Annotated in this window: 56 protein-coding genes, 2 tRNA genes, 1 pseudogene and 1 riboswitch (1 of these 60 running past the window's edge); of the genes and pseudogenes, 34 read left to right on the top strand and 25 right to left on the bottom strand. The window is 71.6% G+C overall.

Going from position 1 to position 54251, the window contains the following annotated elements:
- Positions 1-198 precede the first annotated feature (198 nt).
- From HCC30_RS04595 to HCC30_RS04580, 5 genes are all read left to right on the top strand, one after another.
- A complete protein-coding gene (locus HCC30_RS04595) occupies positions 199-1653 on the top strand; it encodes an amino acid permease (protein ID WP_169440697.1) in 1455 nt (484 codons plus the stop codon).
- 171 nt (positions 1654-1824) lie between these two features.
- Positions 1825-2250 carry a M67 family metallopeptidase gene (locus HCC30_RS04590; RefSeq protein ID WP_169440696.1) on the top strand — a complete coding sequence of 142 codons (426 nt, stop codon included), beginning with the start codon at positions 1825-1827 and terminating at the stop codon, positions 2248-2250.
- A 72-nt stretch (positions 2251-2322) separates the two neighbouring features.
- Entirely contained in the window at positions 2323-2451 is a 129-nt protein-coding gene (locus HCC30_RS28960; RefSeq protein ID WP_277347944.1) for a putative leader peptide, read from the top strand.
- 175 nt (positions 2452-2626) lie between these two features.
- On the top strand, positions 2627-2905 hold the full coding sequence (locus HCC30_RS04585) for a MoaD/ThiS family protein (RefSeq protein ID WP_169440695.1): 279 nt from the start codon (positions 2627-2629) through the stop codon (positions 2903-2905).
- A complete protein-coding gene (locus tag HCC30_RS04580; RefSeq protein WP_169440694.1) occupies positions 2905-3855 on the top strand; it encodes a cysteine synthase in 951 nt (316 codons plus the stop codon). Before HCC30_RS04585 ends, HCC30_RS04580 begins: the two co-directional genes overlap by 1 nt.
- A gap of 55 nt (positions 3856-3910) precedes the next feature.
- On the opposite strand, the gene HCC30_RS04575 is transcribed toward HCC30_RS04580, so the two are convergent.
- Positions 3911-4372 carry a type II toxin-antitoxin system PemK/MazF family toxin gene (locus HCC30_RS04575; protein WP_169440693.1) on the bottom strand — a complete coding sequence of 154 codons (462 nt, stop codon included), beginning with the start codon at positions 4370-4372 and terminating at the stop codon, positions 3911-3913.
- Positions 4373-4573: 201 nt separating this feature from the next.
- Here HCC30_RS04575 and HCC30_RS04570 point away from each other — a divergent pair, with 201 nt between their 5' ends.
- Positions 4574-5335, top strand: a complete 762-nt coding sequence (locus HCC30_RS04570; protein ID WP_169440692.1) for an MBL fold metallo-hydrolase — start codon at positions 4574-4576, stop codon at positions 5333-5335.
- An 81-nt stretch (positions 5336-5416) separates the two neighbouring features.
- Here the strand turns inward: HCC30_RS04570 and HCC30_RS04565 are convergent, their stop codons facing one another.
- The gene (locus HCC30_RS04565) at positions 5417-6679 is read right to left on the bottom strand and encodes a PTS transporter subunit EIIC (protein WP_169440691.1); all 1263 of its coding nucleotides are present in this window, start codon (positions 6677-6679) and stop codon (positions 5417-5419) included.
- 357 nt (positions 6680-7036) lie between these two features.
- Positions 7037-8332: a PTS transporter subunit EIIC gene (locus HCC30_RS04560; protein ID WP_346776490.1), complete on the bottom strand. Its 1296-nt coding sequence runs from the start codon at positions 8330-8332 to the stop codon at positions 7037-7039.
- A 248-nt stretch (positions 8333-8580) separates the two neighbouring features.
- On the opposite strand from HCC30_RS04560, the gene HCC30_RS04555 reads away from it, so the two are divergent.
- The 4 genes from HCC30_RS04555 (at position 8581) to rdgB (ending at position 10967) form a co-directional block, all read left to right on the top strand.
- Positions 8581-8814: a PTS glucose/sucrose transporter subunit IIB gene (locus HCC30_RS04555; RefSeq protein ID WP_169440690.1), complete on the top strand. Its 234-nt coding sequence runs from the start codon at positions 8581-8583 to the stop codon at positions 8812-8814.
- Between the two features lie 180 nt (positions 8815-8994).
- Positions 8995-9726, top strand: a complete 732-nt coding sequence (gene rph, locus HCC30_RS04550) for a ribonuclease PH (protein WP_169440689.1) — start codon at positions 8995-8997, stop codon at positions 9724-9726.
- A 145-nt stretch (positions 9727-9871) separates the two neighbouring features.
- On the top strand, positions 9872-10255 hold the full coding sequence (locus tag HCC30_RS04545) for a hypothetical protein (RefSeq protein WP_169440688.1): 384 nt from the start codon (positions 9872-9874) through the stop codon (positions 10253-10255).
- A 67-nt stretch (positions 10256-10322) separates the two neighbouring features.
- Positions 10323-10967, top strand: coding sequence for an RdgB/HAM1 family non-canonical purine NTP pyrophosphatase (gene rdgB, locus HCC30_RS04540; protein WP_169440687.1), 645 nt, complete (start codon positions 10323-10325; stop codon positions 10965-10967).
- A 98-nt stretch (positions 10968-11065) separates the two neighbouring features.
- On the opposite strand, the gene HCC30_RS04535 is transcribed toward rdgB, so the two are convergent.
- From HCC30_RS04535 to bcp, 3 genes are all read right to left on the bottom strand, one after another.
- Positions 11066-11150 (bottom strand) — tRNA-Leu (locus HCC30_RS04535).
- A 168-nt stretch (positions 11151-11318) separates the two neighbouring features.
- Positions 11319-12848, bottom strand: coding sequence for an MFS transporter (locus tag HCC30_RS04530; RefSeq protein WP_169440686.1), 1530 nt, complete (start codon positions 12846-12848; stop codon positions 11319-11321).
- A 149-nt stretch (positions 12849-12997) separates the two neighbouring features.
- Positions 12998-13471: a thioredoxin-dependent thiol peroxidase gene (gene bcp / locus HCC30_RS04525; RefSeq protein ID WP_169440685.1), complete on the bottom strand. Its 474-nt coding sequence runs from the start codon at positions 13469-13471 to the stop codon at positions 12998-13000.
- 172 nt (positions 13472-13643) lie between these two features.
- Between bcp and HCC30_RS04520 the strand changes: the two genes are divergently transcribed.
- Both HCC30_RS04520 and HCC30_RS04515 read left to right on the top strand, forming a co-directional pair.
- Positions 13644-13967: a DUF3618 domain-containing protein gene (locus tag HCC30_RS04520; RefSeq protein WP_169440684.1), complete on the top strand. Its 324-nt coding sequence runs from the start codon at positions 13644-13646 to the stop codon at positions 13965-13967.
- 150 nt (positions 13968-14117) lie between these two features.
- Positions 14118-14420 (top strand): co-chaperone GroES, encoded by a 303-nt coding sequence (locus HCC30_RS04515; protein ID WP_169441388.1) that lies wholly within the window; start codon positions 14118-14120, stop codon positions 14418-14420.
- A 73-nt stretch (positions 14421-14493) separates the two neighbouring features.
- Here the strand turns inward: HCC30_RS04515 and HCC30_RS04510 are convergent, their stop codons facing one another.
- The gene (locus HCC30_RS04510) at positions 14494-16833 is read right to left on the bottom strand and encodes a transglycosylase domain-containing protein (RefSeq protein WP_169440683.1); all 2340 of its coding nucleotides are present in this window, start codon (positions 16831-16833) and stop codon (positions 14494-14496) included.
- Positions 16834-17174: 341 nt separating this feature from the next.
- Between HCC30_RS04510 and HCC30_RS04505 the strand changes: the two genes are divergently transcribed.
- The 3 genes from HCC30_RS04505 (at position 17175) to HCC30_RS04495 (ending at position 19961) form a co-directional block, all read left to right on the top strand.
- On the top strand, positions 17175-17984 hold the full coding sequence (locus HCC30_RS04505) for an ABC-2 family transporter protein (protein WP_169440682.1): 810 nt from the start codon (positions 17175-17177) through the stop codon (positions 17982-17984).
- 118 nt (positions 17985-18102) lie between these two features.
- Entirely contained in the window at positions 18103-18867 is a 765-nt protein-coding gene (locus tag HCC30_RS04500; RefSeq protein WP_169441389.1) for an ABC transporter permease, read from the top strand.
- Between the two features lie 134 nt (positions 18868-19001).
- Entirely contained in the window at positions 19002-19961 is a 960-nt protein-coding gene (locus HCC30_RS04495) for an ATP-binding cassette domain-containing protein (RefSeq protein WP_169440681.1), read from the top strand.
- A gap of 7 nt (positions 19962-19968) precedes the next feature.
- Here HCC30_RS04495 and HCC30_RS04490 read toward each other — a convergent pair whose 3' ends face one another.
- The 5 genes from HCC30_RS04490 to HCC30_RS04470 form a co-directional block, all read right to left on the bottom strand.
- Positions 19969-20652: a hypothetical protein gene (locus HCC30_RS04490; RefSeq protein WP_169440680.1), complete on the bottom strand. Its 684-nt coding sequence runs from the start codon at positions 20650-20652 to the stop codon at positions 19969-19971.
- 118 nt (positions 20653-20770) lie between these two features.
- The gene (locus HCC30_RS04485) at positions 20771-21292 is read right to left on the bottom strand and encodes a hypothetical protein (RefSeq protein ID WP_169440679.1); all 522 of its coding nucleotides are present in this window, start codon (positions 21290-21292) and stop codon (positions 20771-20773) included.
- A 68-nt stretch (positions 21293-21360) separates the two neighbouring features.
- On the bottom strand, positions 21361-22602 hold the full coding sequence (locus HCC30_RS04480; protein ID WP_169440678.1) for a putative T7SS-secreted protein: 1242 nt from the start codon (positions 22600-22602) through the stop codon (positions 21361-21363).
- 12 nt (positions 22603-22614) lie between these two features.
- Positions 22615-22989 carry a WXG100 family type VII secretion target gene (locus HCC30_RS04475; RefSeq protein WP_169440677.1) on the bottom strand — a complete coding sequence of 125 codons (375 nt, stop codon included), beginning with the start codon at positions 22987-22989 and terminating at the stop codon, positions 22615-22617.
- A gap of 506 nt (positions 22990-23495) precedes the next feature.
- Positions 23496-24809: an SGNH/GDSL hydrolase family protein gene (locus HCC30_RS04470; protein WP_240979327.1), complete on the bottom strand. Its 1314-nt coding sequence runs from the start codon at positions 24807-24809 to the stop codon at positions 23496-23498.
- Positions 24810-25047: 238 nt separating this feature from the next.
- Here HCC30_RS04470 and HCC30_RS04465 point away from each other — a divergent pair, with 238 nt between their 5' ends.
- The 7 genes and pseudogenes from HCC30_RS04465 to HCC30_RS04435 all read left to right on the top strand — a co-directional run bounded on the left by HCC30_RS04465 (position 25048) and on the right by HCC30_RS04435 (position 31635).
- On the top strand, positions 25048-26424 hold the full coding sequence (locus HCC30_RS04465) for a DUF445 domain-containing protein (RefSeq protein WP_169440676.1): 1377 nt from the start codon (positions 25048-25050) through the stop codon (positions 26422-26424).
- A 279-nt stretch (positions 26425-26703) separates the two neighbouring features.
- Positions 26704-27474 carry a class E sortase gene (locus HCC30_RS04460; RefSeq protein WP_169440675.1) on the top strand — a complete coding sequence of 257 codons (771 nt, stop codon included), beginning with the start codon at positions 26704-26706 and terminating at the stop codon, positions 27472-27474.
- Positions 27475-27485: 11 nt separating this feature from the next.
- Complete coding sequence (locus tag HCC30_RS04455; protein WP_169440674.1) at positions 27486-27707, top strand: DUF3311 domain-containing protein; 222 nt, start codon at positions 27486-27488, stop codon at positions 27705-27707.
- A gap of 38 nt (positions 27708-27745) precedes the next feature.
- Positions 27746-29320: a sodium:solute symporter family protein gene (locus HCC30_RS04450; RefSeq protein ID WP_169441386.1), complete on the top strand. Its 1575-nt coding sequence runs from the start codon at positions 27746-27748 to the stop codon at positions 29318-29320.
- 110 nt (positions 29321-29430) lie between these two features.
- Positions 29431-29706 (top strand): annotated as a pseudogene (locus HCC30_RS04445) (DUF6412 domain-containing protein); the annotation flags it as partial.
- 207 nt (positions 29707-29913) lie between these two features.
- Positions 29914-30678 carry a YidC/Oxa1 family membrane protein insertase gene (locus HCC30_RS04440; RefSeq protein ID WP_169440673.1) on the top strand — a complete coding sequence of 255 codons (765 nt, stop codon included), beginning with the start codon at positions 29914-29916 and terminating at the stop codon, positions 30676-30678.
- A 99-nt stretch (positions 30679-30777) separates the two neighbouring features.
- Entirely contained in the window at positions 30778-31635 is an 858-nt protein-coding gene (locus HCC30_RS04435; protein ID WP_169441385.1) for a fumarylacetoacetate hydrolase family protein, read from the top strand.
- 328 nt (positions 31636-31963) lie between these two features.
- Here HCC30_RS04435 and HCC30_RS04430 read toward each other — a convergent pair whose 3' ends face one another.
- Entirely contained in the window at positions 31964-33067 is a 1104-nt protein-coding gene (locus HCC30_RS04430; protein ID WP_169440672.1) for a Gfo/Idh/MocA family oxidoreductase, read from the bottom strand.
- Positions 33068-33167: 100 nt separating this feature from the next.
- Between HCC30_RS04430 and HCC30_RS04425 the strand changes: the two genes are divergently transcribed.
- The 8 genes from HCC30_RS04425 (at position 33168) to HCC30_RS04390 (ending at position 41141) form a co-directional block, all read left to right on the top strand.
- The gene (locus HCC30_RS04425; protein ID WP_169440671.1) at positions 33168-33929 is read left to right on the top strand and encodes a GntR family transcriptional regulator; all 762 of its coding nucleotides are present in this window, start codon (positions 33168-33170) and stop codon (positions 33927-33929) included.
- A gap of 189 nt (positions 33930-34118) precedes the next feature.
- Positions 34119-35264 carry a TIGR03364 family FAD-dependent oxidoreductase gene (locus tag HCC30_RS04420; RefSeq protein ID WP_169440670.1) on the top strand — a complete coding sequence of 382 codons (1146 nt, stop codon included), beginning with the start codon at positions 34119-34121 and terminating at the stop codon, positions 35262-35264.
- 5 nt (positions 35265-35269) lie between these two features.
- On the top strand, positions 35270-36028 hold the full coding sequence (locus tag HCC30_RS04415) for a phosphonatase-like hydrolase (protein ID WP_277347943.1): 759 nt from the start codon (positions 35270-35272) through the stop codon (positions 36026-36028).
- Entirely contained in the window at positions 36025-37221 is a 1197-nt protein-coding gene (locus HCC30_RS04410; protein ID WP_169440668.1) for an ABC transporter ATP-binding protein, read from the top strand. Before HCC30_RS04415 ends, HCC30_RS04410 begins: the two co-directional genes overlap by 4 nt.
- Positions 37214-38185 carry a 2-aminoethylphosphonate ABC transporter permease subunit gene (locus HCC30_RS04405; RefSeq protein WP_169440667.1) on the top strand — a complete coding sequence of 324 codons (972 nt, stop codon included), beginning with the start codon at positions 37214-37216 and terminating at the stop codon, positions 38183-38185. The genes HCC30_RS04410 and HCC30_RS04405 overlap by 8 nt, the downstream gene beginning before the upstream one ends.
- On the top strand, positions 38166-38963 hold the full coding sequence (locus HCC30_RS04400) for an ABC transporter permease subunit (protein ID WP_169440666.1): 798 nt from the start codon (positions 38166-38168) through the stop codon (positions 38961-38963). The genes HCC30_RS04405 and HCC30_RS04400 overlap by 20 nt, the downstream gene beginning before the upstream one ends.
- 80 nt (positions 38964-39043) lie before the next feature.
- A complete protein-coding gene (locus HCC30_RS04395; protein ID WP_169440665.1) occupies positions 39044-40177 on the top strand; it encodes a 2-aminoethylphosphonate ABC transporter substrate-binding protein in 1134 nt (377 codons plus the stop codon).
- A gap of 184 nt (positions 40178-40361) precedes the next feature.
- Positions 40362-41141 (top strand): HAD-IIA family hydrolase, encoded by a 780-nt coding sequence (locus HCC30_RS04390; RefSeq protein WP_169440664.1) that lies wholly within the window; start codon positions 40362-40364, stop codon positions 41139-41141.
- Positions 41142-41216: 75 nt separating this feature from the next.
- Here HCC30_RS04390 and HCC30_RS04385 read toward each other — a convergent pair whose 3' ends face one another.
- The 3 genes from HCC30_RS04385 to HCC30_RS04375 form a co-directional block, all read right to left on the bottom strand.
- A complete protein-coding gene (locus HCC30_RS04385; protein ID WP_169440663.1) occupies positions 41217-42002 on the bottom strand; it encodes a CbtA family protein in 786 nt (261 codons plus the stop codon).
- Positions 42003-42022: 20 nt separating this feature from the next.
- Positions 42023-42235 (bottom strand): CbtB-domain containing protein, encoded by a 213-nt coding sequence (locus HCC30_RS04380; protein ID WP_169440662.1) that lies wholly within the window; start codon positions 42233-42235, stop codon positions 42023-42025.
- A gap of 33 nt (positions 42236-42268) precedes the next feature.
- Positions 42269-42431: riboswitch (cobalamin riboswitch) on the bottom strand.
- Positions 42432-42544: 113 nt separating this feature from the next.
- Positions 42545-43138: a lytic polysaccharide monooxygenase auxiliary activity family 9 protein gene (locus tag HCC30_RS04375; RefSeq protein WP_169440661.1), complete on the bottom strand. Its 594-nt coding sequence runs from the start codon at positions 43136-43138 to the stop codon at positions 42545-42547.
- Between the two features lie 221 nt (positions 43139-43359).
- Here HCC30_RS04375 and HCC30_RS04370 point away from each other — a divergent pair, with 221 nt between their 5' ends.
- The gene (locus HCC30_RS04370) at positions 43360-44397 is read left to right on the top strand and encodes a DUF3533 domain-containing protein (RefSeq protein ID WP_169440660.1); all 1038 of its coding nucleotides are present in this window, start codon (positions 43360-43362) and stop codon (positions 44395-44397) included.
- 80 nt (positions 44398-44477) lie between these two features.
- On the opposite strand, the gene HCC30_RS04365 is transcribed toward HCC30_RS04370, so the two are convergent.
- The 6 genes from HCC30_RS04365 to ehuB form a co-directional block, all read right to left on the bottom strand.
- Positions 44478-44551: transfer RNA gene (locus HCC30_RS04365), tRNA-Lys, on the bottom strand.
- A 105-nt stretch (positions 44552-44656) separates the two neighbouring features.
- The gene (locus tag HCC30_RS04360; RefSeq protein WP_169440659.1) at positions 44657-45415 is read right to left on the bottom strand and encodes an IclR family transcriptional regulator C-terminal domain-containing protein; all 759 of its coding nucleotides are present in this window, start codon (positions 45413-45415) and stop codon (positions 44657-44659) included.
- Positions 45416-45689: 274 nt separating this feature from the next.
- Positions 45690-46508 carry an ectoine/hydroxyectoine ABC transporter ATP-binding protein EhuA gene (ehuA, locus tag HCC30_RS04355; RefSeq protein ID WP_169440658.1) on the bottom strand — a complete coding sequence of 273 codons (819 nt, stop codon included), beginning with the start codon at positions 46506-46508 and terminating at the stop codon, positions 45690-45692.
- Positions 46495-47148 carry an ectoine/hydroxyectoine ABC transporter permease subunit EhuD gene (gene ehuD, locus HCC30_RS04350; protein WP_169440657.1) on the bottom strand — a complete coding sequence of 218 codons (654 nt, stop codon included), beginning with the start codon at positions 47146-47148 and terminating at the stop codon, positions 46495-46497. The genes ehuA and ehuD overlap by 14 nt, the downstream gene beginning before the upstream one ends.
- On the bottom strand, positions 47145-47885 hold the full coding sequence (ehuC, locus tag HCC30_RS04345; protein WP_169440656.1) for an ectoine/hydroxyectoine ABC transporter permease subunit EhuC: 741 nt from the start codon (positions 47883-47885) through the stop codon (positions 47145-47147). Before ehuC ends, ehuD begins: the two co-directional genes overlap by 4 nt.
- Positions 47882-48805, bottom strand: coding sequence for an ectoine/hydroxyectoine ABC transporter substrate-binding protein EhuB (gene ehuB / locus HCC30_RS04340; RefSeq protein ID WP_169440655.1), 924 nt, complete (start codon positions 48803-48805; stop codon positions 47882-47884). Before ehuB ends, ehuC begins: the two co-directional genes overlap by 4 nt.
- A gap of 139 nt (positions 48806-48944) precedes the next feature.
- Here ehuB and HCC30_RS04335 point away from each other — a divergent pair, with 139 nt between their 5' ends.
- On the top strand, positions 48945-49466 hold the full coding sequence (locus HCC30_RS04335; RefSeq protein ID WP_169440654.1) for a DUF3830 family protein: 522 nt from the start codon (positions 48945-48947) through the stop codon (positions 49464-49466).
- A 58-nt stretch (positions 49467-49524) separates the two neighbouring features.
- On the opposite strand, the gene HCC30_RS04330 is transcribed toward HCC30_RS04335, so the two are convergent.
- Both HCC30_RS04330 and HCC30_RS04325 read right to left on the bottom strand, forming a co-directional pair.
- Positions 49525-50928 (bottom strand): amidase, encoded by a 1404-nt coding sequence (locus HCC30_RS04330; RefSeq protein WP_169440653.1) that lies wholly within the window; start codon positions 50926-50928, stop codon positions 49525-49527.
- Positions 50929-51068: 140 nt separating this feature from the next.
- On the bottom strand, positions 51069-52064 hold the full coding sequence (locus tag HCC30_RS04325) for a D-2-hydroxyacid dehydrogenase (RefSeq protein ID WP_169440652.1): 996 nt from the start codon (positions 52062-52064) through the stop codon (positions 51069-51071).
- 214 nt (positions 52065-52278) lie between these two features.
- On the opposite strand from HCC30_RS04325, the gene HCC30_RS04320 reads away from it, so the two are divergent.
- Together HCC30_RS04320 and HCC30_RS04315 are read left to right on the top strand one after the other, a co-directional pair.
- Positions 52279-53223, top strand: coding sequence for a decarboxylase (locus HCC30_RS04320; protein WP_169440651.1), 945 nt, complete (start codon positions 52279-52281; stop codon positions 53221-53223).
- An 86-nt stretch (positions 53224-53309) separates the two neighbouring features.
- The gene (locus HCC30_RS04315; RefSeq protein WP_169440650.1) at positions 53310-54056 is read left to right on the top strand and encodes an aspartate/glutamate racemase family protein; all 747 of its coding nucleotides are present in this window, start codon (positions 53310-53312) and stop codon (positions 54054-54056) included.
- Positions 54057-54111: 55 nt separating this feature from the next.
- Here the strand turns inward: HCC30_RS04315 and HCC30_RS04310 are convergent, their stop codons facing one another.
- Positions 54112-54251 carry the 3' portion of a VOC family protein gene (locus HCC30_RS04310; RefSeq protein ID WP_169440649.1) on the bottom strand. The gene runs 250 nt beyond the window's last position, so 140 of the gene's 390 nt are visible here — the last part of the coding sequence; its start codon lies beyond the right edge, outside the window; it ends in the stop codon at positions 54112-54114.

The following is a 54251-nucleotide window of genomic DNA, read 5'->3' as shown; positions in this document are numbered from 1 at the left end:
ATGTCCGTTATGCGGCGACCCGGGGCCCTGGCAGATTCCGCCATTCGTGATAAACCTGGCCGTTCTGTCGTGCCGACACCACCCCTGTCGCAGCACGACGGCGCTGGCCGGCCGACCGTCGGTATGCACAACTCCATCCGGGGGGATCGGGACCCGATCCGGACAGACCGGGTCGGAATGGAGAAAGGCGCACCACACATGACCTCGCAGCAGGTCGGAGAACACCGTCCGTCGGACGGTGCCCCGGGGACAGCAGCCCCGGAAATGAACGGGGAATCCGAGGAACAGGGCTATCAGCGAGGACTGGGTGCCCGGCAGATCCAGATGATCGCCATCGGCGGTGCCATCGGGACGGGCCTCTTCCTCGGCGCGGGAAAATCCATCACAAAGGCCGGGCCCAGCGTCATCCTGGCGTACGCCCTCGCCGGGCTCGTCATTTACGCGATCATGCGGGCCCTGGGCGAACTGCTCATGTACCGGCCCGTCTCCGGTTCGTTCTCGACGTACGCCCGTGAATTCCTCGGTCCCTACTGGGGTTTCGTGACGGGCTGGACGTACTGGCTGTTCTGGGTGATCACCGGCATCACCGAGGTCACGGCGGCGGCGACGTACATGCAGCACTGGTGGCCGTCCATCCCGCAATGGGTGTCGGCCCTCGTCTTCACGCTGATCCTCTACGGCGCGAACCTGATATCCGTGAAGCTCTTCGGTGAGCTGGAATTCTGGTTCTCGGCGGTCAAGGTGACCGCGATCATCGGCATGATTCTGATCGGCCTCGGCGTGATCACGCTCGGCTTCTCCGACGCCGGGCCGACCGCCTCCTTCACCCATCTCTGGGCGGACGGCGGATTCTTCCCGAACGGCGTCGGCGGCACGCTGATGACGCTGCAGATCGTGATGTTCTCCTTCCTCGCGGTCGAACTCGTCGGCGTCACCGCCGGTGAGTCCGTCGACCCGGAGAAGAATCTGCCGCGCGCGATCAAGACCGTGCCGTGGCGCATCGCGCTCTTCTACATCGGCTCGCTGATCATCATCCTGTCCGTCGTCTCCTGGACCGTCTTCGAGCCGGGCACCAGCCCGTTCGTCGCCGCCTTCCAGAAGATCGGGCTGCCGTTCGGCGCCGGCATCGTCAACTTCGTCGTGCTGACCGCGGCGCTCTCCTCCTGCAACTCCGGCATGTACTCCACCGGCCGGATGCTGCGGGACCTGGCGCTCAACGGCCAGGGCCCGAAGATGTTCACGAAGCTGACCCGGAACGGGCTGCCGCTGGTCGGCACGTCCTTCTCGGTCGCGCTGATGATGGTCGGCGTCTGGATCAACTACGAGTGGCCCTCCGAGGCGTTCGACCTCGTGGTGTCCTTCGCGACGATCTCCGGCATGTGGGCCTGGGCGATGATCCTGTGCTCGCAGCTCGTCTACCGGGCCAAGTCCGACCGCGGCGAACTGCCGGTGTCCAGCTTCCGCGCCCCCGGCGCCCCCTGGACCAGCTGGATCGCGCTGGCCTTCATCGCCATGGTGGTCGTGCTCATGGGCTTCGACGCCGAGTCCAGGGTCTCGCTCTACGGGGCACCGGTCTGGGCGGCGATCCTGACCGTCTCGTACTTCGTGATCAAGGCACGCAACCCGGAGACGTTCACCAAGACCTCTGCCTGAACCGGCGGTTGACGCCCGCGGGGCCCGTCCGTACCCACCGGGGTACGCACGGGCCCCGCGGCGTTCCCGGACGGTGGTACGCGGGCCCGTTGTCCGAGGCGTGGACAATCAACGACCGCTGGCCGGACAGACCCTGATTCGGGCGCCGGAGGTCTGCTTATCCTTGCGGCCATGCTGACCATTTCCCAGGAGCTCCACGACAAGATCGTCGCGCACGCCCGTCAGGACCACCCCGACGAAGCCTGCGGCGTGATCGCGGGGCCCGTCGGCGAGGGCCGCCCCGAGCGCTTCATCCCGATGCTGAACGCGGCCCGGTCGCCGACCTTCTACGAGTTCGACTCGGCCGACCTGCTGAAGCTCTACCGCGAGATGGACGACAACGACGAGGAGCCGGTCGTCATCTACCACTCGCACACCGCGACCGAGGCGTACCCCTCGCGCACCGATGTGACCTACGCCAACGAGCCCGGCGCGCACTACGTGCTCGTCTCCACCAGCGAGTGCGGCAACGACGAAGGGCCGTTCTCCTTCCGGTCGTTCCGCATCGTGGACGGCGAGATCAGCGAAGAAGACGTCCACATCGTCGCGAATTACTGACCGCGAGACGGAATCGTCCGCATCGTGAACCCGAGACCCGGACGCCGCACGGGGAATCGATACGATGAACCCATGGTTGTCCACGACGTGAGCGCTGACACGAAGACCCCGGGCACGCTGCTGCTCGTGGGGCGCCTGCACGTCGACCTGTGCCGCCTCGCCAGCGCCATCTGTCCCCGCGGCGCGGCGAACCCGGCCTGACGGCCGCCCCGGTCCCGCCTTCCGGCATGCCCCGTTCCGGGCCACCGCCCGGACGCGCGACGCCGGACGAGCCGTCCCGTAACGGGCCCCGCACCCCCGCGAACCCGCGCGGGCCACGCATCTCGCGCGTACGTCCGATCACGCACGCTTCCCTCCCTCCGACAGGAGTTCACCCATGGCCATCGAGGTCCGCATCCCGACCATCCTCCGCACCTACACCGACGGCCAGAAGGCCGTGGAGGGCCAGGGCGGCACCATCGGCGAGCTCTTCGCCGACCTGGAGAGCCGCCACAACGGCATCGAGAACCGCCTCGTCGAAGGCGACAAGCTGCGCCGCTTCGTGAACGTCTACCTGAACGACGAGGACGTGCGCTTCCTCGACGGCATCTCCACCCGGCTCAGCGACGGCGACAGCGTCACCATCCTTCCGGCCGTCGCCGGAGGCATGCGCTGATGCGCTACGACAGTCCGCTGGAAGCCGTGGGAAACACCCCGCTGGTGCGTCTCCCACGGCTTTCGCCGTCCGAGGACGTCCGGGTCTGGGCGAAGCTGGAGGACCGCAACCCCACCGGCTCCGTGAAGGACCGGCCCGCGCTGCACATGATCGAGCAGGCGGAGAAGGACGGGCGGCTCACCCCGGGCTGCACGATCCTGGAGCCGACCTCGGGCAACACCGGCATCTCGCTGGCGATGGCCGCGAAGCTCAAGGGCTACCGGATCGTCTGCGTCATGCCGGAGAACACCAGCGAGGAGCGGCGCCAACTGCTCGCCATGTGGGGCGCGGAGATCATCTCCTCGCCCGCGGCGGGCGGTTCGAACACCGCGGTGCGGGTCGCGAAGGAGCTCTCGGCCGAGCACCCGGACTGGGTGATGCTCTACCAGTACGGCAACCCCGACAACGCGGGTGCCCACTACGCCACGACCGGGCCCGAGATCCTCGCCGACCTGCCCTCCGTGACGCACTTCGTCGCCGGGCTCGGCACCACGGGCACCCTCATGGGCGTCGGCCGGTACCTGCGTGAGCACCGTCCCGGGGTCGCGGTCGTCGCCGCCGAGCCGCGCTACGACGACGTCGTCTACGGCCTGCGGAACCTCGACGAGGGCTTCGTGCCCGAGCTGTACGACGAGTCCGTCCTCACCACGCGGTTCTCGGTGGGCTCCGAGGACGCGATCACCCGCACCCGTGAACTCCTGGAGCAGGAGGGCATCTTCGCGGGAGTCTCCACAGGAGCCGCGCTGCACGCGGCACTTGGCGTCGCCCGCAAGGCACAGCGCGCGGGCGAGAGCGCCGACGTGGTGTTCGTCGTCGCGGACGGCGGCTGGAAGTACCTCTCGACGGGCATCTACACGGCCCGTTCCACCGAGGAGGCCGTCGAGGCCCTCCACGGCCAGCTCTGGGCCTGACCCCGCGAACCCCGCGCCCCGCCTCAGGGGCGCGGGGAACTGCGCGCGGCGCCCCTCACCCCTCCGTGAGCTCGCGCACCCGGTCCCAGAGCTCGGCGTCCACCTCGCCCGCGCGGCGCCGGAAGCCCCTCAGCGAGACCTGCCGCAGCTCGTCCGTCTCCAGGAAGCTCTGCCGCCCCCGCGCGTCGTCCACCGCACCGGGCGGAAGCGCGAGGACGCCGGGCCGCTCGTCCTCGGCCCGCCGGCTGGTGATCTTCGCGACGCGGGCGCCGTCCCGGCCCACCGAGAGCACCAGGCAGGGCCGGTCCTTGCTGCCGGGCCCGTCCTCGTACGGCACCTCGGCCCACCAGATCTCACCGGGCAGCGGCCCGGCGCCGGGTGCGAGGCCGGCGGGGGAGCGGCGGCGTACCCGTGCGGAGGGGCGGCGCGGGCCCAGCCGGCCCCGCCCGTCGATGAGCGCCGCGACCAGCGCGAGTACCACGACGGCGCCCAGGGCCAGCCACCACAAGGTGTCCACCGCTGCTGCCTCCTGCCTGCTTCCGTCCTGGTTGCTCTCCCCAAGATCACGGATTGCCGACGGTACCCCGGCTCGGTGATTCCGCCCACACCACAGCGCTCCCGGGGAGTCACCCGGCCCGCCGCGGCTTACGCTCGATGGTCCCGCCCCTCGCCCCGGCAAGGGGTATCCACCCCGGCCGCCAACGGAGGTTCCCGCTCCATGAAGCTCACCGTCGTCGGCTGTTCCGGGTCGTTCCCCTCCGCGGACTCGGCCTGTTCGAGCTACCTCGTCGAGGCCGACGGGTACCGGCTGCTCCTCGACATGGGCAACGGCGCGCTCGGTGAGCTGCAGCGGCACTGCGGGCTGTACGACCTGGACGCCGTGGCCCTGAGCCACCTGCACTCCGACCACTGCGTCGACATGTGCGCGTACTTCGTCGCCCGTTACTACCGGCACGAGGGCGGACGGTGCGGCAGGATCCCGGTCTACGGTCCGGAGGGCACCGAGCGGCGGCTGACCGTGGCCTACGGGGACACCCCCTCGGACAGCGCGATGAGCGAGGTCTTCGACTTCCACGACCTCTCGCGCACCTCCCGTTTCGACCTCGGCCCGTTCGCGGTCCGCGCGGTGGAGGTGGCGCACCCGGTCACCGCGTACGCGTTCCGGGTCGAGCACCGGGAGAGCGGCAAGGTGCTCGTCTACTCGGGAGACACCGGGCCGAGCGCCGCGCTGGACGAGCTGGCCACCGGCGCGGACCTCTTCCTGTGCGAGGCGTCCTTCACGCACGGCAAGGAGGACATCCCGGACCTGCACCTGACCGGCCGCGAGGCCGGCGAGTGCGCCCGGCGCGCGGGCACCGGACGTCTGGTGCTCACCCACGTACCCCCGTGGACGGACCCGCAGATCAACCTGCGGGACGCCAAGGACGTGTTCGGCGGACCGGTCGAACTCGCCCGCCCGGCAGGCGTGTACGAGATCTGAACGACCCCGGTACGCCGGAAGCAGGACGAAGGCGCCCGGAACCGCCAAGGGTTCCGGGCGCCTTCGTCGTGTGCGCGGGGATCAGCTCTTGAACTGGGCCTTGTCCTCGGCCTCGATCTCCTCGTCGGACTCGCGGCCCGGCGTCGGGATGTTGAACTTGGTGATCGCGAAGCGGAAGAGCACGTAGTACACCGCCGCGAAGCAGAGGCCGACCAGGACCAGGAGCCACGGCTTGGTGGCGATGCCGAGGTTGAGCACGAAGTCGATCGCGCCGGCGGAGAAGCCGAAGCCGTCCTTCATGCCGAGTGCCCAGGTCAGGGCCATGGAGACACCGGTCAGCACCGCGTGGATGCCGTACAGCACCGGCGCGAGGAACATGAAGGTGAACTCGATCGGCTCGGTGACGCCGGTGACGAAGGCGGTCAGCGCGAGCGAGAGCATCATGCCGCCGACGACCTTGCGGCGCTCGGGGCGGGCGCAGTGGTAGATCGCGAGGCAGGCGGCGGGCAGCGCGAACATCATGATCGGGAAGAAGCCGGTCATGAACTGTCCGGCCGTGGGGTCACCGGCCAGGAAGCGCGCGATGTCGCCGTGCTTGCCCTCGTACTCGCCGGCCTGGAACCAGGGGAAGGAGTTGAGCAGGTGGTGCATGCCGACGGGGATCAGCGCGCGGTTGGCCACACCGTAGATGCCGGCGCCGACGGAGCCCGAACCGACCAGCCACTCACCGAAGTTGTGCAGACCCGTGCCGAGCACCGGCCAGATGTAGCCGAAGGCGATACCGATCAGCAGGCTCGCGAACGCGGAGACGATCGGCACCAGACGGCGGCCGCCGAAGAAGCCGAGCCAGTCGGGCAGCTTCTTGCGGCTGTACCGCTGGTAGAGCAGGGCGACGACGATGCCGATCACGACGCCGCCGAGCACCCCCGCGTCGACGGGCGGCGCCACCTGGACGATCTTCCCGTCCTGGACCTCCTCGACCTTCGGCATGCTGCCGTCGGTGAAGGTGCCGAGCACGTTCTTGAAGACGAGGTAGCCGACGACGGCCGCGAGGCCGGTCGAGCCGTCCGCCTTCTTCGCGAAGCCGACGGCGATACCGACGGCGAACAGCAGCGGCATGTTGTCGAGCAGCGCGCTGCCGCCGGCCGCGAGGAACTCGGCTATGCGGTTCAGGAAGGCCGGGAAGTTCGCCCGGCCCAGCATGTCGTCCTGACCCAGCCGCACCATCAGCGCCGCGGCGGGCAGCGTGGCGATCGGCAGCATCAGGCTGCGGCCGATCCGCTGCGCCGTCGCCATGACGGCGGAGCCGCGGCTTGGCTTGTCGTCGGCGGTTGCCGTGGACATCAACTTCCTCCAGGGGACATGAAGCCGCCAGGGGCAGCGATCCAGTGGGGACCGGGAGGGAGGCGGCGGCTCCGTACGGCCGTGCGGCCGCGAGGTCTGAGCCAGTAGTGGTTTAGACCATTATTAGCACGGCGGCCGGGGGCTGAGGAATAGTCGATTTCCGTTTGTCCCCGTTGTCCGGATGACGGCCCGGATGCGGGTGCCAAGCCGGGACGAAAGCGCCGCAATCACCGGCCCGCAACTCCCCTGAGTACGGGGCCGCTTGACGCCCGCCACGCACGCCGCCGCCCCCGCACCGGAGGGCCGGTGGTGCGGGGGCGGAGCGGTACGGGGAGCCCGGCGGTCAGCCGTGGGCCGTCACTTGGTGTTGTCCTTCTCGATCTCCTCGGCGACCTCTTCCGGCTCGCGGCCCGGCGTCTTCAGATCGAACTTGACGATGGCGAAGCGGAAGACGGCGTAGTAGACCGCCGCGAAGCACAGTCCGATCGGGATGATCAGCCACGGCTTCGTCGCCAGGCCCCAGTTGATGACGTAGTCGATCAGTCCGGCCGAGAAGCTGAAGCCGTCGTGCACCCCGAACGCCCAGGTCACCGCCATCGAGACGCCGGTGAGGACCACGTGCAGCACGTACAGCAGCGGGGCGACGAAGAGGAAGGAGAACTCGATCGGCTCGGTCACGCCGGTCACGAAGGACGTCAGCGCCGTGGACAGCATCAGACCGCCGACGACCTTCCGGCGCTCGGGCCGCGCGCAGTGCGTGATCGCCAGCGCGGCGGCCGGCAGCGCGAACATCATGATCGGGAAGAACCCGGTGAGGAACTGGCCCGCGTCCGGGTCGCCCGCCAGGAAGCGGTTGATGTCACCGTGCACGACCTCGCCGTCCGGCTTGGTGTAGCTGCCGAACTGGAACCACATGAAGGTGTTCAGGAACTGGTGCAGGCCGATCGGGATCAGCGCCCGGTTCGCGACGCCGAAGATGCCCGAGCCCCACGAGCCCAGATCCGTCAGCCACTTGCTGAAGTCCACCAGCGCCTGGCCGACCGGCGGCCACACCCACTGGCACAGGCAGGCGAAGGCCAGCGCGACGAACGCCATGATGATCGGGACGAGCCGGCGTCCGTTGAAGAAGCCCAGCCAGTCGACGAGCTTCACGCGGTGGAAGCGCTGCCAGAACCAGGCCGCCAGCAGACCCATGATGATGCCGCCGAACACGCCCGGGTTCTGGAACGTGGGCAGCTCCGTCTCCCCGTTCTCGCCCAGGCACGTCTTGTCCGTGAAGGTCATCCCGGAGGGGCACTCGGGGAACTGCTGGAGGATGTTGTAGTACACGAGGAACCCGGCGACGGCGGCCAGCGCCGTCGAGCCGTCCGCCTTCTTCGCCATCCCGATCGCCACGCCGACGCAGAACAGCAGCGGCAGTCCGAGCGCCGAGTCGAGGAGCGCGCCGCCGGCGCCGAGGAAGACCTTCGCGACGTTGTCCCAGCCGAGCCCCTCCTCGCCGAAGACGTCGGCCTGGCCGAGGCGGTTGAGGATGCCGGCGGCGGGGAGGACGGCGATGGGCAGCTGGAGGCTGCGGCCCATCTTCTGCAGCCCCTGGAAGAACGCCGCCCGGCGCTTCTTCCCCTGCGGCACGGCCGCTGCACTGGAACTCACCGCAACTCCTCCCGACCGTCGGACCCGTGGGCGCCGACTCCCACCGCTTGGCGCATACTGGTGTAGACCTCTCGCGAGGTACGGACGCGCGCCGGGTCGTCCCGGAGCGCCGGGTGACGCCATCATTCGCCAGTCCACGGGCACCCGCCCGCAAAGCTGGGCCGAACGTGGGCACTCCTCCGGAAACATGGGGCACGCCCCGCACACGCCCGCCCCACTTCAGTGGGCCGAGACATCAGGAGAGAGACATGGCCAGCAAGGCTGAGAAGATCGTCGCCGGGCTCGGCGGCCTGGAGAACATCAGCGAGGTCGAGGGCTGCATCACCCGCCTCCGCACCGAGGTCGAGGACCCGGCGCTGGTGGACGAGGCCGCGCTCAAGGCCGCGGGCGCGCACGGCGTCGTCAAGATGGGTACGGCCGTGCAGGTCGTCATCGGCACCGACGCCGACCCCATCGCCGGGGAGATCGAAGACATGATGTGAGCCCCACCGGCTCATGGTGAAGGGCCCGGTCCCCGGAGGGGGACCGGGCCCTTCACCATGAGCCCGGAAGGGGCGCGGGGAACTGCGCGATCAACCACCACGCACCCGCGGCCGGGGACGTACGGACAGGGGCACCCCCTCGTCGGCGCGAGGAGCCGGACAGGCTCTAGGCTCGCCCCCATGTCTCGTATCGACGGCCGTACGGCCGACCAGTTGCGCCCCGTCTCCATCGAACGCGGCTGGAGCAAGCACGCCGAGGGCTCCGTGCTGATCTCCTTCGGCGACACCAAGGTCCTGTGCACCGCCAGCGTCACCGAGGGCGTGCCCCGCTGGCGCAAGGGCAGCGGCGAGGGCTGGGTCACCGGCGAGTACGCCATGCTGCCCCGCGCCACCAACACCCGCGGCGACCGCGAGTCCGTACGCGGCAAGATCGGCGGACGCACCCACGAGATCTCCCGTCTCATCGGGCGCTCGCTGCGCGCCGTCGTCGACTTCAAGGCGCTGGGCGAGAACACCATCGTCCTCGACTGCGACGTCCTTCAGGCCGACGGCGGCACCAGGACGGCGGCGATCACCGGCGCGTACGTCGCGCTGGCCGACGCCGTGGCCTGGGGTCAGGAGAAGAAGCTGATCAAGGCCAAGAACCAGCCGCTGACCGGCACCGTCTCCGCCGTCAGCGTCGGCATCGTCGGCACGGACGGCACCCCGCTGCTCGACCTGTGCTACGAGGAGGACGTCCGCGCCGAGACCGACATGAACGTGGTCTGCACCGGTGACGGCCGCTTCGTCGAGGTCCAGGGCACCGCCGAGGGCCAGCCCTTCGCGCGCGAGGAACTGGACGCGCTGCTCGACCTCGCCGCCAAGGGCTGCGCCCAGCTCGACGGGGCGCAGCGGCAGGCGCTCGGAAAATAACTCCGGATATCTCGCTCCAGGGCGAAACTTTGCGCGCGCTTTACGCGTCTCACCGAGTACGGGCCGCACGGGTCATGCCGTGCGGCCCGGCCACGCGGCCCACCGGGGCCACGGGGGGACGGACACGAGAAGAGGGGCTCTGCCCGTGCGACGCCGTACCGCGCTCATCACCGCCGCCAGTTCCGCCGCGCTCGCCGCTTTCGCGGTGACGGGCTGCGGCGCCGTCGACAAGGCGCTCGACTGCGCCAACACGGCCGTCACGGTCGCCGAGGCGGCCGACGATCTCCAGCAGGCCGTCGGCCAGGCCGGGGAGGACCCGACCCAGGCGAAGGAATCGCTCGACAAGATCGACAAGAACCTCGACAAGATCGGGGAGAGCACCGGCGACGCCGACGTCAACAAGGCCGTGGACGACCTCAACCAGGCCGTCGGCGACGCCCAGCAGTCCGTCGAGGAGGGCAAGCCCGTCAAGTTCGCGCCCGTCGGGGACGCGGCCGACGAGCTGACCAAGGTCTGCACCCCGGGCTGACCAGGCCTGCCCGTCCGAGCCCCGCCCGGCACCGGGCGGGGCGGCGCCGGGCTGGATAATCGGGCGCATGAGCAGCTCCAGCCCCCAGCGCCTGATCCTCGCCACCCGCAACGCGCACAAGGTCGGCGAACTCCGCGCGATCCTCGCCGAGGCCGACCTCGGCTTCGAACTCGTCGGCGCCGACGCCTACCCCGAGGTCCCCGAGGTCAAGGAGACCGGGGTGACCTTCGCCGAGAACGCGCTCCTGAAGGCCCACGCCCTCGCCCGCGCCACCGGCCTGCCCGCCATCGCCGACGACTCAGGGCTCTGCGTCGACGTGCTCGGCGGGGCGCCCGGCATCTTCTCGGCCCGCTGGTCCGGCCGGCACGGCGACTTCGTCCGGCCCGGCGACAGCAACGTCGACCGCGCCAACCTCGAACTGCTGCTGGCCCAGCTCGCCGACATCGCCGAGGAGCACCGCTCGGCCCACTTCGCCTGCGCCGCCGCGCTCGCCCTGCCCGACGGCACGGAACGCGTCGTCGAGGGCCGGATGCCCGGCACCCTGCGCCACGAGCCGTCCGGCGACGGCGGGTTCGGCTACGACCCGATCCTCCAGCCCGAGGGCGAGACCCGTACGGCCGCCGAGCTCTCGCCCGAGGAGAAGAACGCCATCAGCCACCGCGGCAGGGCCTTCCGCGCGCTGGTGCCCGTGCTGCGCGAGGTCCTCGACTGAACCGCCCCTCCCGCGGGCCCCGTTGACCGGCGGCAGGCCCCCGGAACAGCGAGAAGCCGGGTGGCCGCTCCTCGATGCGGCCGCCCGGCTTCGTGCTGTGCGGCGGAAGGGATTCGAACCCTCAAGCCCTGTCACGGGCCACTGGACCTAAACCAGCTGCGTCGCCTGCTGCGCCACCGCCGCGTGCCGGGCCATCGTATCCGCCCGGACGGGCGAGGGGCATCCGACGTGGTGCCAGGACGACAGCTACCGGCCACGGGTGACGCACCCTCAGCGGGCGGCCCCGCGCCCCTCGTCGCCGGGCCCGTCCGGGCCGACGAGGAACACGGGGCGGCCCGCCGCCGGGCCCGCCTAGAAGGTGGGTTCCGGCTTCTGGGCCCTGGCCATGTCCTCCGCCTCCTGCTGGGTGGCGACGGCGGGCGGCGAACCGGCCAGCGGCTGCTGCGCCGTCTCCTTGAGGCAGAGCACGGTGATCATGCCGACCAGGCCGGCCGCCGAGACGTAGTACGCGGGGGCCATGCTGTCGCCGGTGGTGTTGACCAGGTACGTCATCACCGTGGGCGCCGTACCGCCGAAGATCGAGACGGCGATGTTGTAGCCGATGGAGAGGCCGCCGTAGCGCACGTTGGTGGGGAACAGCGCGGGCAGCGTCGCGGACATCGCGCCGAGCAGGCAGACCAGGCAGGCGCCGAGAATCATCAGGCCGAGCAGCACGAACACGAAACTGCCCTGCTGGAACAGCCAGAAAGCGGGCACCGTCAGCAGCAGGAATCCGGCCATTCCCGCCATCAGAACGGGCTTGCGTCCCCGCCGGTCGCTGAGCCGGCCGACCCGGTGGATGACGAGCATCATCGCGACCATGGCGATGATGGCGGCGATGAGTTCCATGGAGTTCTCGTAGCCCAGTTCCTCGGTGAGGTAGGCGGGCATGTACGAGGTCAGCATGTAGTGGCAGATGTTGTACGCCGCGACGAGTCCGATGCAGATCAGCAGGGTCCGCCACTGCTTGGCGAAGATCGTCTTGAACTCCTGCTGCGGGGCGTGTTCGGCCGCGACGGGCGCGGTCTCCTCGCCGTTCTCGCCGGCCTGCGGCTTCTCGTTCTGCTTGGGCTTCGCGGCCTGTTCCGCGGCGAGTTTCTGGAAGGCCGGAGTCTCCTCCAGCTTCATCCGCAGGTAGAGACCGACCAGGCCGATCGGCCCGCCGATGAGGAAGGGGATGCGCCAGCCCCAGGACTCCATCGCCTCGGTGCCCAGAGTGGTGTTCAGGACGAGGATCAGACCCGCGGCACCGGTGTAGCCGGCGAGGGTGCCGAACTCCAGGTAACTGCCGAAGAATCCGCGCTTCTTGTCCGGCGCGTATTCCGCGATGAACGTGGCCGCTCCGCCGTATTCACCACCGGTGGAGAAGCCCTGCACCATGCGGCACACGAGCAGCAGGATCGGCGCGGCGATGCCGATCGAGGCGTAGCCGGGCAGCAGGCCGATGCAGAAGGTGCCGACCGCCATCAGGATCATGGTCAGGGCCAGGACCTTCTTGCGGCCGATGCGGTCGCCGAGTGGTCCGAAGAAGAGCCCGCCGAGCGGCCGGACGAGGAACGAGGCCGCGAACGTGGTGAACGCGGCCAGCAGCTGCGTCGCTCCCTCACCGGGGAAGAAGACGTGGCCGATGGTCACGACGAGGTACGCGAAGATGCCGAAGTCGAACCATTCCATGGCATTGCCGAGTGCGGCTGCCTTGGTGGCGCGGCGGACGGTCGCCTCGTCGGTGACGGTGATGTCGCTGCGTCGGATCTTGGGCTGTGTTCTGCGTTTTATGGCCCGGTAGAGGAGTCGGTGCCGTTTGACGGCATCCGGATCGGGGGCCGGGGCCTCGGTAGTCATGCGTTCAATCTGTACCGCACACCGTGACCCCGTTGCACGCCCCACCCCGGTCCACCCGGGCGGATTGTCCCCAACTGCGTTGGGATGACAGTCGAATTCGCCGGGCGGAATTCTCCGTTCAGGCCCTCTCGGGAGCTCGCGAAGCCCTCTCAGGCCCCGAGCTTGAGGTCCTTGATGAGCTTCGCGACGTGTCCGGTGGCCTTCACGTTGTAGAACGCGTGCTCCACCTTTCCGTCCTCGCCGACGATGACGGTCGAGCGGATGACGCCGGTGACGGTCTTGCCGTAGAGCTTCTTCTCGCCGAAGGCGCCGTAAGCCTGCATCGTGGCCTTGTCCGGGTCCGAGACCAGGGTGACCTTCAGGTCCTCCGTCTCCCGGAACTTCGCCAGCTTCTCCGGCTTGTCCGGGGAAACGCCGATCACGTCATAACCGGCTCCGGCGAGCAGCTCCAGATTGTCCGTGAAGTCGCAGGCTTGTTTTGTGCATCCCGGGGTAAGCGCAGCGGGGTAGAAGTACACGATCACCTTGCGGCCCTTGTGCGCCGCGAGGGAAACGTCGTTGCCGTCCGCGTCGGAGAGGGTGAAGTCGGGTGCCGCGTCACCGGGTTGCAGTCGCTCGCTCATCGGCGCTGTGCTCCTTGGGAAAGGGAGGGCTTAAGGACAAGGGTCGTCGCCCGAGCCTAGCCGGAGGCCGTCTGCCGGGGGTGGCGTGGGGCGAGCGGGGCGACGAGCTGACAGACTGTCCGGCAGCCAGGTGTGACGCACGAGTACGAGTGACAGCGACGGAGGCAGCGCGGTGCCGGAAGCAAGGACCCCCGCGGACATCGAGGCGGACATCGTCCGCAGGCGGCAGGAGCTGGCCGTCGCGCTGGACGAGATCGCCGTACGCGTCCATCCCAAGACCATCGCCGACGACGCCAAGGCCAAGGCCAGGGCCGCGGTCGACCGGACGGCCGGACGGGCCTACGTCGCGGCGAACCGCGCGATCTCGGACGTACGGTCCCAGTTCGTCGGTGAGGACGGAGCCCCGCGCATGGAACGGGTCGTCCCCACCGCGGTCGCGGCCGCCGTCGTGATCGGCGGCCTGTGCCTGCTCTCCTCCCGCCGCGACCGGAAGTAGCGGGGCGCGCGGACGGCCGTTCCGGAACGGACGGCTCCGGGACGGGGCGCGGGCGGGCTGGGTTACCGTCTAGCCGTGAGTTCCGAGACGTCCACCCACCAGGCCGGTGCGGCCGCCAGTGCCGCGCACCACGACAAGCTGCCCATCCGGATGCTGCACGACCGTGTGCTCGTGAGCACCGACGGCGAGGACGGCGAGCGCCGCTCCTCGGGCGGCATCGTCATCCCCGCGACCGCCGCCGTCGGGCGCCGGCTCGCCTGGGCCGAGGTCGTCGCCGTCGGCCAGAGCGTGCGGACGGTGGAGGCGGGGGACCGGGTGCTGTACGACCCGGAGGACCTGGCCGAGGTCGAGGTCCGCGGCGTGGCCTACGTGCTGATGCGGGAGCGCGATCTGCACGCGGTCGCCGCCGAGCGCATCCAGGGCTCCGAGGACTCCACGGGCCTGTACCTCTGACGGCAGCCGAACGGCCCGCCCACCGCTCCTCGCGGTGGGCGGGCCGTTCGCATGCGCAGAGGCGCGGTCCGGTTTACGGGTACGGGCCCTGGGCGGTGCCGCCGTCCCAGCCGCCACCGCCCGGATCACCGGTGGTGCCGCCGTCCTCGCCGCCCGGGCCGCCGGTCGTACCGCCCTGGTCGCCGCCGCCCGGATCGCCGCCGGTGGTGCCGCCCTCGACGCCGCCCGTGGGCGGGATGCCCGGGCCCGAGGTGGGCGGCGGGCCGGTCGGCTCGTCGGTGGGCGGGGGCTCGGTGCCGGGCGGGGTGGTCGGCTCCTCGCTGCTGGGCGGGGGCTCGGTGGTCGGCTCCTCCGAGCTCGGCGGCTCGGTGCCGGGGCTCTCCGTGCCGGGGGAGCTGGGGACCTGCGCGTTGCCGCCGGTCTCCAGCTCGAACTGGGTGACGGGCTCGCCCTCCAGCGCCTCCCGGGTGTAGTCCGCCCAGATCTGCGCGGGGAAGCCGCCGCCGTTGACGCGGGGCTGTCCGGCGGCGCCGTACAGCGGCTTCTGCGCGCCGGTGTCGGTGTCCTGGCCCATCACGCTGATCACGGTGGCGAGTTCGGGGGTGTAGCCCGCGAACCAGGCGGCCTTGTCCTCCTCGGCGGTGCCGGTCTTGCCGGCCGCGGGGCGTCCGGCCGCCTGCGCGGCGGTGCCGGTGCCGCCCTCGACGACGCTCTCCAGCACGGCGGTGGTGGAGTCGGCCGCGCTGCGCGGGACCTTCTGCTTGGGCGTCGTCTCGGGCAGGTCGACGGCCTCGCCGCCGTGGGTGACCTTCTCGACCATGGTGTACGGGCCGTGCCTGCCGTGGTTGGCGAGCGTGCCGTACGCCTGGGCCATGTCCAGCGGGGAGGCGGTGGCGACGCCGAGGGAGATGGAGCCGTCCTCGGGCATGTTCGGGGTGCCGGCGGGGAGGCCGAGGTCGATGGCGGTCTGCTTGACCGTCTTCGGACCGACGTCGACGCCCATCTGGGCGAAGACCGAGTTCACGGACTTGTCCATCGCGGTGGAGACGGGGATCTCGCCGTACGACTTGTGGTCCTCGTTCTCGGGTGCGTAGCCCGTGCCCTGGCCGTTGTTCACCACCTCGCGCTTGTTGGTGCCGTCGTAGGTGGTGTCGGCGGTGATCGGCTGGCCGTCCTGGGTCTGCGAGCCGTTCTGCAGCGCGGAGGTGAAGATGAACGGCTTGAACGTCGAACCGACCTGGTACGCCCGGCGGGTGGCCATGTTCACGAACTGCTTGGTGTAGTCCTCGCCGCCGTACATCGCGACGATCTTCCCGTCCCGCGGGTCGACGGAGGCGCCGCCGGTGCGGACGTGCTCGTCGACCTTGCGGGCCTCGGGGTCGAGCTGGGAGAGCAGCCGGTCGTCGACGGCCTTCGCCATGGCCTTCTGCTTGTCGCGGTCGAGCGTCGTGGTGATGCGGTAGCCGCCGGCGGCGAGGTCCTGCTCCTCGACGATGTCGTTGCCGATCAGGTGGTTCTTCACGGCCTCGACGAGATAGCCGCGCTCGCCGGAGAGACCGGTCGGCGGCTTGGCCGGGTCCGGGTCGGGGAACTTCATGCCGTCCCGGTCGGACTGGCTCAGCCAGCCCTCCTTCACCATGCCGTCCAGGACGTAGTTCCAGCGGGCCACGGCCCGGCCCCGGTTCTCCGGGTGGGCGCGGGTGTCGTAGGCGCTGGGGGCGTTGACCAGTGCGGCGAGGTAGGCGCCCTCGGCGGTGGAGAGCTCGACGGCGTCCTTGCCGTAGTACGCCTGGGCGGCGGCCTGGACGCCGTACGCGTTGCGGCCGAAGTAGCTGGTGTTGAGGTAGCCGCGGAGGATCTCGTCCTTGCTGACCTCGTTGTCCAGCTTGAGCGCGATGAAGAATTCCTTGGCCTTGCGGGTGAGCGTCTGCTCCTGGCCCAGGTAGTAGTTCTTCACGTACTGCTGGGTGATGGTCGATCCGGACTGCTTGCTTCCGCCGGTGAGCATGTTCCAGCCCGCGCGGAGCATGGCCTTCGGGTCGACGGCCGACTCGTGGTAGAACTCGCGGTCCTCGGCGGCCAGGACGGCGTGCTGGGTGGTCTTCGGGATCTGCGAGAGGCTGACGCTCTCCCGGTTGACCTCGCCGTCCCGCGCGATCTGGCTGCCGTCGGAGTAGAGGTAGACGTTCGTCTGGGCGCGGGCTGCGTCGTTCGGCGAGGGGATGTCGACGAGCTGGTAGCCCGCGATGAGCCCGCCGGTGAGGACGAGGAGCACCAGCAGCACCCCGCCCAGCACCATCCGCCAGGTGGGGATCAGCCGCCGCAGTCCGGTGCGGCGGCGCCCGGTGGCCTCGTCGGCGGGGTCGGGCCGGGGCTCCCAGCCCTCGTCGCCGCCTTTCGGCTCGTCACTCATGTCTTCGGGGACTCCTCGTCCAGACTCGGGCGATTCGGTCGTACGCCCCATAAAACACTGTCACATCATCCGCACCCGGGTCGGGTGCGGGCCTGCCGTCCGGGCCGCTCACGGCGGGTCGGACGCGTACCGTGCGTCACTTCTGCCGCTGAATAATGGGTGGTTGCCCGTTCGGGGCCCCGGCTAGGCTGCCTCGCTTCGGATTCGCTTCGGTTCTGTTCTCGGATCTCTGCTCTGCCGTGCTCCGGACTCGCTCCGGGGCCGTGCGGCCCCCGGCTTTTCGAATCCGACCGTTTCCGACTGGTCCTGCTAGAGAGAAGACGGGGAAGGAGCCCGAAAGGATGCGTGGTTTACGTCTCTATTTCGCGGTAGCGGCCAGTGGCTTCCGCCGTTACGCGACCTACCGGACCGCCACGGCGGCGGGCGTCTTCACCAACACCGCCTTCGGGTTCATCCTCGCCTACACCTTCATCGCCCTCTGGAGCGAGCGCCCCCATCTGGGCGGATACGACCAGTCGCAGGCGCTGACCTTCGTCTGGACCGGGCAGGCGCTGCTGGCGGCGGCCGCACTCATCGGCGGAGGGTTCCAGGAGGAGCTCCAGGATCGTATCCGGAGCGGAGACGTCGCCGTCGACCTGTACCGGCCCGCCGACCTCCAGCTCTGGTGGCTCGCCGCCGACCTCGGCCGGGCCGCCTTCCACCTGCTCGGCCGCGGCGTCGTGCCGATGGCCGTCGGCGCCCTCGTCTTCGACCTCGCGCTGCCGTCCTCGCCCTGGCACTGGGCGCTGTTCCTGCTGTCGGCCGCGCTCGGCATCGTCACCGGCTTCGGGCTGCGCTACCTCTTCGCGCTCAGCGCCTTCTGGCTGCTGGACGGGACGGGGCTGAACATGCTGAGCACCCTGCTGAGCATGTTCTTCTCCGGGATGCTGCTGCCGCTCACGGTCTTCCCCGGCGCCTTCGGCGAGGTCGTACGCCAACTGCCCTGGGCGGCGACGCTCCAGGTGCCGGCGGACGTCCTGCTGGGCGAGTACCCCGGGTGGGCGGTGCTGGAGGCGCTGGCCTTCCAGGCGGTGTGGATCGTGGCGCTGTTCGCCGCAGGCCGGGCGCTCCAGGCGCTCGCGACCCGGAAGGTGGTCGTCCAGGGTGGCTGAGGGGACTCTCGAAGAGGCCGCGCCCGCACGGGAGTCGGGGCTCCACGACGGCGAGCGCGAGCCCGGGTGGGCCGGGCGGGCGCTGTGGGGCGTACGGGCCTACGGCTTCGTCGTCGCCATGTGGGTGCGCTCCGCGCTGGCGTACCGGGCCTCGTTCCTGCTGCTCGCCGTGGGCAGCTTCGTGACGACCTGTCTCGACTTCGTCGCGATCATGATCATGTTCTCGCACGTCGACGCGCTCGGCGGCTTCTCGCTGCCCGAGGTCGCCTTCCTGTACGGGGTCGCCTGCACCGCCTTCGGCCTCGCCGACCTGCTGCTCGGCAGCTTCGACCGGATCGGCGCCCGCATTCGCGACGGCAGCCTGGACACGCTGCTGGTGCGTCCCGTCCCCGTCCTGGCGCAGGCGGCGGCCGACCGGTTCGCGCTGCGGCGGCTCGGGCGGATCACCCAGAGCGGGCTGGTGCTCGGCTGGTCGCTGACCCGGCTGGAGATCGACTGGACGGCCGCCAAGCTGCTCATGCTGCCCGTGATGCTGCTCAGCGGGACCGTGATCTTCTGCGCGCTGTTCGTCCTCGGCGGCGCCGTGCAGTTCTGGACGCAGGACGCGGCCGAGGTGCAGAACAGCTTCACCTACGGCGGGGTGACCCTGCTCCAGTACCCGCCGACGGTCTTCGCCACCGACCTGGTGCGCGGGGTGACCTTCGTGGTGCCCCTCGCCTTCGTCAACTGGCTGCCCGCGCTGTGGATCCTGGGCCGGGACGACCCGCTGGGCCTGCCGGGATGGCTGGATTTCGCCGCCCCACTGGTCGCCGCCGGATGCTGCGCGGCGGCGGGCGTGGTGTGGCGCGCGGGCCTGCGGGCGTACCGGAGCACGGGGAGCTGAACGCCGTCCGGCGGGGTGGGGGCGGCCGATGAGGGGGCGCAGTCCGTGTGCCGCGGGTGCGTGTGGGCTTGTTCGCGCAGTTCCCCGGGCCCCTTTCGGGGCGCGGACTCACGACAGGAAGGAGAGCGCGCGTGATGGGTGACGGGTTCATCGAACTGGACGGTGTGGAGAAGGTCTTCTCCGTACGCCGCCGGGCCGGGCTGCTGCGGCGGGAGCGGCACGAGGTGCGGGCCGTGGACGGGATCTCGTTCACGGTGCCGCGCGGCGAGATGGTCGGCTACATCGGGCCCAACGGCGCGGGCAAGTCCACCACCATCAAGATGCTCACCGGCATCCTCACGCCCAGCGGCGGCCGGCTGCGCATCGCCGGACTCGACCCCAGCCGCCAACGCGCCCTGCTGGCCCGGCGGATGGGCGTCGTCTTCGGCCAGCGCACCACGCTGTGGTGGGACCTGCCGCTGCGCGACAGCTACGCGCTGGTGCGCCGCATGTACCGCGTCCCCGAGGCCCGCTTCCGCGCCAACCTGGACCGCTGCGTCGAACTGCTCGACCTGGGCGGCCTGCTGGACGTCCCCGTCCGGCAGCTGTCGCTGGGCCAGCGGATGCGCGGCGACATCACGGCCGCGCTGCTGCACGACCCCGAGGTCCTCTACCTGGACGAGCCGACCATCGGCCTCGACGTCGTCACCAAGGCCACGGTCCGCCGCTTCCTGCGCGAACTGAACGCCGAACGCGGCACCACCGTCCTCCTCACCACGCACGACCTGACCGACATCGAGCAGCTCTGCGAGCGCGTGATGGTCATCGACCACGGGCGGCTGGTCTACGACGGTGCCCTCGGCGGCCTGCACGAGATCGGCGAGAGCGAACGCACCCTCGTGGTCGACCTGGAGCGCGAACTCCCGCCCATCGAGGGCATCGACGGCGCCCGCACCGTCCGCACCCAGGGCCCCCGCCAGTGGCTGGCCTTCCCCTCCTCCGCCAGCGCGGCCCCGCTCGTCGCCCGGATCGCCGCCGACTACCCCCTGGTCGACCTCTCGGTACGCGAACCGGACATCGAGGAGGTCATCGCCCGCATGTACGCGGGACGGTGAGGCCGCCCTACGGGGTGCGCGCGGGGAGGTGCTCCACGACGTCGGCGAGGAAGTCCAGCGGGGCGTCGAGGGTTTCGGGGGTGAGCTTGTGCTTGGTGCGCCAGGTGATGAGGGTGTTGCCACGGATTTCGAGTTGCAGGTCGCCGAAGCGGCCGTCGTTCAGGAGGAATTGGCCCAGGTCGCCGTGGAGGAGGGTGCGGGCGGCCGCTTCGTCCTCGGCGGTGATGTGGAAGTTGTCGTCGAAGCGGGGGATGCCGGTGGTGAGCGGGGTGCCGCGCTTGAGCTTTTGGTGCCAGGTGCGGTTGAGGATGCGGATCTCCGGGGCGGGGCTGTTCAGTTCCATGGCCCAGACCGAGTGGCAGTTGATCCGATCCGCGTGCGTCTCTCCGATCTCGGCGGAGGTGGGGGAACTCGTGGACCACGAGTGCTCGAACGCCCGGAAGGGAGATCCGCGGTGTGTCCCGGAGACGACATCCCCGCCCGCGACGCCCTTCGTCACCGGCAGCGGACCAGCGCCGCCGAACTCGTCGATCAGCCGGGGCACATTCCTCTCATAGGTCCACCCCCGGCTCTCCGCCAGAGCTTTCAGCTCCTCAGGCCCTTGCCCCCGGCTCTCCGAACGCTTGGCCCTGTACTTCCGGGTGACCAGGTACACGACCCCGAAGAACACCAGCACGATCACGGCTTCCATGCCACCACCATCTCCGATCGATCCTATGACGCGCCAACTGCGTCGGCTTGGGGAAATCACGCTGGGCGCGGCAGCTCCATGGGCCCCAGTGCAGGGGCCCATGGACCTACCGCTGCCGTCAGGCCGCCGGTGCCGCACCTGCCGGCCGGACGGTCCTGAGGAAGTCCTGGAAGTCCTCCAGCACTTCGTGCAGCCGGCTGAACTCGGCCGTCAGCGCGATCTCGATCTCGCCGCGCTCGTTCTGCTGGTGCTTGTCCTCCAGCACCAGCAGGAACTGGCTCTGTGCGAGCTCCATCGGCTGGTCGTTCACGGTGGCCTGGATCCGCACGTTCTGCACGATTCCCGGGGGATCGACGAGCCCCGGAACCTCCGAGGTGCCCACCTCGGTGCGTTTGACGATCTCGACGGGGCCGACGTTCTCGCGCAGCCGGGCGACCGAGGCGTCGGCCAGCGAACGCAGGCTCGCCGAGGCCTCGAGGGGACGTCCGGTCACCGTGATGTTCGGCATGAAGCCCTGGCCCCGGGAGGCCATGTGCAGTGCGACGAAGGCGGCGTTCGGGGCGCCGACCTCGTCCGGGGGCGCCGACTGCCAGCCCTGCGGGAGCTCGCAGCCGATCGGCACCGGCAGTGTGCCGGGCATGGTGGATCAACTCCTTGCGGTACGGCGTACGACGGTGTGCGGAAGGGGCGGGAGCACCCCGGCGCGGGTCAGTCGAACCATCCGGTGACGGTGTCCTTGGCGTCCCCGGCGAAGTCCCCGACCGCGTCCACGCCGTCGCTGACCGCATCGGAGACCTTGCCCGGGTCGATCTCGATCGACCCGCCGAGCTTCGCGCCGACGCCGAGACCGATACCGGCTTCGGCGCCGATGACGAACTTTCCTTCGTCGTTGAAACCGGAGTCGAACTTGGCCTCCGCCCCGGCACCGGCCCAGGCTTCGCCCTTGACACCGGCTCCGATTCCGGCGACGTCGGCGTGCCCTTCCGCGCTGGCCCTGGCCACCGCGGCGGCACTGGCTTCGGCGTGCACTCCGTCCTTGCCGATGCTGCCCTGGGCGGCCGCTTCCGCGGCCGCCGAGGCATTCGCCTTGCCGGAGGCGGCGAAATAGCCGGCCTCGTACTTGCCCTCCGCCGTTGCCTGGGCCAGGTACGCCTTCGCCGAAGCGCTGGCCGTGGCGTTGCCGTCGCGGGCCCCGACGCCTGCCTGGCCCTCGACGCCCAGCAGTTCCACGCCTGCTTTGCCGGAGACGTCGCCGCCCGCGAACTCGCCGCGTCCCTTGACGTCTTCACCCCAGACGTTGGCTTTGCCGCTGACCGAGGGGCCCGCCACGCTGATGCCCGGGCCGTTGCCCTTGGTCTGATCCCGGAGTTCCTCGCGGTCCCTTGCAGACAGGTCCTTGAAATCACCCCAGGTTTTGGGCCTGTTGGGGTTCAGCCCACCGTATTCCTGCTGCTTGACGTCCTTGGAGGTCTTGCCCTCACTGCTCGCGGCCCCCTGAGACCAGAACAGCCAGTCCGGGGCGTCGCCCGCTCCGCCGTCCTGTGCCTCGAACTTCTTGGTCGCCCTCTCGCCTGCCGATTCGACGCGTTCGCGCGCCGTCTTCAGGATCGAGGTGGCCTCGTCCTCGTCGCCCTTCTCGAACTTCCGGATCGCGTCATCGGCCTGGGTCTGGGCCCATTCGAGAGTGCCGGCGTAGTCGCGGAGCGCGGTGGCGGTTTTGCCCAGCGAGTCCGAGCCGCGGTACCAGCGCTTCTTCTGGCCCGAGAAGTCGTCCCAGAACCCGTCGCTGGCCTTGCCCGTCCAGCCGGGGATGCGGACGGCTCCGAGCCGGTCCCCGATGCCGTCGAGCTTTTCCGCGTACGTGTCGAGCTTGTCTGCCGTGGCGTCCAGCTTCGAGGGCTCTCCCGGGACCAGCGCCTTGGGGTCCCGGGTCTGACCGAGTTGCAGCACCGTTCAGCCCCCTCAGAGCACTCTCGGCATCGGCGAGTACGGGCCGACGCCGGGCTGGTTGAAACCGGGCTGCGCGAAACCTGGGTATTGGCCGCCGGGCGGCTGGAAGTAGTGGCTGGAGTCCGTTTCCGCCTGTTCGTACGAGGTGGCGGTGTCCTCCAGCTTCTCTGCGGAGGCCTCCGCATCGCCCTTCAGCGGCTCGGAGACGGCCTTCTCCCACGTCGACATCAACCGGCTGAACGACGTGGACGCGGCGTCGTGGCCGAAGTCGCCGACCGAGTCCTTGGCTTCGCCGAGCTTCACCTTGTCGCTGTCACCGGCCGCGTCCTTGATCTTCTTGGCTGCCGAGCGCAGCTCGCTCGGTTCGACCTGGTAATTACCGGTCATCAGCGCCCCCCTTCGCACCTGCTCGAGGGCGGTCTCCCCCCGAGGCCTGCGGGCCAGCAGGCCTTTCCATGATCACCGGGGTGAGCGGGTGCACCCGGCCGCTGAATTGGACCGTTATGCACTCTGCTCAAGATTTTCACAGGAAGGTGTGCTAAGGGGTGCCGGTGCTTTCCGATGGGGGCGGGACGTCAACTCCCGTGACGCGAGGGCTCTTCGGGTGGCGTGAGGCCTGGCGGGAGCGCGGCGCGGGAACGTGGCGACGCAACTCCGCCTCGGCCGGGGAGCGCGACCATGTCCAAGTCGCCTGGCGGCGGGAAGAGTTCGGCGAAGCCCGGGGTTCGCCGGATCGGTCTACGCGGTCCGGGCCGCCAGGTGAAGAGATGGCCGCCCGCGACGCCCTTCGTCGCCGGCAGCGGACCGGCGCCGCCGAACTCGTCGGTCGAGCAGGGCACATTGCGCCGGTAGGACCAACCGCGGCTCTCCGCCGCGGCGTTCAGCTCTTTGGCTCAGAGCTTGGTGCGGGCTGCGTCGGCCTTGAGGAGTTTGAGGTCTACGGCCTCGGCCATGGCGCGGTAGCCGTTGTCGCTGGGGTGCAGGTGGTCGCCCGAGTCGTAGGCGGGGCGGAGGCTGTTGGGGCGGGCGGGGTCGCGGAGGGCCGCGTCGAAGTCGATGACGGCGTCGAAGACCTTGCCGGCCCGGATCTCCTCGTTGACCTGCTGCCGGACGGCCTCCATGCGCGGCTGGTACCCGCGGTGGCCGCCGAAGGGGGTCAGCGTGCCGCCGACGACGTGGAGCCCGCGCGCGTGCCCCTGCTCGACGAGCTGCCGCAGCCCCTCGACGATCTTCTCGGCGTCGTACTGCCGCGGCGGCTTGATGATGTCGTTGAGGCCCATCTCGATGATCACGGACTTCACGCCCGTGCGGGAGAGGACGTCGCGCTCCATGCGGGTCAGGCCGCTCGGGCCGTTGTTCGGGGAGAAGCGGCTGCCGTCGACCAGGACGCGGTTGCCGCTGATGCCGCTGTTCAGGACGCTGTAGCGGGGCGCGTTCCGCTCGGTGCGCAGCCGCTCGGCGAGGAAGTCCGTCCAGCGGCGGTTGGCGCCGGGGGACGAGGTGATGCCGTCGGTGATCGAGTCGCCGAGCACGGCCACGGCGCCCTCGGTCTCCGCGCTCCACACGTCGACGCCCGTGAGGTAGCGCCAGTACGGGCTCTGCTGGGTGAAGGCGGTGCCCGCCGCCTCGTCGACCTTGTTGCCCTCGGCGAGATAGCTGGTCTGGCGCGCGTACGGGTGGTACGTCACGGGGCCGGAGGGGTTGGGGGAGTAGGTGGTGACGAGCATGTCGGCGGCGTGCGGGACGTTCAGGCGTACCGCGTCGCTGGTGATCATGCCGCCGACCGGGATCGTCACCGAGGGGTCGTTGCCGAAGGTGAGGCGGCGCATGGTGCCCGTCGCGGCCGTGGGGTTGCTGGGTGCGGCGGCGAGGGCGAGCGTCGCGTGCGAGATGGTCAGCGGGCGGGTGCCGTAGAGGTTCGAGAGCCGGACGCGGGCGCCGGTGCCGCCGACGGAGGTGTGGATGACGTTACGTATCGACATGTCCGCGAAGCCGTCCTGCGTCTTCGGCTCGGCGGCGGCGGGGGAGGCGGACCAGGTGCCGACCCAGCGGCCCGAGGAGGCGGGCGACGCGGTGTTGTCCGAGCTCTGCGAGGAGCCGTCCAGGCTGCCGTCCTCGCTGCCCACGCCGATGAAGACGGCGGTGGAGACGAGTACGACGATCGCCGCGAAACCGGCGAGCAGGGCATAACCCATGTTCCTGGTCATGCTCGGTGAATCTCCTCGGGCAGGCGGAGCCCGAGGCTCCGGGTGGTCGCGGTTGCATGATCCCACGATCGGCGGGCGGCGCGTTTCCGGGGGCGGTGCCTGAGGTGCCGCGGCAAACGCGTCGGGCGCCCGTGGTCAGGGGGCACCCGGACTCCAAGACGCCCGCGAACCGTCCTGCGTTCCATGGCTCGGGCGGCTTGGGACACTGTAGGGGGAACAGGGCGATCGGTGGAGCGGGATGGAACGGACAAATGCGGGTGAGATCGCGGGTGGACGGGCGGCCCGGGTGAGCGCAATCACAGACGGCGGACGCGGTCCCGGCAGCGGACCGGGCGCACCCGGACCCACCGGCCCCGGCGCACTCACCGCGGCCGATCGCGAACGGCAGCGCGGCGTACGGCGGATGAAGGGCATCGCGACCGGCGCGCTGCTGCTGATGGCGGTGATTTTCGGCCTCGCCACCTGGGCGGGGAACAGCGGCGCCGGAGCCTGGACGGGCTACGTCGCGGCCGCCGCCGAGGCCGGCATGGTCGGCGCGCTCGCCGACTGGTTCGCCGTGACGGCGCTCTTCCGCAGGCCGATGGGCCTGCCCATCCCGCACACCGCGATCATCCCGACCAAGAAGGACCAACTCGGCCAGAGCCTGGGCGACTTCGTCGGCGAGAACTTCCTCTCCTCCGACGTCGTACGCACCCGGCTGCGCGCCGTCGGCATCGGCAGCAGGCTCGGCGGCTGGCTCGCCGAGCCCGCGCACGCCGAGCGCGTCACCGCCGAACTGTCCACGGCGCTGCGCGGCGCCCTCGCGGTGCTGCGGGACACCGACGTGCAGGCCGTCGTCGGCGAGGCCGTCACCCGGCGGGCCGACGCGCAGGAGATCGCCCCCGGGCTCGGTTCGATGCTGGAGCGGGTCGTCGCCGACCACGGGCACCGGCGCGTGGTCGACCTGGTGTGCGTCCGCGCGGCCGACTGGCTGGAGGAGCACGGCGATTCGGTGATGGACGCCGTCGCGGGCGGCGCCCCCGGCTGGACGCCGCGCTTCGTGGACCGCAAGGTCGGCGAGCGCGTCTACCGCGAACTGCTGCGCTTCGTCACGGAGATGCGCGACATGCCGGACCATCCGGCACGCGGCGCCGTCGACCGCTTCCTCACCGACTTCGCCGCCGACCTCCAGACCGACCCGGAGACGCGGGCCAAGGTCGAGCGGCTCAAGAGTGAGGTGCTGGGCCGTCCCGAGGTGCAGCAGCTGATCGCCTCGGCGTGGGGCGCGGTCCGCTCGATGATCGTCGCGGCGGCCGAGGACGAGGGGAGCGAACTGCGGGTACGGGCACGGTCCGCGCTGCTCTCGCTCGGGCAGCGGCTGGCCGGGGACGACCGGCTCCAGGGCAAGGTGGACACCTGGGTCGAGGACGCGGCGGTGTACGTCGTCACCACCTACCGGGACGAGATCACCTCGCTGATCACCGAGACGGTCGCGAGCTGGGACGCGGAGCACACCTCCAAGAAGATCGAGGCGCACATCGGGCGGGATCTGCAGTTCATCCGGATCAACGGGACGGTCGTGGGGGCGCTGGCGGGGCTGGCGATCCATACGGTGGCGCATCTGCTGGGCGGGTAGGGGGAGTTGGGCCCGCGGGCTCGCCTCGCTTGGGAGAACTGCGCCGTAGGCGCAGGGCTGGCAAGCGCAGCGCCCGCCCCGGCGCGGGGTGCGCATCGCCGTCACCGGGCCACCCCGCCGTCCCGGCTGGTCGCGCAGTTCCCCGCGCCCCTGACGGGCGCACCTCCCCGCGCCCCTGACGGGCGCACCTCCCCGCGCCCCTGACGGGCGCACCTCCCCGCGCCCCTGACGGGCGCACGCCCCTTCCGGGTGTGGGCCGGAGCCCCTATCGTGCGCGCGATGCGGACGCGTGGGCGGATCGTGGTGCAGGGGCGGCGGGCCGGCCGGGGTGAGTGGGCGGCGCGGCTGTTGTGGGGTGCGGCGGAGGGCGCGGTGACGCTGGGCGTCGTCGTGCTGCTGCTCGTCGCCCACCAGCTGTGGTGGACCAACCAGCAGGCACGCGCCGACTCCCGGGAGCAGGTCGAGAGCCTGGAACGCGCCTGGGGCACCGGACGGGGCGCCCCGTCCGACGAGGCCACGGCGGCCCCGCGGCCGGAAGCCACCCCCGACGAGCAGCGGTCCGGAACCGGGGCGGAGGCGCCGGCGCCGGGCGAGGACGACGGCCCCGCGTACGCCGTGCTGCGCATCCCCGGGCTCGGGGTGAGCGCGCCGGTCGCCGAGGGCGTGAGCAAGGCGGGGGTGCTGGACAAGGGGTACGTCGGGCACTATCCGCAGACCGGAGAGCCGGGCGCCCCGGGCAACTTCGCCGTCGCCGGGCACCGCAACACGCACGGCGAGCCCTTCCGTTACCTCAACCGGCTCCGGACCGGCGACGAGATCCGCGTCGAGACGGCGGACGCCCGCTACGTGTACGCCGTCGCCCGCACCATCGCGCAGACCACACCGGGCGACGGCACCGTGCTCGAACCCGTCCCGTACAGCAGCGTCCATCCGCGGCAGCGGATGTCCGGCCCCGGCCACTATCTGACGCTGACGACCTGCACGCCCGAGTACACCTCGACATACCGTCTCGTCGTATGGGGTGAGCTGCGCCGGGCGGAGCCCCGATAGGCTGCCGCGACGTGCGTACACGTCCTCAACTGCTGTGGCTGCTCGCCCCGTATGTGCTGTACCTGGCGGCGGTGCCGCTGGTGAACCGGGTGGAGCCGACCGTCTTCGGGGTCCCCTTCCTCTTCGTCTGGCTCTTCGGCGCGACGCTCCTCACCCCGCCGCTGGTCTGGTGCACCTACCGCGCGGACCGGCGTGCGCAGCGGGAACGCGCGGACGGGGGCGGGGAGTCGTGAGCGACGCCGCTGCCGCCACCGGGGTCTTCGCGCTCTTCATGGCCCTCACCGTCGCCCTCGGCCTGCTGTCCGTACGCGGGGTACGCCGCAAGCGGGCCGGCGGCGGGCTCGCCGAATGGTCCGTGGGCGGGCGGAGCCTGGGCCCGGTCTTCGTCTGGGTGCTGATGGCGGGCGAGGGGTACACCAGCTTCAGCTACCTCGGCGCCGCGGGCTGGGGCTACGACTTCGGGGCGCCGGTGCTGTACGTGCTGGCGTACATGTCCTGCGGCTACGCGATCGGTTACGTCGTCGGCCCGATGCTGTGGGCGTACGGGCGCAGGCACGGGCTCGTCGGCATCACCGACATGATCGCCCACCGGTACGCGCGGCCCTGGCTCGGCGGCGCGGTCGCCGTGCTGGCGACCGTCTTCCTGCTGCCGTACATCCAGCTCCAGATCACCGGCATGGGCGTGGTCGTCTCGACCATCTCCTACGGCACGATCAGCCTCAACTGGGCCTATTTCCTCGCCTTCGCGATCACCACGGGCTTCGTCGTGCTCAGCGGACTGCGGGGCAGCGCCTGGGTGTCCGCGCTGAAGGACGTCCTGGTCATCCTCACCCTGGGTTTCCTAGCGTTCTACGTGCCGATGCACTACTTCGCGAACTCCGGCGCGGGCGACGGCGGTACGGGCTACGCGGAGCTCTTCCGGCGGCTGGTGGCGGAGCGGAACGAGTGGCTCACCTTCCCCGGGCACGCCTCGGGCGGGCTCGGCGAGAGCTGGTTCATCTCGACGACGTTCCTCAACTCCCTGACCGTGGTGATCTTCCCGACCACCGTCGCGGGCTACCTCGGCGCCCGCAGCGCCGACGCGCTGCGCCGCAACGCGGTCCTGCTCCCCTTCTACAACGTGCTGCTCTTCGTGCCGATGCTGCTCGGGCTCGCCGCGCTGTTCGTCGTGCCGGGACTCCAGGGCGCCGACTCGAACCTGGCGCTGTTCAAGCTCGTCGTGGACGCGCTGCCCGGCTGGGCCGTCGGCCTCACGGGCGCGGCGGCAGCGCTCTCCTCGATCGTGCCGATGGCGGTGTTCATGCTGGTCATCGGCACGATGTGGGGACGTAGCGTGCTCGGTGCGGTGCCCCGGCTGGCCGGCCGGCAGAAGCTGTGGTCGCAGGTCGTCGTGGTGGTCTCCGGCACGCTCGCGCTGGTCCTCACCTACACCGTGCCGAACACCCTGGTGCGGCTGTCGCTGATCAGCTACGAGGGCATGGCGCAGCTGCTGCCGATGCTGCTGCTGGGCCTGGTGTGGCGACGGCTGACGGCCACGGCCGCGGTGTCCGGGCTCGTCGTCGGCGTCGCGCTGGTCTGCGCCCTGGTCTTCACCGGGAACGACCCGGTGTGGGGCCTGAACGCCGGACTCGTCGCCCTCGCCGCCAACCTGGCGGTCACCCTGCTGGTCACCTTCCTCGGCCCCCGTCCGCCCGCCGACCCGCGCCCGGACACCGAGGTCCTCGCCTCGGACACGGCGTACGACGACGAGGAGTACGAGGCGGCCCGGACGGTTTCCGGGAACCCGGCGCGTGACGCGGACGTTCAACCGTCGGGGCCGAACCGGCGTCCCTCTCAACGGGGTTGAGTGTCGGACCCCGGGGTTAGTGTGTACGGGTCGGCCGGGATACCGCGTACGGCCGTCGGAGAGCGAAGGGGGGAAGCGTGACCGTGTACCGCATCGTGCGTGCCTGGCGGATGTATCTCACCGCCCTGCTGCTCACGCTCACCGCCTTCCTCCTCACCGAGGCCGGGCTCACCACCGCACTGGCCGCCGCCGCGACCACCGCGGCGCTGCTCCTGATCAGCGGCGTCCTCCAGAGCGCCGCCGCGGCCCCGCCACCACCGACGGGCCGCATACGTACGGCGCTTCGGGACCGCGCGCTGCGTACGGCCTTCCTGCCGCAGCGCGACCCGGACGCCGCCGGACGTCCCCGCCCCCGAGCACCGGGCCGGTGCCCCGCGACGGCCGCGCAGCCGCCGCGGACACCCGGCGCCCGGAGCGTGCTCCGCCCGGCCTCCCGGTACGCACCCGCGTGCTGACCGGGCGGGCCGAACTCCTGCCCTGACCGGGCGGGTTGAGCCAGCCACCCAGCCCTGCTGTCCGCCGCGCCTGCGCGGCTCGTCGTCACGCCGATCTCTCATCCGATCCGCACGACGAGACCCGTGGAGTGCCCGGTCATGTCTTTCCTCGATCCCCTGTCCTCGGCTGTCGCCGCCCTCTCCGGGCTGCTCCGGCCCGCCTTCGGCGACGCCGCCACGGCCGCCGCCATCATCCTGTGCACGCTCTGCGTCCGCCTCGCGCTGCATCCGCTGGCGCGCGCCGCCGTACGCGGTGAGCGGGTACGGGCCAAGGTCGGCCCGCGCGTGGCCGAGCTGCAGAAGAAGCACCGCGACGACCCCGAGCGGATGCGCCGCGCGGTCCACGAGCTGTACGCGAAGGAGGGTGCCTCACCGGTCGCCGGCTGCCTGCCGACGCTGCTCCAACTCCCCTTCTTCTTCGCCATGTACCACGTCTTCACCACCGACGACGGGCTGCTGCGGCACACGCTGCTCGGCGCCCCGCTCGGCGGCCGCTGGGCCGACGCGCTGGCCGAGGGCGGCCCGTTCGGCGCCCAAGGGCTGGTGTACCTGGGCCTGTTCGCGGTCGTCACGGCCGTCGCGGTCTGGACGTACCTGCGCAACCGGCGCCTCGCACGGGAGGCGCGGGAGGCGCGGCCGGACGCCTCGGCGCAGCTGCCCGGCGGGGAGGCGATGACGCGGCTGCTGCCGCTGCTCTCCTTCGGCACCGTCATCACAGCCGCCGTCGTGCCGCTGGCCGCCGGGCTCTACCTCGCGACGACGACGGCGTGGACAGCGGTGGAGCGCGCGGCCCTCGGTGCCGGGCGGCCGCCCGTGCCGGAGTCCTCCGGCCGCCGGGCCTCGGCCAAGGCCCAGGTCCAATAGGTGAACGGGGTCTTGCCTATCTGAACCAGCCCTTGGAGGATCGAACACTTCGCCCCGATGGCCGTTCCCATCGGCGTCCTCGACCACGGGAGTGAGACTGTGAAGCTGCTGCGCGTCGGAACAGCCGGGAACGAGCGCCCCGCGCTCGTCGACGAGAACGGAGCCCTGCGGGACCTGTCCGGGGTGATCGGCGACATCGACGCGTCGCTGCTCGCCGACGATGCCGCCCTCGCCCGCGTACGGGAGGCCGCCGCGAGCGGTGCCCTGCCCACGCTGGACGCCACCGGGCTGCGGACCGGGCCGCCCGTCGCCGGTATCGGCAAGGTCGTGGGCATCGGCCTCAACTACCACGACCACGCACGGGAGAACGGTGCCGCGGTCCCCGAGGAGCCGATCGTCTTCCTGAAGGCTCCGGACACCGTCGTCGGCCCCGACGACACCGTGCTCATCCCGCGCGGCAGCCGGAAGACGGACTGGGAGGCCGAACTCGCCGTCGTCGTCGGCCGTACGGCGCGCTACCTGGAGACGGACGCGCAGGCGCTCGCCTGCGTGGCCGGGTACGCGGTCGCGCACGACGTCTCGGAGCGGGAGTTCCAGATCGAGCGCGGCGGCCAGTGGGACAAGGGCAAGAACTGCGAGACGTTCACCCCGCTCGGGCCCTGGCTCGTGACGGCCGACGAGGTGCCGGACCCGCAGGCGCTCGGCGTACGCCTGTGGGTGAACGGCACGCTCCGGCAGGACGGCACGACGGCGGAGCAGATCTTCCCGGTGGCCGAAGTGGTGCGCTATCTCAGCCACTTCATGACGCTGTACCCGGGCGACGTCATCAGCACCGGCACCCCGGCGGGCGTCGCCATGGGCCAGCCGGAACCCAAGCCGTATCTCCGGGCCGGTGACATGGTCGAGCTGGAGATCGACGGCCTGGGCCGCCAGCGCCAATCCCTCAAGCCGGCGTAGCGCCCGCAAGGGGCGCGGGGAACGGCGCTCCTTGGGGGGCGCGGGGAACTGCGCGATCGGCCACGGCGTACGGGGTGGTCCGGCGACGGCAGTTGCGCACCCCGTGCCGTGGCGGGCCCGCGCTGCGCTTGCCAGCCCTGCGCCTCTGGCGCAGACCTCCCAAGCGGGGTGAGCCCGAGAAGCGCCGCAGGCAAAGCGGGGTGGGCCCGCGATAAGGGGCGCGGGGAACTGCGCAAAAGCCCGAGCCACGGCGTACGGGGTGGCCCGGTGACGGCAGTTGCACCCCGCGCCGTGGACGGCGATGCGCACCCCGCGCCGGGGCGGGGCGTCAGCCCGTGACCCGTACCGTGCGGGATTCCGCGGCCGAGTGGCGGGCCGCTTCCAGGACGCGGAGGGTCGCCGCCGCCTCGCGGGCCGTGACCGGTGGGGGCGTGCCCTCGCGGAGGGCGCGGGCGACGGCCGCGTAGTACGCCGGGTAGTCGCCGTCCTCCGTCGGCACGGGCCGGACGGCGTCCAGCGCGCCGAGCGTGCCCCAGGCGGATTCCGGCTCCACGCCCCACGGCTCCCCGGGCACCGGCCGCTCGCCCGCGCGCAGCGCCGCCTCCTGTGGGTCGAGCCCGTACTTCACGTACGCGCCGTCGCTGCCCAGCACCCGGAAGCGCGGCCCGAGTTCGGCGGCCGTCGCGCTGACCCACAGGTGGGAGCGGACGCCCGAGGTGTGGGTGACGGCGAGGAAGGTGTCGTCGTCGGCCTCCGCGCCGGGGCGGCGGATGTCGGCCTCGGCGTAGACGGTGGCGGCGGGCCCGAAGAGGGCGAGCGCCTGGTCGACGACGTGGCTGCCGAGGTCGTAGAGGAGTCCGCCGAGCTCGGCGGGGTCGCCGGACTCGCGCCAGCCGCCCTTGGGACGCGGCCGCCAGCGCTCGAACCGGGACTCGAAGCGCCGGACCTCGCCCAGCGCACCCTGCCCGAGCAGCGCGTGCAGGGTGCGGAAGTCGTTGTCCCAGCGCCGGTTCTGGAAGGCGGAGAGCAGCAGTCCGCGCGCGTCGGCGAGGTCGGCGAGCGCGTCGGCCTCGGCCGCGGTCGCGGCGAGCGGCTTGTCGACGACGACGGGCAGCCCGGCCTCCAGCGCGCGGTGCGCCAGCGGGACGTGGGTGCGGTTGGGGGAGGCGATGACGACGAGGTCGAGGCGGCCGGCGGCGTCGAACAGCTCGTCGGGGCCCGCGACCGTCCGCAGGCCGTCCCCGTGCTCGGCCCGCGCCTGCGCCTGGCGCTCCGGGTTCGAGGTGACGACGGTGTCGAGGGCGAGCCCGTCGGTGGCGGCGATCAGCGGGGCGTGGAAGACGGACCCGGCGAGGCCGTAGCCGATGAGGCCGACGCGGAGGGGGGCCGCACCGGCCGAGGGACCGGGGGAGGGTGACGTGGCTGCGTGCATACCGTTCATGGTGACCGGCGGCGGCGCGGGCCGCGTGCCCGGGGTCGCGCCCGCCGGGGACGCGCGCCGGCGGGCGCGCGGGGGCTGGGAGGATGCGGGGGTGGATATTCCGTACGACAGCAGCGCCGCCGTCCGCGACGGCATACCCGAGCACGGCCGGGTACCGAAGTACTACGCGGTGAAGGCGCGGCTGGTGCCGCTCCTCGACGAGCTGGGCGAGGGCGGGCTGCTGCCGACGGAGCGCGATCTGGCGGTGCGTTTCGGGGTGTCCAGGGAGACGCTCCGGCAGGCGCTGCGCGAGCTGCACCTGGAGGGGCGGCTGCGCCGCTCGGGCCGGGGCACGGTCGTCGCGGGCCCGAAGCTGGAGCAGCCGCTGTCGCTGGCGAGCTACACCGAGGGCGTGCGCAGGCAGGGCCGTGAGCCGGGCCGGACGCTGATCGGGCTGGAGCGGCACCCGTGCCCCGAGGGGCTGGCCCGGGAGCTGGGCGCCGAGCCGGGCGCGAGCGTGTGGCACATGGAGCGGGTGCTGCTGGCCGACGACGAGCGGGTGGGGCTGGAGAGTACGTACATCCTGGTCGAGCGGGTGCCGGGGCTGGACCGGGAGTTCGATCCGGACTCCTCGTTCTACGCGTTCCTCAGCGAGCGGCTGGCGCCGGAGGGCACCGCGTTCGGGGACGCGGACGAGCGGCTGGAGACGGTGCTGGCGACGCCGCGCGAGGCGCTGCTGGTGGGGACGCCTCCCGCGCTGCCGATGCTGCTGATCCACCGGCTGTCGCGGGACACCGAGGGGCGCCCGCTGGAGCGCGTGCGCAGCCTCTACCGGGGTGACCGGTTCAGCTTCACCACCCGCCTCGGCAGCTGACGCCCGACGCGACGCCCCGTCCACCCCCCCCTGACCGTTTCCGCCCCTTTCCTGGTGAACTGCCGTGCGGTGGCGGCCCGTTGGGGATCACGGAACGGTAACGGGTCTGGGCCAGGCTTGGCGGCCGGTTCACCCGCGCGTCACCGAAGGGCCCCGCCCGGTACACGCAGGACGGCCACCGTTCAGGCCATGCGAGTCATAGTCGTCGGAGCCGGCGTGCTGGGCACCATGCACGCCTGGCAGGCAATCGAACGCGGCCACGAGGTCGTCCACATCGAGCGTGAGGAGCAGGCGCGCGGCGCGTCCGTGCGGAACTTCGGACTGGTCTGGGTCGGCGGCCGCGCCGACGGTCCGGAGCTGGAAGTCGCGCTGCGGGCACGGGAGTTGTGGGAGGGCATCGGCGCCCGCGTGCCCGGCCTGGGCTTCCGCCCCGCCGGTTCGCTCACCGTCGTCACCAACGAGGCCGAACTGGCCGTCGCCCGCGCCGCGGCCGAGCGCCCCGACGCCGCCGAGCGCGGCTACCGGCTGCTCACCCCCGAGGAGGCGCGCGCGGTCAACCCGGCGCTGCGCGGCGAGGCCGTGCGCGGGGCGCTGTACTGCGAGAAGGACGCCGCCGTCGAGCCCCGTCCCGCGCAGCGCGCGCTCCAGGACGCGCTGCGGGAGCGGGCCCGGGGCCGGTACACCTTCCTCGGCGGCCGCGAGGTCCGCGAGGTGCTGCCGGGCCGCCGTGCCGCCGTGCGCGACGACCACGGCGAGATCCACGAGGGCGACGCGCTGGTCCTGTGCACCGGCGCCTGGACGGGCGGCATGGTCCGCGAGCTGACCGGCGGCGAACTGCCCGTACGCCGCGTCCGGTTGCAGATGATGCAGACCGCGCCGCTGGACGAGGAGCTGACCACCGCCGTCGCCGACGCCGACAGCTTCCGCTACTACCCGGCGTACGGCGGCGAGGCGCTGGACGCCATGGCCGCCGCGCAGTCCCAGACCCCGGTCGCCGACCGGCACAAGATGCAGCTGCTGATGGTGCAGCGCAAGGACGGCTCGCTGACGATCGGCGACACCCACGAGTACGAGACGCCCTTCGGCTTCGACGTCCAGGAGGAGGCGTACGCGCACCTCACCGGCGTCGTCGAGCGCATCCTCGGCCGCGCACTGCCGCCCGTGCGGCGCCGCTGGGCCGGGGTGTACGCGCAGTGCACCGACGGCGTCAGCGTCGTGCACCGGCAGCGGCTGCGCGAGGACGCGAACGCCTGGCTCGTCACGGGGCCCGGCGGACGCGGCATGACCTGCTCCCCGGCGATCGCCGAGGACACCGCGAACTCCCTCGGATGGTGAGCGAATTGACCACGGACCACACCCCCGCACCCGCCGTCGGCCGGCTCGTCGTGCTCGACATGGCGGGCACCACCGTCGCCGACGACGGGCTCGTCGAGCGCGCCTTCCAGGCCGCGGCCGAGGCCCTCGGCGTCACCCCGGGCAGCCCCGAGCACGAGCGGCAGCTCGCCTACGTGCGGGCCACCATGGGCGAGTCGAAGATCTCCGTCTTCCGGCACCTCTTCGGCGACGAGGACAGCGCGCAGCGCGCCAACGCCGCCTTCGAGCACGCCTACGCCGAACTGGTCGACGCGGGCCACTGCGCGCCCGTGCCCGGCGCCCGCGAGGCGATCGACGCGATGCGGGCCGCCGGCCGCACGGTGGTGCTCACCACCGGCTTCGCCCGCCCCACCCAGGACGCCATCCTCACCGCGCTCGGCTGGCAGGACCTGGCGGCCGACGCGCTGTGCCCGTCCGACGTCGGCGGCCGCGGCCGCCCCTACCCGGACATGGTGCTGGCCGCGCTGCTGCGCACCGGCGCGGCCGACGACGTCGCCGAGATCGCCGTCGCCGGGGACACCGCCTACGACATGCGCGCGGGGCGCCGCGCGGGCGCCGCCGTCGTCGCGGGCGTCCGCACCGGCGCGCACGACGCGGACACGCTGCACGCGGCGGGCGCCACCCATGTCCTGGGCTCCGTCGCGGAGTTGCCGGCGCTGCTGGACGACCTGGCCGCCGTGACGGCCCGGCCGGAGGCGACGGGCGCGTCGGGGGCGCCGGTATGACCGCGCCCGCCGCCGTCACCGCGCCGCCCGGGGACATACGCCCGGGGAGCGGCGGAATCCGCTTCGACGACGTCACCGTCGCCTACGGCCGGAACGTCGTGCTCGACACCTTCGACCTCACCGTCGCACCGGGCGAGGTCGTCGCCCTGCTCGGCCCGTCCGGCTCCGGCAAGACGACCGCGCTGCGCGCCGTCGCCGGCTTCGTCACCCCCGCCTCCGGCCGGGTGTGGATCGGCGACCGCGACGTCACCGACCTGCCGCCCTACCAGCGCGGGGTCGGCATGGTGGTGCAGAGCTACGCGCTCTTCCCGCACATGCGGGTGGCCGACAACGTCGCTTTCGGACTGAAGGCGGGAGGGGGTGCCTTCGGCGGTGGGCGGCGGAAGGCGAAGCTGCCCAAGGAGGAGATCGACCGGCGGGTGGGCGAGGCCCTGGAGATGACGGGCATGAGCGCCTACGCCCGCCGCTACCCGCGCGAGCTCTCCGGCGGCCAGCAGCAGCGCGTGGCCATCGCCCGCGCGCTGGCCGTCCGTCCCGGCGTGCTGCTCCTCGACGAGCCGCTGTCCGCGCTGGACGCGCAGCTGCGCTCCGGCATGCTCGCCGAACTCGACCGGCTGCACCGGGAGTTGCCGGACGTCTCGATCCTCTACGTCACCCACGACCAGGTGGAGGCGCTCACCCTCGCCGACCGGATCGCGGTCATGGACAAGGCGCGGCTCCAGGAGGTCGGCACCCCGCAGCGGCTCTACCGCGAGCCGGGCGGCGCGTTCACGGCCTCCTTCGTCGGCAGCGCCAACCTGCTCCCGGTGACGGACGGTTCGCCGCGCGGGGACGGGGCGGGGGAGCGCACCGTCCGCTTCGGCGCCGCCGAGCTGACCTGCGCCGAGGGCGTCGGCGCGCTCGACGCCGAGGGACGCGGCACCCTGTGCGTGCGCCCGCATCTGGTCTCCCTGGGCGAGCACGGCCCGAACGTGCTGCACGGCGCCGTCACCGGCCTCCAGTGGCGCGGCTCCACGCACCGCGTCACGGTCAGCGTCGAGGGGTACGAAGTGACCGCCGACATCCGCGAGTTGCGGCAGCCGCCCCGGCTCGGGGACGAGGCCGCGCTCAGCTTCGCCACCGAGGACGCGGTGCTGCTCCCCGCCGGGGACGAGGCGGCCGCGCGCACGCGGGGCGGCGGTACGGATGGCTAGCGCCACGCGGACCGCCGACCCCGGGGCCCGCACCGGCGCCCCCGCGCCCCCGGCCCCGCGCCCCGGCGGCACGCCCCCGTCCGGCCCGGCCCCCGCCCCGTCGCGGCGGCGCCGGGAGTGGGCGACGCGGCTGTGGTCGCTGCCGCCCGTCGCCGTGCTGGCCGCCGTCTTCCTCTGGCCGCTGGCCCTGGTCTTCTGGCAGTCCCTGGTACCGGAGCCGGAGGGCGGCGTCACCCTGGAGGCGTACGGGGACGTCTTCGCCAGTACCGCCTTCTCCGACGCGCTGACCACCACGGTGTGGATCGCGCTCGGCGCCACGGCCGGCTGTCTGGTGCTCGGGTTCGTGCTGGCGCTGATCGTCGCCTTCGTGCCCTTCCCGGGCAGCCGGGCCGTCTCCAAGTTCATCGACGTCTTCCTGTCGTTCCCGTCCTTCCTGATCACGCTCGCGCTGCTGTTCCTCTACGGGACGGTCGGCATGGCGAACGGCGTCTGGACGGACGTGACCGGCGCGGCCGAGGGCCCCTTCGACTTCCTCACCACCCCGTGGGGCGTGCTGCTGGCGGAGGTCACCTACTTCACGCCGTTCGTGATGCGGCCGCTGCTGGCCGCCTTCTCCCAACTGGACACGGCACAGCTGGAGGTCGCCTCCTCGCTGGGCGCCAGGCCGCTGCGGATCATCCGCACGGTGATCCTCCCGGAGGCGTACCCGGCGCTGATGGCGGGCGGCAGCCTCGTCCTGGTGCTCTGCCTCAACGAGTTCGCCATCGTCCTCTTCACCGGGGCGAAGGACGTGGTGACCCTGCCGATGCTGGTCTACAGCAAGGCCATCCTCGAGTCGGACTGGGCGGCGGCCTGCGTCGTCGCCACCGTCAACGTCGTCCTCTCCGTCGGCCTCTACAGCCTCTACCGGGTCGTCGCGGCCCGCGCGGGAGGAGGGAGCAACCGTGCTCGTGCACAGTCGTAAGGGCCGCTGGGCGGGGTGGGCCGTGTTCGCGGTGCTGTTCGTGCCGCTGTTCGCGCTGCCGCTGGCGGTGATCGCCGCGGCCTCGTTCTCCACCAACTGGAGCGGCGCGTTCCCCTCCGGCCCCACCGTCGCCCACTACGAGGCCGCCACCCGCGGCGAGTCCCTCGCGGCGCTCGGCGTCAGCCTCCAGACCGCGCTGGCCGCCAGCGCCATCGCCCTGGTCGTCGGCACCTGGGCCGCGCTCTCGGCCGCCGCCCTCGGGCGGCGGCTGGGCAAGCTGCTGGACGCGCTGTTCGTGCTGCCGGTCGCGGTGCCGTCCGTCGTCGTCGGCCTCGCCGTGCTGGTCGCCTTCAGCCGGGACCCGTTCCCGATCAACGGCACCCGCTGGATCGTGATCCTCGCGCACACCGTGCTGGTCACCGCCTTCGCGTACCAGTCCGTCTCGGCGGCCGTCACCCGTCTCGACCCGGCGTACGAACAGGCGGCCGCCTCGCTGGGCGCCCGTCCCGCGTACGTGCTGTGGCGGGTGAAGCTTCCGCTGCTGCTGCCCTCGCTGAACGCGGCGGCCGGGCTGTGCTTCGCCCTGTCCATGGGCGAGCTCAGCGCCACGATGATGCTCTACCCGCCCGACTGGATGCCGCTGCCGGTGCAGATCTTCGCCGCCACCGACCGGGGATCGCTCTTCACCGGCTCCGCCATCGCCGTCGTCCTCATGGCCACCACCCTGCTCGTGCTGCTCGCGGTCTCCCGCGTCCGCACCAAGGCCGCCTACCGCTGAGCCCGGACGGCCGGGCCCGCGCGGCCCGGCCCGCCCGCGCCGCCCTCCCCAACCCCGCTCGCCGAGGAGCTGTTGTCCACATGTCCGCTGCTCACCCCTCGGGCCCCGCCCCGTCCTCCCGCGCGCCCCGCCGTGGCCTGCGCGGCCGTCCCGCCGTCCGCTCCGCCGTCGCCGCCACCGGGGTGCTGGCCCTCGCCGCCGGGCTCAGCGCCTGCGGCGGCACCGGCTCCGCCTCCTCCGGCGACCGCACCGTCACCGTCTACAGCGCCGACGGCCTCAAGGGCACCAAGGGCGACGGCTGGTACGACCGGCAGTTCAAGGCCTTCGAGAAGAAGACCGGCATCAAGGTCGAGTACGTCGAGGGCGGTTCGGGCGAGATGGTGCAGCGCGCCGTCCGCGAGAAGAACAACACCCAGGCCGACGTGATGGTGACCCTCCCGCCCTTCATCCAGCAGGCGGAGAGCAAGGGCCTCCTCACGAAGTACGAGCCGAAGGGCTCCGAACACGTCCCCGAGGGCGAGAAGTCGGCGCGCGGCACCTGGACCGGGATCGTCAAGAACTACTTCGGGTTCATCCGCAACACCGAGGAACTCTCCGCCGACGAGGCCCCCGCCACCTGGGACGACCTGCTCGACCCCAAGTACCGGGGCAAGCTCCAGTACTCCACGCCCGGCGTCGCGGGCGACGGAACGGCGCTGCTGGTCAAGGCGATGCACGACTTCGGCGGCGAGAAGGAGGCCATGGAGTACCTGGGCAAGCTCCAGAAGAACAACGTCGGCCCGTCCTCCTCGACCAGCAAGCTCGCACCCAAGGTGGACAAGGGCGAACTCCTCGTCGCCAATGGCGATGTGCAGATGAACTACGCGCAGACGAAGTCCATGCCCAACGTCGGCATCTGGTTCCCCGCGAAGGACGAGAAGACCAAGCCGTCCACCTTCGCGCTGCCGTACGCGGCGGGCCTGGTCAAGGGTGCCCCCAACTCCGAGAACGGCAAGAAGCTGCTCGACTTCCTGCTGAGCGAGCAGGCACAGCAGGAGGTGTCCTCCGTCGGCGGCGGCTTCACCGTCCGCGAGGACGTGAAGGCCACCGACAAGGACGCGGCCGAACTGGACAAGCTCCTCGACGGGGTCGACATCTTCCGCCCCGACTGGGACGACGTCCAGCGCAACCTCAACGGGTACATCGACAGCTGGAAGGAGGCCACGGGCAGCTGAGCCCGCGGCACCCTCCCCGCGCGGCCGTCCCCGGCGGGCGGCCGCGCGGGTGTTCCGGCCTCGGGGACGCCCGGGCCTCGGTGTCCGGGCCGGTCAGGCCGTAGGCTGAAAGCCGCGGCGGGCCCTTCCGGCCCGCGAGCCGACCGTCCCGACACCACTCCCGGACCAGGCAGGAGCCGTCACCGTGGCAGAGCGCAAGCCGATCGAGTCGTGGCTCACCGACATGGACGGTGTGCTGATGCACGAGGGGGTCCCCGTCCCGGGGGCCGACGCCTTCCTCAAGCGGCTGAAGGAATCGGGCCGCCCCTTCCTCGTGCTGACCAACAACTCGATGTACACGCCGCGTGACCTGCACGCCCGGCTGGGCCGTATCGGCCTGGACGTCCCCGTCCAGAACATCTGGACGTCCGCGCTGGCCACCGCCCAGTTCCTGGACGACCAGCGCCCCGGCGGCACGGCGTACGTCATCGGCGAGGCCGGTCTGACGACCGCGCTGCACGACATCGGGTACGTCCTCTCCGACACCGAGCCCGACTACGTCGTCCTGGGCGAGACCCGCACCTACAGCTTCGAGGCGCTCACCAAGGCGATCCGGCTGATCAACGACGGCGCCCGCTTCATCGCCACCAACCCGGACGAGACGGGCCCCTCCACCGAGGGCGCGCTGCCCGCCACCGGCTCCGTCGCCGCCCTGATCACCAAGGCCACCGGCCAGGAGCCGTACTTCATCGGCAAGCCCAACCCGCTGATGATGCGCGCCGGGCTGAACGCCATCGGCGCGCACTCGGAGACCTCCGCGATGATCGGCGACCGGATGGACACCGACGTCCTCGCCGGAGTCGAGGCGGGCCTGGAGACCTTCCTCGTCCTGACGGGCCTGACCAGGCCGGAGGAGGTCGACCGCTACTCGTACCGCCCGACGACGGTCACCGACTCCATCGCCGACCTCGTCGACCGCGTCTGACGGCACCCGGCCGGAACGCCGACGGCCCCGCCCCGCACTCCGGTACGCCGGAGGGGGCCGGGGCCGTCGGCGTACTCACAGGAGGGCCGCCGCCTCCTCGGGCTCGCCCTCCGAGGCCGGCCCGTTCCGCGCCGCGTGGCGCAGCGCGAGGGCGCCGAAGACGGTGCCGAGTACCGCCCACAGCAGGGCGTGCCCGGCCAGGGACAGCACGCGGAAGTCCCACAGCAGCGCGGCCGGTACGGGCACCGGGTCCGGGTTCCCCGGCAGCAGGAACAGCGCGCCGAGGGTGACCAGGACGGCGGCAGCGGCGGCGAGTTGGCGGGCCGGGGCACCGTGCCCGACGGCGCCGACGCGACGGTGCAGCTGCCGGGCGAGCACCATCCCGAGGACGCCGATGACCAGCGCGGCCAGCCACAGCGACTGGCGCTGGGTGACCGTCCCGCTGTCGCCGACCCCGGGCGGGTTCGCCGGGTAGCGCAGCGCGGGCAGCAGCGACAGGGCGAGGAATCCGGCACCGGCCAGCGTCAGCGCGCGTTCCCACGGGCGCCGGGTGAGCGCGTCCGCGCGGTGCACGGCCAGGTGCGCCAGCGCGTAGAACACACCGACGGCGAGGCCGACGACGACGGCGGTGACGACGAGCCCGGCGTGCTGCGTGCCCCGGGAGAAGAGTTCCTCGGCGGCGGGGGCGTGCGCGTGCCCGCCGCCTTCCGAGCGCTTCTCCTCCAGCTCGATGGCACGGTCCATCAGCGGTTCGGCGAGCAGCAGCGCGAACAGCCCGGAGACGAGCCCGGCCACACCGCCGGCGAGGACGCCCCGGCCGAGAACGGGCAGCACGGGGTAGGGAGTTGTCGACTGGGACATGAGGTTCGGACGGCTCCTCGTCAGTGGCAGGGGGCGCCGAAGAGGTGCCGGCCGTCGTGGGAGAACTCGTGCAGGTAGTTGCCGGTCGCGGCGATGACGTTGCCGTTGTCCATGAACACGGCGTACAGCGCGACGAGCGCCACGATCGCGGCGGCGGCGAGGATCAGCCAGTCGCGGGCGCGCGCGGTCGCGGCCTCGGGGACGGCGGTCGTGTCCGCGGTGGGGAAAGACATCCGCTGTGCCTCCTCCTGGGGTTTCCACGCCCCATCGGTGGAGAAACGACGGGCCAGTTCCTGACTCCCGCACGGCGCGCCCGAACCCGGGCCCCGCGCGGACACAGTGGCGGGACCGTCCCGGAATCGCACCGGGTTCCTGCGCACCGTCGTCTCGCTATGCGTTTGTTGTGACGCCCGTACGGTTCCAGCCTGGCATGGCAGTGTCAACCAGTCGTCTCACGGGCCGGGCACACAGCGGGAGTCGAGCGTTCCGTCGGACGCGCGCGGGCCGGAGGCGGAAGCGCCCCCGGCCCGCGCGCGGCAGGCTCACAGCTCGACGTCGGAGCAGGCGTAGAACGCGTTCGAGGTGTCGGCGATGTTCCAGACGCCCAGGATCAGGTGCTTGCCGGACTTCCCGGCCGGAATCGTGCCCTTGGCCGACCAGTTGGCCGGCGGCTGCTTGTTGTCCATCGGGACGGTCAGGAACGGCTTCGGCTCCAGGTCGGCCCGGGTCAGCGGCTTGCTCGGGTCGTACCCGTCCTTGGTGATGAAGTACTGGAAGTCCGTCGTCGAGTGCCGCGCGGTGAGCGTCCACGAGAAGGTGTGCTCGGCCCCGGAGTTCAGCTTCGTACGGGGCCAGCCGCCGCCGCGCGGGTCGTCCAGCTGCTTGAAGCCCTCGTTGCCGCCCGCGCAGATCAGACCGTCCTTCGGCCCGGCCTGCGGGAAGCCCTTCGGGCCCTCGACGCTCTGCGGCTCGTGCTGGATGGCGCCGCAGTCCTTGACCTTGCCGTCGGCACAGAGCGCCTGACGGCTCGTGGGGTCGGTGCTGAAGCCGTGCCCCTGGGCCGGGCCGCCGGTCATCAGCATCGCGGCGCCGCCGAGCCCGAGACCGACGACGGCCGCGGTGATCTTCTTGCGCATGCTTGCTCTCCTGCTCGCTCGTGGGGGGATCGGGGAGTGTGCGCACGGGATGGAGCGGTGAAGCGGTGGGCGGTCTAGACCACAAGGGAATCTAGGCCCGCCGGTACGTCATGTCCAGACCAATGGAGCGCCGTTCCGCCCCTCCGTCCGGGCCGGGTTCCCGCGCGGCGAGGGCGCATTGCGGTACCCATGGGGACACATCACCTCGTAAGGATGCCGCCATGTCCCACCCCGCTCGCACTCCCCGCTCCACCTCGCTCTTCGTCTCCGAGCTCAGGGACGCCATCACCGCCCGCGCGTTCCTGCTCGTCGTCGCGGTCTTCTTCGTCCAACTCGGCTTCCTGCTCTCGTACATCGGCTCCTTCCACCATCCCGAGCCGCAGGGCGTCCCCGTCGCCGTCGTCGCCCCCGGGAAGGCCGCCGACCGGCTCGACGCGCTGCCCGGCGACCCGCTCTCGGTGACCCGCGTACCGGACGAGAAGGCCGGCCGCGAACGGCTGCTGGAACGCGACGCCGAGGCCGTCTACGTGATGAACCCGCGCGGCACCGAGGACCGGCTGCTCGTCGCCTCCGCCGCCGGGAGCTCCGTCACCCAGGCCGTGACGACGGTCTTCGAGAAGGCGGCGGCGGAACAGCGGCGCACCGTGACCACGGACGACGTGGTCCCCGCGCACGCCGAGGACCACGGCAGCCTCACCGCCTTCTACCTCGTCATCGGCTGGACCGTCGGCGGCTACCTCGCCGCCTCCATGCTCGGCGTCACCGCGGGCGCCAGGCCCGCCAACCTCCGCCGCGCGGTGATCCGGCTCGGAGCCATGGCGGTGTACGCCGTCTGCTCGGGCCTCGGCGGAGCCGTCATCGTCGACCCCGTACTCGACGCGCTGCCGGGGCACTTCGCGCAGCTGTGGGGAGTCGGGGCGCTGATCGTCTTCGGTACGGGCGCGGTGACGATCGCGCTGCAGACGCTGTTCGGGATCATCGGCATCGGGCTGGCGATCGTCGTCTTCGTCGTCCTCGGCAACCCCAGCGCGGGCGGTGCCTACCAGAGCAGCATGATCCCGCCGTTCTGGCGGGCGATCGGTGACTGGCTCACGCCCGGCGCGGGCACCACGGCCGTCCGGCACCTGGTCTACTTCCACAGCAACGCGCTGGCAGGACCGATGTGGGTGCTGGCCGTCTGGGCGGTGGCCGGCGTCGCCGTCGCGCTCGGGGGAGCCGCCCGGCGTCGTACTCCCGATCTCGCCCGCCTCTCGCACTGAGGCCGGCCGGGCGCTCCGCGGGAGGTGTGGCACGCACAACAAGCGGGCCCCTCGCCTGTGCGAGGGGCCCGCTTCACATGTACGCCGTCAGGGACTCGAACCCCGGACCCGCTGATTAAGAGTCAGCTGCTCTAACCAACTGAGCTAACGGCGCCTGCGGTGTTTGTCGGTCCGTTTCCCCGGCCCGACAACAGAAATACTACCCCCTTCCGAGGGGTGCTCATAACCAAGATCCGGTCCGCCCCGGCGGAGCCCCGGTTCACAGGGAGAGCGACAGCATCACGGGCCCGGCCTTGCGGCTCAGCGTCTCGGCCGCGCGCCGCAGCCGGTGCGCGTTCTCCACCGGGAGCGACAGCGCCAGGCAGCCGACCGAGGCCCCGGCCGTGACCGGGACGGCGGCGCAGACGGTGCCGACCGCGTACTCCTGGAGATCCAGCACCGGGACGGTGGGCGGCTGGTTCTCCAGTGCGTTCAGCAGCAGCCGTTCGTCGGTGATCGTCCGCGAGGTGAGGCGGGCGGCCTTGTGCCGGGCGAGGTGATCCTTGCGGCCGTTGTGGTCGAGCTGGCCGAGGAGGCACTTGCCGATGGCGGTGGCGTGTACCGCCGACCGGAAATCGACCCACTGGTTCACGGCCGGGGTCTCCGGGCCGTCCGCGTAGTCGGTGATCTCCAGCTCGCCGTCCTTGTAACGGCTGAGGTAGACGGCGGCGCCGACGCTGTCGCGCAGTTCGCCGAGGGTGTTCCGCAGCCGCTCGTGCAGCGCGCGGACGCGGTCCCCTCCGGAGCCGAGGAGGACCAGGGCCTCGCCGACCACGTAGGTGTGGTCGGCCAGCCGCTCGACGTACTCCTCGCGGGCCAGCATCAGCAGCAGATGCGCCAGGTGTCCGGGCGGCAGGCCCGTCTCACGTGCGAGGACGTCCTCGGAGACGCCGTCGTGGTGCCGGGCCACCGCCTCCAGCACGCGCAGCGCGTACTGCACAGAGTGGAACGGCGTGGTTGGCTCCCGCTTGAGCGCCACGGTGACCTCCCTGAAGGGTGCGACCGGCCTGGCCGTGGACCTCCGGCCCGGCCCTGGAGCCCGGCCGGCGCGGAGAGCGCACGACAGTGCTTCTCACGATAGTGGTCAAGAGGGCTGTGTGGTGGGGTCGTTGCACCTATCGGCATATGCCGTCGGCTGCCTGCCGGGTGGCTGATCCTCGACTGCCCGGAATGCACCCGGGTCACGCACCCCAACTGCCCGGAGCCCGGCCCCTTTTGGGGACGGGCTCCGGGCAGCGGTCATGCGGTCGCGGTCACAGCACCGCGCCCAGGAACTCGCGGGTGCGCTCGTGTTCGGGGTCGTTGAAGAGCTTCTCCGGGGCGCCGGACTCGATGACCTTGCCGCCGTCGAACATCAGCACGTCGTCCGAGATGTCCCGGGCGAAGCTCATCTCGTGGGTGACGCACAGCATGGTGATGTCCGTGGAGTGCGCGATGTCCCGCAGCACGTCCAGTACGCCCGCGACGAGTTCGGGGTCGAGGGCCGAGGTCACCTCGTCCAGCAGCAGCACCTGCGGGCGCATGGCCAGGGCCCGGGCGATGGCGACGCGCTGCTGCTGGCCGCCGGAGAGCATCGTCGGGTACTTGTCCATGTGCTCGGTGAGGCCGACGAGTTCGAGCAGTTCGCGGGCGCGCTGCTCCGCCTCGTCCTTGGACAGGCCGAGCACGTGCACCGGCGCCTCGGTGATGTTCCGCAGCACCTTCATGTTCGGGAAGAGGTTGAACTGCTGGAACACCATGCCGATGTCCTTGCGCACCTCGCGGATGTGCTTCTCGCCCGCCGGGACGAGCTTCCCGCCGCGCTCCTGGTGCGTCAGGCAGCGGCCGCCGACGCTGATGGTGCCCGCGTCCGGCTTCACCAGCGTCATCAGCAGCCGCAGGATCGTCGTCTTGCCGGAGCCGGACGGGCCTATCAACGTGACGTGCTTCCCGGAGCGGACGGAGAAGTCCAGGTCGTCCAGGACCGTGACGTCGCCGAAGCGCTTGGTGACGCCGTCGAAGCGGATCAGTTCGCTGCCGTCGGTCTTCGGATTGGGGGTCTCCTGGCTGGCGGAGTTCTCAACTGCGGACAAGACGACGCTCCAGGGATCGGATCAGGAGGGAAGCCGGGTAGGCGATGACGATGAAGGCGATACCGACCAGCGTGATCGACTCGGTGGGCTGGAAGGTCTGCGCGCCGAACTGGCGGGCCTCGCCGAGCATGTCGAGCACGCCGATCACGGCGATCATCGGCGAGTCCTTCAGCATCGCGATGACGTAGTTCCCCAGCGCGGGGATCACGCGCCGGACGGCCTGCGGCAGGATCACCGCGGTCCAGGTGCGCGTGCGCGGCAGGCTGAGCGCCGTGGCGGCCTCCCACTGCCCCTTCGGCACGCCCTCGATGCCCGCGCGGTACACCTCGGCGGTGTACGTCGAGTAGTGCAGGCCGAGCGCGAGGACGCCGGTGGTGAGCGGGGAGAGGGTCGGGCCCCACTCGGGCAGCACGTAGAACAGGAAGAACAGCTGCACCAGCAGCGGAGTGTTGCGCACGAACTCGGTGAGCGCCGTCACCGGCCAGCGGACGAACCGGGCCGTCGAGCGCTGCGCGAGCGCCCACACCAGACCCAGCGAGAACGCGATCAACGAGCCGAGCACCAGGGCCTGGAGGGTGACGAGCACGCCGTCCCAGAACCGTGGCATGAAGTCCTCGAGGGCCGACCAGTCCCAGTTCATCCGGCACCTCCGGGGGTCTGCGCGGCGGGCTGAGCCTGCTCACCGCGGCTGTCGGGCCGGCGGGTGAACAGCCCGCGCCGGGGCTCCCCCTGTCCGATCCCGGCCTTCGCCGACCGTTCGAGCACGCGCATGCCGCGGGTGATGACGAAGGCGAGGACGAAGTACATGAGCAGGATGATCGTGTAGATCTTGGAGCTCTCACCCGTGGCGTTGCGGATCAGCCCGCCCGCGAAGGTGATGTCCGCGACGCTGATGATGGAGACCAGCGCGGTGCCCTTCAGCAGCTCGATCAGCAGGTTGTTGAACGGCGGGATCATCTCCGGCCACGCCTGCGGCAGGATGATCCGGCGCATCCGCTGGGCCGGGGTGAAGCTCAGCGCGATCCCCGCCTCGCGCTGCGCCGTCGCCACCGACTGCACCGCGCCGCGCACGACTTCGGAGCCGTACGCGCCGTAGGACAGGCCCAGCGCCAGCACCGCCGCCCACATCGGGACCAGCTGCCAGCCGAAGGCGAGCGGCATCACGAAGAACATCCAGAACATCAGCACGAGCGCGGACGTGCCGCGGAAGACCTCGAAGTAGACGCCGGACAGGAAGCGCACGATCCACAGCCGCGAGGTACGCGCCAGCCCGATGGCGAAGGCCACCACGGCGCCGAGAGCCGCGCTGAGGACCAGCACCTGCAACGTCACCCAGATCCCCGGCAGCAGCCAGGTGTTCCACAGGCCCCAGGTCATGAGCAGAGCTCCTTGGCGGTGAGGTCGGTCATCTCCGTCCGCGTGAAGCCGAGCGGCTTCACGATCTCCAACAGTTCGCCGCTGCGCTTGAGTTGGTGCAGCTCGCGGTTGAACGCGTCGCGCAGCGTGGTCTCGTTGGGACGGAAGGCGAACCCGCCGGCGCCGATCTGCGGCTCGTCGCCGATCATCGGCTGGAAGGGCTTGTTGGACTCCACCAGCTTGCTCTTCGTCTGCTCCAGCACGGTACGGACGGTGACGCTGGTACCGGCGAAGGCGTCGGCCCGGCCCTGTTCCACGGCGAGCAGACCGGCGAGCTGGTCGGGCAGGACGGTGATGTCGGAGCGCTTGATGCCGTTCCCGATCGCGTAGTCGATCTCGGCGTACGCGGTGCCGCTCGCGAGTTTCGCGCCGGTCCGCACAATGTCCTGGTAGTCGTGCAGTTTCTTCGGATTCCCCTTCTTGACGATGAAGGCGTCGAGCATCTCGTAGGTGGGGTCCGAGAAAATGACCTTGTCGCAGCGTTCGGGCGTGATGTACATCCCGGCGGAGACGACGTCGAACTGCATGTTCGCCAGGCCCGGTATCAGAGAACCGAACTCCGTGGGAACGGGCTGGATTTTATCGATCCCGAGACGTTTGAACACGGCTTCGGCGATCTTCGGTGCCTCGCCGGTCAGTTCGCCGTCGCTGTCGATATATCCGAACGGCGGCTCGCCCGCGATTCCCACCCGCACGAATCCCTGCGCGCGCAGTCGCTCCAGAAGGTCTCCTCCTTTCTTCGTGTCCCCCGTCGAGACCCTGCTGCAGCCGGTCAGACCGAGAGTTCCCACGGCGCCGACGGCGGTGATCCCCGTCAGCAGGGAACGTCGTGTCAGACGTCTGCCCATCGCTGTGATGTTGTGCTCTTGTGGTGGAGCCATGGGCCGCGAGTACCCCGTTCTTATGAAGTTATGCGGATCGTTTCCGGCCTGCCACGCATTCGTTGTGGACTTGACCGCTGCGTCACCATTGACACGCAGTTGACCGACTGATGACCAACTACTCCTGAACGGAGGCCCGATGGCTGAGCGTTTCCTCGAAGTCTCGCTGGACAAGCGCGGCGTGCGCTGCACGGCGAAGCTCCTCGACGACCGTGCGCCCGTGACGTGCGCGGCGGTGTGGAACGCGCTGCCCCTGGGCGGCGACGTGTACCACGCAAAGTACGCCCGGAATGAGATCTACACTCTGATTCCGCCCTTTGCTCCGGAAGAGCCGCCGCTGGAGAACCCCACGATCACCCCGATTCCGGGCGACCTCTGCTACTTCACCTTCAGCGACACCCAGCTGAGCACGTCGAGTTACGGCTACGAGGCCGCGGCGGAGTCCCGGGGCGGCCAGGCCGCGCACGCCACCCGCAGGACGGTCGTCGACCTCGCGCTCTTCTACGAGCGCAACAACCTGCTCATCAACGGCGACGCCGGCTGGGTGCCCGGCATCGTCTGGGGCACGGTCGTCGAGGGACTCGACGAGATGGCCGAGGCCTGCCAGGACCTCTGGCGCGCCGGAGCCCTCGGCGAAAGCCTCAACTTCCGCCGCGCGTAAGGGCGTCACGCACGAGGGGGCGGCCCGCGCCGGGCCGCCCCCTCGTCTCAGTCCGGGCTCACAGCGCGGGCGGCGCCACGGAGGCGGGCAGCCCGTCCTGGTACAGCGCGTGCGCGGCCCGCAGCACGAGCGCGTCCGCGTGCCGCGCGCCGACCAACTGCACGCCGACCGGCAGCCCTTCGCCGTCCGTGCCGCAGGGTACGCTCGCCGCCGGCTGCTGCGTCATGTTGAACGGGTAGGTGAACGGCGTCCAGCCCGTCCACCGGGTGTGCGCCGAACCCTCGGGCACCTCCCGGCCGATGCCGAAGGCCGTGCCCGGCATGGACGGGGTGACCAGCAGGTCGTACGTCTCGTGGAAGACCCCCATCGCCCGGCCCAGCGCCATCCGCACGTCCACCGCGGCCAGGTAGTCCAACGCGCTGTAGGACGCGCCCTGTTCGACGACCTCGCGCAGACCCGGGTCCATCTCCGCCCGCTGCTCGGGCGTGAACGCCTCGGTGACGCGGGCCGCGCCGCTGAACCACAGGGTGTGGAACGCCTCCACCGGGTCCTCGAAGCCCGGGTCCCGCTCCTCCACCCGCGCGCCCAGCTCCGCCAGCCGGTCCACGGCCCGCCGCACCGAGGCCGCCACCTCCGGGTCGACGTCCACCCGGCCGCCCAGATCCGGCGAGTACGCGATCCGCAGGCCCCGCACCCCGCCCTCCAGCCGCTCGCGGAACGAGCCCGCCGGGGCGGCCAGTTGGGACCAGTCGCGCGGGTCGGGCCCGCTGATGACGTCCATCGCGAGCGCCGCGTCCGCCGCGTCCCGCGTCATCGGCCCGACGTGCGCCAGCGTCCCGTACGCGCTCGCCGGGTAGATCGGCACCCGCCCGTAGGTCGGCTTCAGCGCGAAGACCCCGCAGAAGGAGCCCGGGATGCGCACCGAGCCGCCGCCGTCCGTGCCCAGCGCCAGCGGCCCCGCGCCCAGTGCCACCGCGGCCGCGCCGCCCCCGCTGGACCCGCCGGCGGTGCGGGACGGGTCGTACGGGTTGCCCGTCGCGCCGTGCCGGGGGCTGTCGGTGACGCCCTTCCAGCCGAACTCCGGGGTGGTGGTCTTGCCCAGGAAGACCGCGCCCTGCTCGCGCAGCCGCGCCACCGAGGGCGCGTCCTCCTCCCACGGGCCCTCCTCGCCCACCGACCAGGAGCCCTTGTACGAGGGGCCGCCGCGCTGGAGCAGGATGTCCTTCACCGTCACCGGGACCCCGTCGACCAGCCCGGCGGGCTCGCCCCGGCGCCAGCGTTCCTCGGCGGCGCGGGCCCGCGCGAGCGCGTCCCGGTGGTCGATCCGGACGAAGGCGTTCACCCGTGGCTGGACGGCCTCGGCGCGGTCCAGCATGGCGGTGGTGGCGTCGACGGGGGAGAAGTCCCCCGCGGCGTATCCGGCGACGAGCTGAGCGGCAGTCATGGTGGTGAGATCCGACATCACGAAACCTCCCGGAGGGCGGGGGCCGGCCCATCACCGGCCCGGACTGTGGGCCCGCGCCACGCCCTGGCGTGGGCCCTCGGAGAAGCGAACTCCCGCTCCGCGCACGGGGACACGGCCCGGCGGCCGCGTCCCCGCCGTCAGGTGGTCGGTACGTACCCGAGCCGTTTGTCGACCACGTTCAGCAGCGGCTCGCCGGACGTCCAGCGGTCGAAGTTGTCGAGGAACTGCTCGGCGAGGTCGTCGCGCCAGCCGATGGTGTCGCCGCTCATGTGCGGGGAGATCAGCAGCCCGGGCACGTCCCACAGCGGGTGGCTCTCGCCCAGCGGCTCCTCGGCGAAGACGTCCAGCGCGGCGCCCGCGATCCGCCGCTGGGAGAGCGCCTCCACCAGGTCGCCCTCGACGACGTGCTGGCCGCGGCCGACGTTGATGAAGCGGGCCGTGGGCTTCATCCGCGCGAACGCCGCCGCGTCGAAGAGCCCGCGGGTGGACTCCGTCAGCGGGGCCACGCACACCACCCAGTCCGCCTCGCCGAGCAGCGCGTCCAGCGCGCCCGCCGCGTGGACCAGCCCGAATTCCGGATCGCCGCCGCGTTCCCTGCGGCCGACGAGGTCGACTTCGACACCCAGTGCCAGCAGAGTGCGGCCAATTGCCCTGCCGATGGGGCCCGAACCGACGACCACGGCACGGGTGCCGCCGACCCGAATTGTCTCCCGGTGCCGCCACTGCCTCTGCTTCTGCAATTCCCACGTTCCGGGGAAATCCTTGGCCATGGCCAGTACGGTTCCGGCCACGTATTCGGCAATGGGCTGGTCGAAGACTCCCCGGGCATTCGTGAGGACCGTTTCGGCGGCCCGGGGACCCTCGGAGAGTTCCGGGAGCAACCGGTCCACGCCCGCGCTCGGGGTGTGCACCCAGGACGGCCTCGGCCCCGGCCCCGGCCACGCCTCGCGTACGGCGTCGGAGAGGAAATCCCAGACCAGCAGGGCGTCGGCGGAGGGGAGGAGACCGGCGAGATCCTTCTCGTCCGTGTGCACGACCTCGGCCCGTCCGGCGAGCCGGCCGAGATCCGGCAACGGGTCGTCGTCGAGGACCAGGACGGTCGGACGGGCGGGCGGTTCACGGCGTTCTGTCATCGGCGGGAAACCGTTTCGAAACGAGGGGCGGCCTGGTGTGCGGACGGCGCGAACCCCGGCGGAGATGCGAGGATTGACCACGGTAGGGAGAGCGAACTACCGTCGTCAACAAAGGCATCTGTCCCGGCGTTCCGGCTTTTGACCGGCTTTCCTTTTCTCTCGGCCCTTCGGCCTTCCGGCCACAGGCCACCCCTCCGTTCTCTTGGGGCTCGAAATGGATGTCTCCTTCCTCGGCGGACCACAACCGCAGCGTGGTGTAGGAATCGTCGCTCCGTTCGACTTCGCGCTGGATCGCGAGCTGTGGCGTTGGGTGCCGGACGACGTGTCCCTGCACCTCACGCGAACCCCTTTTGTTCCCGTCGAGGTCAGCCTCGACCAGGCCCGGCTGGTCAGTGAGCACGAGACACTGCGTTCGGCCGTGCAGGCCCTCTCCGCCGTCGAGCCCGAAGTCCTCGCGTACGCCTGCACATCGGGCAGCTTCGTCGGCGGGACGCGCGGCGAGCGAGCGATGAGCGCGGCCATGGAACAGGCGTCCGAGACGCCGTCGCTCACGACGTCGGGAGCCCTGCTGGACGCGCTGCGCGAGATCGACGCGCGGCGCGTCGCCGTCATCACCCCCTACACCAAGTCCGTGACGGACTCGCTGGAGGACTTCCTCGGCGAGGCCGGGGTCGCGGTCACCGGCCGCGCGTACCTCGGGCTCACCCGGCACATCTGGAAGGTGCCGTACCGGGACGTGGTCGAGATGGCGCGGGAGGCCGTCGGGGACGCGCCCGACGCGCTGTTCATCAGCTGCACCAACCTCCCCACCTACGACGTCATCCCGCAGCTGGAGGCCGAGCTGCGGATGCCCGTCCTCTCCGCGAACCAGGTCACGATGTGGGCCGCGCTGCGCCGCGTCGGCAAGGAAGCCGTCGGCGCGTACCAGGCGCTGCTCGACCCGGCGGCCCGGCGCGGCCCCGCCGGGATGGCGCCCGCGCCGCCCGCCGAACCCCCCGGTCCCGCCGCGGCGAACGTGCCCCCGGCCGCCGACCCGGTGGAGCAGGAGGCGGCGCTCGCGGGCGCCGGCGCCGAGGGCGGCGAGCCGCTCGACGGCTTCGACCCGCCGTACCCGCCGGCCGGCGGCGACGAGTGGGGCGGCCCGCAGCCGCCCCGGTGACCGGCCGGATTCCCGGACGCGGCGGGCGCCTCGCCCGCCGCGTCGCAGCAGCACCAGCACTCGGCACGACGCGTCAGGAGGCGTAGATGGCACAGGCGGCAGGGCGGCCGGAGCAGGCGGTGGGGTTCCTCTACCCCGGCTATTCGGCCGAGGACGACTATCCGCGCCTGGAGCGGATGCTGGCGGAGGCGGGCGCCGGGGTCCGGCTGCCGCTGGTGCACACCGACATCGGGGAGGACGCCCACCGGGTGGACGCCCTGCTGGAGATGGGCTCCACGGCGCGGCTGGCCGCCCGGGTGGACGAGGTGAAGCGGCAGGACGTCCAGGCCGTCGTGTGGGCCTGCACCTCGGCCAGCTTCGTCTTCGGCTGGGAGGGCGCGCACGAGCAGGTGCGCGAGCTGTCGGCGACGGCGGGGCTCCCGGCCTCCAGCACCTCCTTCGCCTTCGCGCACGCCGTCCGCGCGCTCGGCGCCGAGCGGGTGGCCGTCGCCGCGACGTACCCGGACGACGTGGCCGAGCTCTTCGCCGCGTTCCTCAAGGCGGCCGGCGCCGAGGTCGTCTCGCACCGGGGGAGCGGCATCATCACCGCCGCCGAGGTGGGCACTTGGGGCCTGGACGAGGTGCTCGCCATGGCCACCGCGGGGGACCACCCGCAGGCGCAGGCGGTGCTGCTGCCGGACACCGCGCTGCACAGCGCGGCCTGGATTCCGCGGATCGAGGAGTCGCTGGGCAAGCCGGTGCTCACGGCGAACCAGGTCACCGCCTGGGAGGGCCTGCGCCTGCTGGACCGCACGGTCCGCTGCCCCCGCCTGGGCACGCTCTTCGCGGCCTGACGGCCCGCCCGCCGAGGGGCCCCGGACGCACCCCGCGTCCGGGGCCCCTCGCGCGTCAGGCGTCCTGCGGGTACCAGCGCAGCTCGACGGTGTTGCCGTCCGGGTCCCGGACGTACAGCGACTGGGCCTCGCCGCGGGCGCCGAAGCGGGTGCCCGGGCCGTCGAGGACGGTGAACTCGCCCGAGTCGACGACCT

This window comes from Streptomyces sp. HNM0574 (assembly GCF_012726235.1).
In the GTDB taxonomy this organism is placed as follows: domain Bacteria; phylum Actinomycetota; class Actinomycetes; order Streptomycetales; family Streptomycetaceae; genus Streptomyces.
Note: the sequence above shows the minus strand (reverse complement) of the source record. Positions and strands in the feature narration are given on the sequence as shown.

Bases quoted from the DNA above. Each gene is read 5' to 3' on its own strand.
- HCC30_RS04595 (WP_169440697.1), top strand. From the start codon at position 199: ATGACCTCGCAGCAGGTCGGAGAACACCGTCCGTCGGACGGTGCCCCG.
- HCC30_RS04590 (WP_169440696.1), top strand. From the start codon at position 1,825: ATGCTGACCATTTCCCAGGAGCTCCACGACAAGATCGTCGCGCACGCC.
- HCC30_RS28960 (WP_277347944.1), top strand. From the start codon at position 2,323: ATGGTTGTCCACGACGTGAGCGCTGACACGAAGACCCCGGGCACGCTG.
- HCC30_RS04585 (WP_169440695.1), top strand. From the start codon at position 2,627: ATGGCCATCGAGGTCCGCATCCCGACCATCCTCCGCACCTACACCGAC.
- HCC30_RS04580 (WP_169440694.1), top strand. From the start codon at position 2,905: ATGCGCTACGACAGTCCGCTGGAAGCCGTGGGAAACACCCCGCTGGTG.
- HCC30_RS04570 (WP_169440692.1), top strand. From the start codon at position 4,574: ATGAAGCTCACCGTCGTCGGCTGTTCCGGGTCGTTCCCCTCCGCGGAC.
- HCC30_RS04565 (WP_169440691.1), bottom strand. From the start codon at position 6,679: ATGTCCACGGCAACCGCCGACGACAAGCCAAGCCGCGGCTCCGCCGTC.
- HCC30_RS04555 (WP_169440690.1), top strand. From the start codon at position 8,581: ATGGCCAGCAAGGCTGAGAAGATCGTCGCCGGGCTCGGCGGCCTGGAG.
- rph (WP_169440689.1), top strand. From the start codon at position 8,995: ATGTCTCGTATCGACGGCCGTACGGCCGACCAGTTGCGCCCCGTCTCC.
- rdgB (WP_169440687.1), top strand. From the start codon at position 10,323: ATGAGCAGCTCCAGCCCCCAGCGCCTGATCCTCGCCACCCGCAACGCG.
- HCC30_RS04530 (WP_169440686.1), bottom strand. From the start codon at position 12,848: ATGACTACCGAGGCCCCGGCCCCCGATCCGGATGCCGTCAAACGGCAC.
- bcp (WP_169440685.1), bottom strand. From the start codon at position 13,471: ATGAGCGAGCGACTGCAACCCGGTGACGCGGCACCCGACTTCACCCTC.
- HCC30_RS04515 (WP_169441388.1), top strand. From the start codon at position 14,118: ATGCTGCACGACCGTGTGCTCGTGAGCACCGACGGCGAGGACGGCGAG.
- HCC30_RS04510 (WP_169440683.1), bottom strand. From the start codon at position 16,833: ATGAGTGACGAGCCGAAAGGCGGCGACGAGGGCTGGGAGCCCCGGCCC.
- HCC30_RS04505 (WP_169440682.1), top strand. From the start codon at position 17,175: ATGCGTGGTTTACGTCTCTATTTCGCGGTAGCGGCCAGTGGCTTCCGC.
- HCC30_RS04500 (WP_169441389.1), top strand. From the start codon at position 18,103: ATGTGGGTGCGCTCCGCGCTGGCGTACCGGGCCTCGTTCCTGCTGCTC.
- HCC30_RS04495 (WP_169440681.1), top strand. From the start codon at position 19,002: ATGGGTGACGGGTTCATCGAACTGGACGGTGTGGAGAAGGTCTTCTCC.
- HCC30_RS04490 (WP_169440680.1), bottom strand. From the start codon at position 20,652: ATGGAAGCCGTGATCGTGCTGGTGTTCTTCGGGGTCGTGTACCTGGTC.
- HCC30_RS04485 (WP_169440679.1), bottom strand. From the start codon at position 21,292: ATGCCCGGCACACTGCCGGTGCCGATCGGCTGCGAGCTCCCGCAGGGC.
- HCC30_RS04475 (WP_169440677.1), bottom strand. From the start codon at position 22,989: ATGACCGGTAATTACCAGGTCGAACCGAGCGAGCTGCGCTCGGCAGCC.
- HCC30_RS04470 (WP_240979327.1), bottom strand. From the start codon at position 24,809: ATGACCAGGAACATGGGTTATGCCCTGCTCGCCGGTTTCGCGGCGATC.
- HCC30_RS04465 (WP_169440676.1), top strand. From the start codon at position 25,048: ATGGAACGGACAAATGCGGGTGAGATCGCGGGTGGACGGGCGGCCCGG.
- HCC30_RS04460 (WP_169440675.1), top strand. From the start codon at position 26,704: ATGCGGACGCGTGGGCGGATCGTGGTGCAGGGGCGGCGGGCCGGCCGG.
- HCC30_RS04450 (WP_169441386.1), top strand. From the start codon at position 27,746: ATGGCCCTCACCGTCGCCCTCGGCCTGCTGTCCGTACGCGGGGTACGC.
- HCC30_RS04440 (WP_169440673.1), top strand. From the start codon at position 29,914: ATGTCTTTCCTCGATCCCCTGTCCTCGGCTGTCGCCGCCCTCTCCGGG.
- HCC30_RS04430 (WP_169440672.1), bottom strand. From the start codon at position 33,067: ATGCACGCAGCCACGTCACCCTCCCCCGGTCCCTCGGCCGGTGCGGCC.
- HCC30_RS04420 (WP_169440670.1), top strand. From the start codon at position 34,119: ATGCGAGTCATAGTCGTCGGAGCCGGCGTGCTGGGCACCATGCACGCC.
- HCC30_RS04410 (WP_169440668.1), top strand. From the start codon at position 36,025: ATGACCGCGCCCGCCGCCGTCACCGCGCCGCCCGGGGACATACGCCCG.
- HCC30_RS04405 (WP_169440667.1), top strand. From the start codon at position 37,214: ATGGCTAGCGCCACGCGGACCGCCGACCCCGGGGCCCGCACCGGCGCC.
- HCC30_RS04395 (WP_169440665.1), top strand. From the start codon at position 39,044: ATGTCCGCTGCTCACCCCTCGGGCCCCGCCCCGTCCTCCCGCGCGCCC.
- HCC30_RS04385 (WP_169440663.1), bottom strand. From the start codon at position 42,002: ATGTCCCAGTCGACAACTCCCTACCCCGTGCTGCCCGTTCTCGGCCGG.
- HCC30_RS04380 (WP_169440662.1), bottom strand. From the start codon at position 42,235: ATGTCTTTCCCCACCGCGGACACGACCGCCGTCCCCGAGGCCGCGACC.
- HCC30_RS04375 (WP_169440661.1), bottom strand. From the start codon at position 43,138: ATGCGCAAGAAGATCACCGCGGCCGTCGTCGGTCTCGGGCTCGGCGGC.
- HCC30_RS04370 (WP_169440660.1), top strand. From the start codon at position 43,360: ATGTCCCACCCCGCTCGCACTCCCCGCTCCACCTCGCTCTTCGTCTCC.
- ehuD (WP_169440657.1), bottom strand. From the start codon at position 47,148: ATGAACTGGGACTGGTCGGCCCTCGAGGACTTCATGCCACGGTTCTGG.
- ehuC (WP_169440656.1), bottom strand. From the start codon at position 47,885: ATGACCTGGGGCCTGTGGAACACCTGGCTGCTGCCGGGGATCTGGGTG.
- ehuB (WP_169440655.1), bottom strand. From the start codon at position 48,805: ATGGCTCCACCACAAGAGCACAACATCACAGCGATGGGCAGACGTCTG.
- HCC30_RS04335 (WP_169440654.1), top strand. From the start codon at position 48,945: ATGGCTGAGCGTTTCCTCGAAGTCTCGCTGGACAAGCGCGGCGTGCGC.
- HCC30_RS04330 (WP_169440653.1), bottom strand. From the start codon at position 50,928: ATGTCGGATCTCACCACCATGACTGCCGCTCAGCTCGTCGCCGGATAC.
- HCC30_RS04325 (WP_169440652.1), bottom strand. From the start codon at position 52,064: ATGACAGAACGCCGTGAACCGCCCGCCCGTCCGACCGTCCTGGTCCTC.
- HCC30_RS04320 (WP_169440651.1), top strand. From the start codon at position 52,279: ATGGATGTCTCCTTCCTCGGCGGACCACAACCGCAGCGTGGTGTAGGA.
- HCC30_RS04315 (WP_169440650.1), top strand. From the start codon at position 53,310: ATGGCACAGGCGGCAGGGCGGCCGGAGCAGGCGGTGGGGTTCCTCTAC.